Source organism: Mangrovimonas sp. sgz306409, assembly GCF_059735265.1.
On the sequence record NZ_JCAPEU010000012.1, the window covers coordinates 1 to 50,058 of the forward strand.

73 protein-coding genes and 1 tRNA gene are annotated in these 50,058 nt (G+C 40.0%); 6 read left to right on the forward strand and 68 right to left on the reverse strand.

What is annotated here, in order from left to right; genetic code table 11:
- Positions 1–143: 143 nt before the first annotated feature.
- Together AC6I5C_RS16390 and AC6I5C_RS16395 are read left to right on the forward strand one after the other, a co-directional pair.
- Positions 144–1,346 carry a tyrosine-type recombinase/integrase gene (locus tag AC6I5C_RS16390; RefSeq protein ID WP_497906083.1) on the forward strand — a complete coding sequence of 401 codons (1,203 nt, stop codon included), beginning with the start codon at positions 144–146 and terminating at the stop codon, positions 1,344–1,346.
- A 218-nt stretch (positions 1,347–1,564) separates the two neighbouring features.
- Positions 1,565–2,077 carry a hypothetical protein gene (locus tag AC6I5C_RS16395; RefSeq protein WP_497906084.1) on the forward strand — a complete coding sequence of 171 codons (513 nt, stop codon included), beginning with the start codon at positions 1,565–1,567 and terminating at the stop codon, positions 2,075–2,077.
- 2 nt (positions 2,078–2,079) lie between these two features.
- Here the strand turns inward: AC6I5C_RS16395 and AC6I5C_RS16400 are convergent, their stop codons facing one another.
- The 36 genes from AC6I5C_RS16400 to AC6I5C_RS16575 all read right to left on the reverse strand — a co-directional run bounded on the left by AC6I5C_RS16400 (position 2,080) and on the right by AC6I5C_RS16575 (position 29,255).
- Positions 2,080–2,445 carry a hypothetical protein gene (locus AC6I5C_RS16400; protein WP_497906085.1) on the reverse strand — a complete coding sequence of 122 codons (366 nt, stop codon included), beginning with the start codon at positions 2,443–2,445 and terminating at the stop codon, positions 2,080–2,082.
- Positions 2,411–2,755, reverse strand: a complete 345-nt coding sequence (locus tag AC6I5C_RS16405; RefSeq protein ID WP_497906086.1) for a hypothetical protein — start codon at positions 2,753–2,755, stop codon at positions 2,411–2,413. Before AC6I5C_RS16405 ends, AC6I5C_RS16400 begins: the two co-directional genes overlap by 35 nt.
- A gap of 97 nt (positions 2,756–2,852) precedes the next feature.
- Positions 2,853–3,062 carry a hypothetical protein gene (locus tag AC6I5C_RS16410; protein ID WP_497906087.1) on the reverse strand — a complete coding sequence of 70 codons (210 nt, stop codon included), beginning with the start codon at positions 3,060–3,062 and terminating at the stop codon, positions 2,853–2,855.
- Positions 3,063–3,111: 49 nt separating this feature from the next.
- On the reverse strand, positions 3,112–3,633 hold the full coding sequence (locus tag AC6I5C_RS16415) for an N-acetylmuramoyl-L-alanine amidase (protein WP_497906088.1): 522 nt from the start codon (positions 3,631–3,633) through the stop codon (positions 3,112–3,114).
- Between the two features lie 11 nt (positions 3,634–3,644).
- The gene (locus AC6I5C_RS16420) at positions 3,645–4,217 is read right to left on the reverse strand and encodes a hypothetical protein (protein ID WP_497906089.1); all 573 of its coding nucleotides are present in this window, start codon (positions 4,215–4,217) and stop codon (positions 3,645–3,647) included.
- Between the two features lie 35 nt (positions 4,218–4,252).
- A complete protein-coding gene (locus AC6I5C_RS16425) occupies positions 4,253–4,528 on the reverse strand; it encodes a hypothetical protein (protein ID WP_497906090.1) in 276 nt (91 codons plus the stop codon).
- Positions 4,529–4,531: 3 nt separating this feature from the next.
- Positions 4,532–4,768 (reverse strand): hypothetical protein, encoded by a 237-nt coding sequence (locus AC6I5C_RS16430; protein ID WP_497906091.1) that lies wholly within the window; start codon positions 4,766–4,768, stop codon positions 4,532–4,534.
- Positions 4,769–4,781: 13 nt separating this feature from the next.
- Positions 4,782–5,165 carry a hypothetical protein gene (locus AC6I5C_RS16435; protein ID WP_497906092.1) on the reverse strand — a complete coding sequence of 128 codons (384 nt, stop codon included), beginning with the start codon at positions 5,163–5,165 and terminating at the stop codon, positions 4,782–4,784.
- 2 nt (positions 5,166–5,167) lie between these two features.
- Positions 5,168–6,085, reverse strand: coding sequence for a fibronectin type III domain-containing protein (locus AC6I5C_RS16440; protein ID WP_497906093.1), 918 nt, complete (start codon positions 6,083–6,085; stop codon positions 5,168–5,170).
- A gap of 102 nt (positions 6,086–6,187) precedes the next feature.
- Complete coding sequence (locus AC6I5C_RS16445) at positions 6,188–6,589, reverse strand: hypothetical protein (RefSeq protein ID WP_497906094.1); 402 nt, start codon at positions 6,587–6,589, stop codon at positions 6,188–6,190.
- 9 nt (positions 6,590–6,598) lie between these two features.
- Positions 6,599–8,119, reverse strand: a complete 1,521-nt coding sequence (locus tag AC6I5C_RS16450; protein WP_497906095.1) for a hypothetical protein — start codon at positions 8,117–8,119, stop codon at positions 6,599–6,601.
- A 276-nt stretch (positions 8,120–8,395) separates the two neighbouring features.
- Positions 8,396–10,468 (reverse strand): hypothetical protein, encoded by a 2,073-nt coding sequence (locus AC6I5C_RS16455; protein WP_497906096.1) that lies wholly within the window; start codon positions 10,466–10,468, stop codon positions 8,396–8,398.
- The gene (locus tag AC6I5C_RS16460; RefSeq protein ID WP_497906097.1) at positions 10,468–12,759 is read right to left on the reverse strand and encodes a hypothetical protein; all 2,292 of its coding nucleotides are present in this window, start codon (positions 12,757–12,759) and stop codon (positions 10,468–10,470) included. The genes AC6I5C_RS16455 and AC6I5C_RS16460 overlap by 1 nt, the downstream gene beginning before the upstream one ends.
- Positions 12,759–16,688: a coiled-coil domain-containing protein gene (locus tag AC6I5C_RS16465; RefSeq protein ID WP_497906098.1), complete on the reverse strand. Its 3,930-nt coding sequence runs from the start codon at positions 16,686–16,688 to the stop codon at positions 12,759–12,761. The genes AC6I5C_RS16460 and AC6I5C_RS16465 overlap by 1 nt, the downstream gene beginning before the upstream one ends.
- On the reverse strand, positions 16,688–17,290 hold the full coding sequence (locus tag AC6I5C_RS16470; protein WP_497906099.1) for a hypothetical protein: 603 nt from the start codon (positions 17,288–17,290) through the stop codon (positions 16,688–16,690). Before AC6I5C_RS16470 ends, AC6I5C_RS16465 begins: the two co-directional genes overlap by 1 nt.
- Positions 17,287–17,763 carry a hypothetical protein gene (locus tag AC6I5C_RS16475; RefSeq protein ID WP_497906100.1) on the reverse strand — a complete coding sequence of 159 codons (477 nt, stop codon included), beginning with the start codon at positions 17,761–17,763 and terminating at the stop codon, positions 17,287–17,289. The genes AC6I5C_RS16470 and AC6I5C_RS16475 overlap by 4 nt, the downstream gene beginning before the upstream one ends.
- Positions 17,702–17,935 carry a hypothetical protein gene (locus tag AC6I5C_RS16480; RefSeq protein WP_497906101.1) on the reverse strand — a complete coding sequence of 78 codons (234 nt, stop codon included), beginning with the start codon at positions 17,933–17,935 and terminating at the stop codon, positions 17,702–17,704. The genes AC6I5C_RS16475 and AC6I5C_RS16480 overlap by 62 nt, the downstream gene beginning before the upstream one ends.
- A complete protein-coding gene (locus AC6I5C_RS16485) occupies positions 17,935–18,819 on the reverse strand; it encodes a hypothetical protein (RefSeq protein WP_497906102.1) in 885 nt (294 codons plus the stop codon). Before AC6I5C_RS16485 ends, AC6I5C_RS16480 begins: the two co-directional genes overlap by 1 nt.
- Before the next feature lie 11 nt (positions 18,820–18,830).
- Positions 18,831–19,358, reverse strand: a complete 528-nt coding sequence (locus tag AC6I5C_RS16490; protein WP_497906103.1) for a hypothetical protein — start codon at positions 19,356–19,358, stop codon at positions 18,831–18,833.
- Complete coding sequence (locus AC6I5C_RS16495) at positions 19,358–19,939, reverse strand: hypothetical protein (protein ID WP_497906104.1); 582 nt, start codon at positions 19,937–19,939, stop codon at positions 19,358–19,360. Before AC6I5C_RS16495 ends, AC6I5C_RS16490 begins: the two co-directional genes overlap by 1 nt.
- Before the next feature lie 7 nt (positions 19,940–19,946).
- Positions 19,947–21,227: a major capsid protein gene (locus tag AC6I5C_RS16500; protein ID WP_497906105.1), complete on the reverse strand. Its 1,281-nt coding sequence runs from the start codon at positions 21,225–21,227 to the stop codon at positions 19,947–19,949.
- 5 nt (positions 21,228–21,232) lie between these two features.
- Positions 21,233–21,628: a hypothetical protein gene (locus AC6I5C_RS16505; RefSeq protein ID WP_497906106.1), complete on the reverse strand. Its 396-nt coding sequence runs from the start codon at positions 21,626–21,628 to the stop codon at positions 21,233–21,235.
- Between the two features lie 34 nt (positions 21,629–21,662).
- Positions 21,663–22,352, reverse strand: coding sequence for a hypothetical protein (locus AC6I5C_RS16510; protein WP_497906107.1), 690 nt, complete (start codon positions 22,350–22,352; stop codon positions 21,663–21,665).
- 103 nt (positions 22,353–22,455) lie between these two features.
- Positions 22,456–23,877, reverse strand: a complete 1,422-nt coding sequence (locus AC6I5C_RS16515; protein ID WP_497906108.1) for a phage portal protein — start codon at positions 23,875–23,877, stop codon at positions 22,456–22,458.
- Between the two features lie 22 nt (positions 23,878–23,899).
- Complete coding sequence (locus AC6I5C_RS16520; RefSeq protein WP_497906109.1) at positions 23,900–25,360, reverse strand: hypothetical protein; 1,461 nt, start codon at positions 25,358–25,360, stop codon at positions 23,900–23,902.
- Positions 25,326–25,823: a terminase gene (locus tag AC6I5C_RS16525; protein WP_497906110.1), complete on the reverse strand. Its 498-nt coding sequence runs from the start codon at positions 25,821–25,823 to the stop codon at positions 25,326–25,328. The genes AC6I5C_RS16520 and AC6I5C_RS16525 overlap by 35 nt, the downstream gene beginning before the upstream one ends.
- Positions 25,801–26,028 carry a hypothetical protein gene (locus tag AC6I5C_RS16530; RefSeq protein WP_497906111.1) on the reverse strand — a complete coding sequence of 76 codons (228 nt, stop codon included), beginning with the start codon at positions 26,026–26,028 and terminating at the stop codon, positions 25,801–25,803. Before AC6I5C_RS16530 ends, AC6I5C_RS16525 begins: the two co-directional genes overlap by 23 nt.
- Before the next feature lie 15 nt (positions 26,029–26,043).
- Entirely contained in the window at positions 26,044–26,661 is a 618-nt protein-coding gene (locus tag AC6I5C_RS16535; protein WP_497906112.1) for a Mom family adenine methylcarbamoylation protein, read from the reverse strand.
- Positions 26,658–27,242: a hypothetical protein gene (locus tag AC6I5C_RS16540; protein WP_497906113.1), complete on the reverse strand. Its 585-nt coding sequence runs from the start codon at positions 27,240–27,242 to the stop codon at positions 26,658–26,660. The genes AC6I5C_RS16535 and AC6I5C_RS16540 overlap by 4 nt, the downstream gene beginning before the upstream one ends.
- A 13-nt stretch (positions 27,243–27,255) precedes the next feature.
- Positions 27,256–27,456, reverse strand: a complete 201-nt coding sequence (locus AC6I5C_RS16545; RefSeq protein WP_497906114.1) for a hypothetical protein — start codon at positions 27,454–27,456, stop codon at positions 27,256–27,258.
- A gap of 9 nt (positions 27,457–27,465) precedes the next feature.
- On the reverse strand, positions 27,466–27,645 hold the full coding sequence (locus AC6I5C_RS16550) for a hypothetical protein (RefSeq protein ID WP_497906115.1): 180 nt from the start codon (positions 27,643–27,645) through the stop codon (positions 27,466–27,468).
- Positions 27,642–27,971: a hypothetical protein gene (locus tag AC6I5C_RS16555; RefSeq protein WP_497906116.1), complete on the reverse strand. Its 330-nt coding sequence runs from the start codon at positions 27,969–27,971 to the stop codon at positions 27,642–27,644. The genes AC6I5C_RS16550 and AC6I5C_RS16555 overlap by 4 nt, the downstream gene beginning before the upstream one ends.
- 16 nt (positions 27,972–27,987) lie before the next feature.
- Positions 27,988–28,230 carry a hypothetical protein gene (locus tag AC6I5C_RS16560; RefSeq protein WP_497906117.1) on the reverse strand — a complete coding sequence of 81 codons (243 nt, stop codon included), beginning with the start codon at positions 28,228–28,230 and terminating at the stop codon, positions 27,988–27,990.
- A gap of 187 nt (positions 28,231–28,417) precedes the next feature.
- Positions 28,418–28,490: transfer RNA gene (locus tag AC6I5C_RS16565), tRNA-Met, on the reverse strand.
- 59 nt (positions 28,491–28,549) lie between these two features.
- A complete protein-coding gene (locus AC6I5C_RS16570) occupies positions 28,550–28,885 on the reverse strand; it encodes a hypothetical protein (protein ID WP_497906118.1) in 336 nt (111 codons plus the stop codon).
- Complete coding sequence (locus tag AC6I5C_RS16575) at positions 28,878–29,255, reverse strand: VRR-NUC domain-containing protein (RefSeq protein WP_497906119.1); 378 nt, start codon at positions 29,253–29,255, stop codon at positions 28,878–28,880. Before AC6I5C_RS16575 ends, AC6I5C_RS16570 begins: the two co-directional genes overlap by 8 nt.
- A gap of 372 nt (positions 29,256–29,627) precedes the next feature.
- Here AC6I5C_RS16575 and AC6I5C_RS16580 point away from each other — a divergent pair, with 372 nt between their 5' ends.
- Both AC6I5C_RS16580 and AC6I5C_RS16585 read left to right on the forward strand, forming a co-directional pair.
- Positions 29,628–29,798: a hypothetical protein gene (locus AC6I5C_RS16580; RefSeq protein ID WP_497906120.1), complete on the forward strand. Its 171-nt coding sequence runs from the start codon at positions 29,628–29,630 to the stop codon at positions 29,796–29,798.
- 1 nt (position 29,799) lies between these two features.
- Positions 29,800–30,213, forward strand: coding sequence for a hypothetical protein (locus tag AC6I5C_RS16585; RefSeq protein WP_497906121.1), 414 nt, complete (start codon positions 29,800–29,802; stop codon positions 30,211–30,213).
- Between the two features lie 269 nt (positions 30,214–30,482).
- On the opposite strand, the gene AC6I5C_RS16590 is transcribed toward AC6I5C_RS16585, so the two are convergent.
- From AC6I5C_RS16590 to AC6I5C_RS16745, 32 genes are all read right to left on the reverse strand, one after another.
- Positions 30,483–30,671, reverse strand: a complete 189-nt coding sequence (locus AC6I5C_RS16590; protein ID WP_497906122.1) for a hypothetical protein — start codon at positions 30,669–30,671, stop codon at positions 30,483–30,485.
- 6 nt (positions 30,672–30,677) lie between these two features.
- Complete coding sequence (locus tag AC6I5C_RS16595; RefSeq protein ID WP_497906123.1) at positions 30,678–31,151, reverse strand: hypothetical protein; 474 nt, start codon at positions 31,149–31,151, stop codon at positions 30,678–30,680.
- A 2-nt stretch (positions 31,152–31,153) separates the two neighbouring features.
- Positions 31,154–31,633: a YopX family protein gene (locus AC6I5C_RS16600; protein WP_497906124.1), complete on the reverse strand. Its 480-nt coding sequence runs from the start codon at positions 31,631–31,633 to the stop codon at positions 31,154–31,156.
- Positions 31,633–32,094 carry a hypothetical protein gene (locus AC6I5C_RS16605; protein ID WP_497906125.1) on the reverse strand — a complete coding sequence of 154 codons (462 nt, stop codon included), beginning with the start codon at positions 32,092–32,094 and terminating at the stop codon, positions 31,633–31,635. The genes AC6I5C_RS16600 and AC6I5C_RS16605 overlap by 1 nt, the downstream gene beginning before the upstream one ends.
- Entirely contained in the window at positions 32,087–32,866 is a 780-nt protein-coding gene (locus AC6I5C_RS16610) for an HNH endonuclease signature motif containing protein (RefSeq protein WP_497906126.1), read from the reverse strand. Before AC6I5C_RS16610 ends, AC6I5C_RS16605 begins: the two co-directional genes overlap by 8 nt.
- Positions 32,867–32,868: 2 nt before the next feature.
- Entirely contained in the window at positions 32,869–33,660 is a 792-nt protein-coding gene (locus tag AC6I5C_RS16615) for an N-6 DNA methylase (RefSeq protein ID WP_497906127.1), read from the reverse strand.
- A gap of 8 nt (positions 33,661–33,668) precedes the next feature.
- Positions 33,669–33,947, reverse strand: a complete 279-nt coding sequence (locus AC6I5C_RS16620) for a hypothetical protein (protein ID WP_497906128.1) — start codon at positions 33,945–33,947, stop codon at positions 33,669–33,671.
- A gap of 2 nt (positions 33,948–33,949) precedes the next feature.
- Positions 33,950–34,141 (reverse strand): hypothetical protein, encoded by a 192-nt coding sequence (locus AC6I5C_RS16625; protein WP_497906129.1) that lies wholly within the window; start codon positions 34,139–34,141, stop codon positions 33,950–33,952.
- Between the two features lie 5 nt (positions 34,142–34,146).
- Positions 34,147–34,632 carry a hypothetical protein gene (locus AC6I5C_RS16630; RefSeq protein WP_497906130.1) on the reverse strand — a complete coding sequence of 162 codons (486 nt, stop codon included), beginning with the start codon at positions 34,630–34,632 and terminating at the stop codon, positions 34,147–34,149.
- A gap of 2 nt (positions 34,633–34,634) precedes the next feature.
- The gene (locus AC6I5C_RS16635) at positions 34,635–35,102 is read right to left on the reverse strand and encodes a hypothetical protein (protein WP_497906131.1); all 468 of its coding nucleotides are present in this window, start codon (positions 35,100–35,102) and stop codon (positions 34,635–34,637) included.
- 10 nt (positions 35,103–35,112) lie between these two features.
- Positions 35,113–35,538, reverse strand: coding sequence for a YopX family protein (locus tag AC6I5C_RS16640; RefSeq protein WP_497906132.1), 426 nt, complete (start codon positions 35,536–35,538; stop codon positions 35,113–35,115).
- A 156-nt stretch (positions 35,539–35,694) separates the two neighbouring features.
- The gene (locus tag AC6I5C_RS16645; protein WP_497906133.1) at positions 35,695–36,570 is read right to left on the reverse strand and encodes a DNA adenine methylase; all 876 of its coding nucleotides are present in this window, start codon (positions 36,568–36,570) and stop codon (positions 35,695–35,697) included.
- A complete protein-coding gene (locus AC6I5C_RS16650; RefSeq protein WP_497906134.1) occupies positions 36,570–36,734 on the reverse strand; it encodes a hypothetical protein in 165 nt (54 codons plus the stop codon). The genes AC6I5C_RS16645 and AC6I5C_RS16650 overlap by 1 nt, the downstream gene beginning before the upstream one ends.
- Entirely contained in the window at positions 36,734–37,591 is an 858-nt protein-coding gene (locus tag AC6I5C_RS16655; RefSeq protein WP_497906135.1) for a P-loop NTPase family protein, read from the reverse strand. Before AC6I5C_RS16655 ends, AC6I5C_RS16650 begins: the two co-directional genes overlap by 1 nt.
- Positions 37,592–37,593: 2 nt before the next feature.
- Entirely contained in the window at positions 37,594–38,349 is a 756-nt protein-coding gene (locus tag AC6I5C_RS16660) for a DUF4373 domain-containing protein (protein WP_497906136.1), read from the reverse strand.
- A gap of 37 nt (positions 38,350–38,386) precedes the next feature.
- On the reverse strand, positions 38,387–40,054 hold the full coding sequence (locus tag AC6I5C_RS16665) for a DEAD/DEAH box helicase (protein ID WP_497906137.1): 1,668 nt from the start codon (positions 40,052–40,054) through the stop codon (positions 38,387–38,389).
- A gap of 30 nt (positions 40,055–40,084) precedes the next feature.
- Positions 40,085–41,659, reverse strand: coding sequence for a ParB/RepB/Spo0J family partition protein (locus AC6I5C_RS16670; RefSeq protein WP_497906138.1), 1,575 nt, complete (start codon positions 41,657–41,659; stop codon positions 40,085–40,087).
- The gene (locus AC6I5C_RS16675) at positions 41,637–41,849 is read right to left on the reverse strand and encodes a hypothetical protein (protein ID WP_497906139.1); all 213 of its coding nucleotides are present in this window, start codon (positions 41,847–41,849) and stop codon (positions 41,637–41,639) included. Before AC6I5C_RS16675 ends, AC6I5C_RS16670 begins: the two co-directional genes overlap by 23 nt.
- On the reverse strand, positions 41,849–42,400 hold the full coding sequence (locus tag AC6I5C_RS16680) for a hypothetical protein (protein WP_497906140.1): 552 nt from the start codon (positions 42,398–42,400) through the stop codon (positions 41,849–41,851). The genes AC6I5C_RS16675 and AC6I5C_RS16680 overlap by 1 nt, the downstream gene beginning before the upstream one ends.
- Positions 42,401–42,416: 16 nt before the next feature.
- Positions 42,417–42,671, reverse strand: coding sequence for a hypothetical protein (locus AC6I5C_RS16685; RefSeq protein WP_497906141.1), 255 nt, complete (start codon positions 42,669–42,671; stop codon positions 42,417–42,419).
- A gap of 4 nt (positions 42,672–42,675) precedes the next feature.
- Positions 42,676–42,981 carry a helix-turn-helix domain-containing protein gene (locus AC6I5C_RS16690; RefSeq protein WP_497906142.1) on the reverse strand — a complete coding sequence of 102 codons (306 nt, stop codon included), beginning with the start codon at positions 42,979–42,981 and terminating at the stop codon, positions 42,676–42,678.
- Between the two features lie 11 nt (positions 42,982–42,992).
- Positions 42,993–43,358: a hypothetical protein gene (locus AC6I5C_RS16695; RefSeq protein ID WP_497906143.1), complete on the reverse strand. Its 366-nt coding sequence runs from the start codon at positions 43,356–43,358 to the stop codon at positions 42,993–42,995.
- A 2-nt stretch (positions 43,359–43,360) separates the two neighbouring features.
- Positions 43,361–43,804, reverse strand: a complete 444-nt coding sequence (locus AC6I5C_RS16700) for a NinB/YbcN family protein (RefSeq protein ID WP_497906144.1) — start codon at positions 43,802–43,804, stop codon at positions 43,361–43,363.
- Positions 43,805–43,954: 150 nt separating this feature from the next.
- A complete protein-coding gene (locus AC6I5C_RS16705; protein ID WP_497906145.1) occupies positions 43,955–44,482 on the reverse strand; it encodes a hypothetical protein in 528 nt (175 codons plus the stop codon).
- The gene (locus AC6I5C_RS16710; RefSeq protein ID WP_497906146.1) at positions 44,457–44,900 is read right to left on the reverse strand and encodes a zinc-finger-containing protein; all 444 of its coding nucleotides are present in this window, start codon (positions 44,898–44,900) and stop codon (positions 44,457–44,459) included. Before AC6I5C_RS16710 ends, AC6I5C_RS16705 begins: the two co-directional genes overlap by 26 nt.
- A 12-nt stretch (positions 44,901–44,912) precedes the next feature.
- Positions 44,913–46,205, reverse strand: coding sequence for a hypothetical protein (locus AC6I5C_RS16715; protein ID WP_497906147.1), 1,293 nt, complete (start codon positions 46,203–46,205; stop codon positions 44,913–44,915).
- Between the two features lie 27 nt (positions 46,206–46,232).
- The gene (locus AC6I5C_RS16720) at positions 46,233–46,676 is read right to left on the reverse strand and encodes a hypothetical protein (RefSeq protein WP_497906148.1); all 444 of its coding nucleotides are present in this window, start codon (positions 46,674–46,676) and stop codon (positions 46,233–46,235) included.
- 2 nt (positions 46,677–46,678) lie between these two features.
- Positions 46,679–47,452 carry a Rad52/Rad22 family DNA repair protein gene (locus tag AC6I5C_RS16725; RefSeq protein ID WP_497906149.1) on the reverse strand — a complete coding sequence of 258 codons (774 nt, stop codon included), beginning with the start codon at positions 47,450–47,452 and terminating at the stop codon, positions 46,679–46,681.
- A gap of 66 nt (positions 47,453–47,518) precedes the next feature.
- On the reverse strand, positions 47,519–47,710 hold the full coding sequence (locus AC6I5C_RS16730; protein WP_497906150.1) for a hypothetical protein: 192 nt from the start codon (positions 47,708–47,710) through the stop codon (positions 47,519–47,521).
- Positions 47,700–47,918, reverse strand: coding sequence for a hypothetical protein (locus tag AC6I5C_RS16735; RefSeq protein ID WP_497906151.1), 219 nt, complete (start codon positions 47,916–47,918; stop codon positions 47,700–47,702). Before AC6I5C_RS16735 ends, AC6I5C_RS16730 begins: the two co-directional genes overlap by 11 nt.
- 94 nt (positions 47,919–48,012) lie before the next feature.
- Positions 48,013–48,264 (reverse strand): hypothetical protein, encoded by a 252-nt coding sequence (locus AC6I5C_RS16740; protein WP_497906152.1) that lies wholly within the window; start codon positions 48,262–48,264, stop codon positions 48,013–48,015.
- Positions 48,264–48,539 (reverse strand): hypothetical protein, encoded by a 276-nt coding sequence (locus AC6I5C_RS16745; RefSeq protein WP_497906153.1) that lies wholly within the window; start codon positions 48,537–48,539, stop codon positions 48,264–48,266. The genes AC6I5C_RS16740 and AC6I5C_RS16745 overlap by 1 nt, the downstream gene beginning before the upstream one ends.
- A gap of 118 nt (positions 48,540–48,657) precedes the next feature.
- Here AC6I5C_RS16745 and AC6I5C_RS16750 point away from each other — a divergent pair, with 118 nt between their 5' ends.
- Together AC6I5C_RS16750 and AC6I5C_RS16755 are read left to right on the forward strand one after the other, a co-directional pair.
- Positions 48,658–49,416: a helix-turn-helix domain-containing protein gene (locus AC6I5C_RS16750; protein WP_497906154.1), complete on the forward strand. Its 759-nt coding sequence runs from the start codon at positions 48,658–48,660 to the stop codon at positions 49,414–49,416.
- A gap of 10 nt (positions 49,417–49,426) precedes the next feature.
- Complete coding sequence (locus AC6I5C_RS16755) at positions 49,427–49,864, forward strand: hypothetical protein (protein ID WP_497906155.1); 438 nt, start codon at positions 49,427–49,429, stop codon at positions 49,862–49,864.
- Positions 49,865–50,058 lie beyond the last annotated feature (194 nt).

Below are 50,058 nucleotides of genomic sequence, written 5' to 3' on the forward strand. Positions count from 1 at the left end.
GTGTCCCTGGTTCGATTCCTGGAGGCACCACCACCATGGAAAACCCTTGAAAACCCAGTGTTTTCGAGGGTTTCTTCCTAAAAAACAAAACCCCTTTAGTGTCGTAGTTTTTAGTCGAAGGTATTAAAAACGGTAATAGAACTATGATACTTCTTCCACACGGCTGTTCGTGCAGCCAACCATCGGTAAATCCTAAAAATTGGAAAACTTGCGGAAAATCTGCTTTGCAAAAAGCTTGGAGGATCCAATATTATTTCCGTGACCCTCAGTTCAAGGACAAATATCCATATGGCAAACTAATTCCAATAAAAGGCATGAATGCCCTAAAGACATTGGAGGAACGTCGTGAAGCTGTCCAAATGCTCATTGATGAGGAACTTTACATGTTAAAGGTAAAAGGATATAATCCAATTACTAAACAGATTACAGGTCCTGAGCTATCCTCAGATTTTGAAATTCACCCAGAAACATTCTTTTGTGAAGCTCTGGAGGCTGCCTATAAAAGGATTGATGCCGCAGATTCCACATTGAGTGATCTTAGGACTGTAAAGAAATACTTCATAAAATCCATAAAGCAGCTCCGGTACCACACTTTAAGGATCAAGGATGTCAAACGCAGTCATGTTAGAAATGTGCTGGAAAACCAAAAACAGCAAAACAGTTACTCCAATAAGCGCTACAACAAAGCCAGGGCCTACATCCAAATGCTATTTAAAGAACTGGTGTTTGCCGATGCTTTGGAAAACAATCCCGTCAATGACATCAGGAAGAAAACCGAAATCAAGGAAATACGCGAAATACTCACGGACAATGAACTTAAAAGGGTAAAGGCACATCTTGAGCAAAACCACTATGGTTTTTACCGTTATGCACAGATATTCTTCCACAGTGGTTGTAGATCCACTGAAATGTTCAGGCTGAAACGGAAGGATGTTGATTTGAAAAATGGAAGGTTCAAAGTATTGGTAAAAAAAGGAAAGGACCATATTGAACAGTTTAGGGCCATAAACATCAATGCACATCCATATTGGGAAGAACTGTGTATGGAATCCAACAATCCAAATGATTATCTTTTTTCATACAGGTTTTCCCCTGGTGACACCAAAATAAGCGAACGTCAAGTGACCATCAAATGGAAGAAGTATGTTAAGGATGTATTAGGGATTACCGCAGACTTTTACGCATTTAAGCACTTGCACACTACCAAGGTCATCAATAGTTATGACAGCGATTTGGCAGCTAAACTAAATGGACACACTTCAACTAGAATGAATGAGCAACATTATGATGTGATGTACAAAAACAGAAATTTGGAAAAGGCCAGAAATGTCAACGTACAATTATAGTTTACAGGGGCTGTATGTATTAGGTACAGCCTCTTTTTATTTTACTATATTTATTGAATGGATCCATATAGAAGACATGATGCCAGGTTTTGGTTTGTACATACCCGTACTGGTCGGATTATCACTTTAGCTGTTATTATATTCCTTATCATAGGAAGTATTCTTGAAAAACTTGGTTGGGTGAATTTTTAGTACATTCACATCTCAAATCAACTGACATGAAAAAAGATTACCTGCCTTTTATTATTTCTTGTGCCATTGTGATAGTGTTATACTTAATTACAATTATTTACTTACCATCAATGTACTCAGAATTGGGAGAAAGGGCACTATTCGGTGACTCCTTTGGAGCTTTAAATGCCTTGTTTTCGGGATTGGCGTTTGCTGGTATTATTGCAACAATAATTATGCAACGCAAAGAATTAGAATTGCAAAGAAAGGAATTAGAAGAAACCAAAGAGGAATTAAAAAGATCTGCCGATGCTCAATCAGCAAGTGAAAGAGCTCTTTCTACACAAGTTTTAATAGCTTCGAAAACTGCTATATTAAACAGTTTTAATGCAAAACTTGAACATCAAAATTATTTATTAAAAAGTTCATCGTTAAGACACAACCAAGAAAAGAGACTTGAAGTTTTACAAAACGTCGAATATTTTGAAAACGAAATCAATTCACAACTTTCAGCTTTGATGGCTTTAGATAAGAAATATGAAAAAAAGGTTGGTTTCTAAATTTACATCGAAGCAACGAACACCACCACAACCAATCCTCCTACAGCAGTACCATAAAGAAAGGATTTGAACTTGCCTTTTCCTTTCTTTTTTTCAACGGTCACGTCTACTTGGTGGAGCTGCTTTTCAATATGCAACTGCATTTTAAGATTGGACACTTCCTGCTCCAGGCGCTGATTGTCTGTGGACAGGAAATTCACTTTTAAGTTAAGTTGCGCCTTTTCAATGGAGGCCAACAGCAATTGAGCCTTACATTTTTCTAACCCATAATAGGTAGACATGATGCTGTCCATAACAGCATCACTGATGATGACAGCATTTTGCCCTTCTATTTTAGTCTTTTGGATTATACGTTTCTGAGAATACATTGAAGCGCACATCATAATCAGAAGAAAAGTAATGATCTTTTGCTTTGTCATCGTTTTGTATTTTTAATAGTTGTGCTGCATGTTCAGCTTCTTTTTGCTGTAACTGTTCCTGGAACTCTTTCTTGTCGTTGATCCTTAAATGCCGTATTTCCTGAAGCTCCTGCTCATAGGTTTCTTGTGTCTGGACCAATTCCTCTTTCACCAAATCCAATTCACCTTTAAATGTGGGTTTAGTGATATAAGCACCAACACTAATAATTACCATTATTAGCAATATGCCTGATATGATGTTTTGGATGGATGTTTTCATTTTGATTTTGAAAAAAACGGGGACTGATTCACCAAATCAATTCAAACAAACTTTCCTACGTTATATAAAAAAAGTACGCCCCCGTTAATGATTACTGTTATTCTGCAGGTGTAAAGTCTACATGGTATTCTTTACCTGGCACAAACTTTACATTTTCGTTTATGGTGCCCATTTTAATTTCACCATAAGGAGTCCATTTAAAGAAGCTTTCATTTTCCTCACTACCTCCAGTTACTGGTTGTAAATTGACTTCTTGACCGTGTTCTGTTGTAGTAACTGCAACACATACAAATTTTGCTCTAGTCATTTTATATAATTTAATATTTGCCTACTCTATAAGCTTTTCGGCATCCGCTTTATAAGGATTCAATCCAACAAGCTATCGTATCTGCATGGTGTTGGACATTCAAAAAATCAAGGGCTTCGCGGTTGCTCCCAAAAAACGGCTCTAATATGATTGCCGGAGCATTTATTTTTTTGGTGAACAAATAACCGTTGTCACCTTTCACCAATGGCTTGGCTCCCCTGCTGTCACTTCCATACTCTCCTACCATGTAATCCACATAGCTCTCGGCAAAAGCTTTCCCTTTTTGGCTTTTATGGAAATACAGTGCTTCCAGACCGTTCACATCTTCCCTACCCGCATTGAAATGTAGTTCTATAGCTAGATCAAAGTGATGTGCATTGACCTTTGTAGCAAGCTCATTGATCTGCAATGGATAGGTTGGCTGTGGATTTCGGGAGAATACCTTGCAATCCAGCTGAGGGGCCAATAATGCAGCCAACCTTGTATTGTATTCATATTCAGAGGCTGCCAAATAGGGTGAATACGCCCCCTTGGCTATGCGGTTGTGACCTATGCATATTGCTACTTTCATGGTGTTGAGGCTTAAATGATGTTATTGACACGTTCAATGATTCGGGTTTCCACTATATTGGCAAGTCCTTCAAAAAAGGTGAACATCTTTGGTTTGGATCCAGTCCTCCTTTTGATGTTTTCACCTATGCTGTGAAACTCATAAAGGATACCAAGTACATTGATGAGCACAGTGACTATCAACAAGGCCACGGACACTTTTACAAAGCCAACCACTACAAGGAATACTATAATGACCATGAATGTCATGTTGATGAGCATCATGCCCCCAATTTTACCAAGGGAGTTGTACAGCTTGTTGCTCTCCACCCAATCTGGAAGGCCTTTGCTCTCGTGTTTGGAAGCCACTAGGCCCAACACAAAATCGATGATCCAAAAGAATAGGTACATCAACAGCAATACGGTTATGGAGACAATTGGCAATATCAGGTCAAACGGTTCTACATTTTCAAATAGTTTGTTGAAAATGGAGGTATAGCCCAAAGACAGTGGAATGGACATTAATGTTAAGGCCCCGTTTTTATAGTTAATGGCCTTTTCTATGAGCGATAGCTGAAAGATTTTTTCAATAAATGTAGCTTTCATTAGGGGTTATGGTTAGGGGTTAATTGTTACTTATGTCACCTTATTATTTTTATGGATGGCAGATATTTCAAAAACGTTTCTATCTGCTCTTTTTTTGGCGCCTTTCCAACACCTTCCAAATTCCAGAACTCAGCCACAAATCTTCTTAACATGAACTCAACACTCCCTTTATCTTCACCACCATGCTTCTCTGCAAAGGCTATTACTTGGTCTGGTTTTACTTTAAAAAGCACTCCCTTACTTCTACTGAACCTGAAATATTGTTTATGGAACAGGTACAGAATCTTCACGTATTTTGGCTTGGCATCCATAGCTCACAAGCTTGAAATTGGTACGTAAGTACTGTCTTTACTCACAAGCTCAAAGCGCAAACCGCGTTTATCTTTTAAAGCTCTTCTCTCTACACGTCTCTTCAGCCTATCGGCTTTATTAGAGTTGAAGGTTTCCTCTACATAGGTTACGGGAAACTCAGCGGTCTTGGTTACTTTACCGTTGGTGTGTTCGCTGGCAATCATGTGCCAGACAATAAACACGACTTTGAACTTGTACATATCTCATTTTTTTTTACGTTACTAGACTAATAGCAGAAATCAAGTAAGGAATGGCCACGGAGGCCACAATGTCCATCCAGTCAAAGAGTGGGGTATAGTTCTTTTTATATAGGGGTTTAATCAGTTTGTCAAATGCTTCTTTGGCTACGGCTATAATGGTGACCACAACAGCGGATGCTGTGAAGTTTTGGAGCTCTACCCAAGATTGGTGCTTGTTTAAAAACTGAGCTATCTCAGGTCTTTGCGAAAAGAACAGGTACAATACAGTGCATATGATAACATGAAGCTGCGTTGCCAAGGTGAGGCTCAACCAAAAATCTACCAACCATCTAAGGGGTTTGTAGATAGTGTTCATCAGGGCTTTTTGATACCATTTGAGTTGTTTTGTTTGTTCCATAGTTATAGTGTTGTGAATGTTACTTCGTTGCTTTTTACGCTCTCATTGTAATACTCGTCGCAAGTAATCACCGTGACTTTATATTGTACACCGCTAACAAGACCGCTTACCGTCTCGCCACTTGCCGAAATCAATTGCTTAGGTGAGTATCTTTCGGTAACTCTTTCCAATTCCCATTCACCCAAATCTTGACGCTCAATCCAAACTTCATAATGTTGTATCGTGTTTGCCGAACTTGGTGTTGTGAAATTCAAATCCACACTATTGGCTGTAAGGTTTGAAACACTTAAATCTGTGACCTCGCTCGGTGGAGTGTCGTCGTCGTAGCTGACAATTACCGCCCCGAATGAATTTTGAGCATAAGCCAACGCAACGTCAAGGCCTCCCCCGTTATTCGTCATCATGGATGGTTCTACGTAGATTTTACACCCCGAATTGATAAGGTGAAATACTGCGTTCGTGTCCGCTGTCTGACGGAACGATGTACATTTAGGCAATAAAATATGCAAGGCGTTCGAGGTTGTGTGGAACCCCGAAGCCGAAGTACTCATAGATGTTACGTTCCTGTATTTTGCGATTTTCAACGACGTATTTTGTTGGTGTTCCCTCGACTGACCTAAAGAGGTGACAAAGGGCATGTCGATATATTCCAACCCCGTGGCGTTCCTAAAAGATGATGCGAAAATCGTAGTGACTGTTTTGGTTGCGAATATTTTTAACGCAGTAGTGTACCTAAAACCCGTCGTTCCTGTTGCAACGGCTCCGACTTCTCTTGTTGATATAAAATAGGTAATTCCCGAACTTGCGAAATTGCTCGTTACCCCTGTATAATCAGCCTCAATCAAACATTTTATATTGTTGTTTTCATCTACTGTAAAATTTTGAATGTCCGATTCTGTGATACCGTTAAATTTGGCCACTAAAAGCGCGGGTGTGTTTATAGTGTCACCGACGCCGCCTATAAAAGTGTTAAATTGTAAAATTGTGGCACTCGCTCTTCTATGTGAATTAATCACTCTCATTTATTCCTCTGGTACTACTATTGCTTCGTAAGCCGCTTTTTCTAGATTGTTTATTCCTGCCACGTACTCAATGGCTTTTTGCAAATGGTCTGAGGTATATTGCTCCCAAAGGGCATTATCTGCGGCCTGTACCTGTGGCTTAGTTACACCTAAATCACTCCATATAGCCACAAACACTTGACGCAAACTTCTTAAGGTTGGGTTATCGGCGTTCACCACCTTGGCAATGGTATTGCCGTATTTAGTTTTATAGGAGGTTGCCAAAGTGTCGGCTGCGGTGTCCTTTAAAGTGTCGTACCAATCTTTAGCTTTGTCAATTCCTGTTTGGTGTATTAATGCCAAAAAAGTAGCGCCTTCTGGGTTTTCGTCTTTAATGACCTGTAATTGTTCTATCGCTGTCATATCTCAATTTTAAATATGTTGTAAACTCATTTTTGCATAAGCACCACCTGCCGTGGTACTTCCTATATTGGAGCAGAAAACTTCAATTTTATCACCTGCCACCAAATCAATTGGCCCACCAACCACAGCCGAAGATGTAACAGCTGTATTGCTATCAGTTTCTCCAGAGTCTATGCTTACCGTGTCTTTTAAAACTCCGTTGATGTATATTTCAAACTCCAAGATGTCACCATCTGGAGCGGCTCCCGTAACACGGGTATTGTTCCATCCCGTAAATGGTTCTCTTAGAATATCTGTGTAAATGGGTACGGCCAAGTCCACCGTCAAATCGTCGGCTTCGCTATTCACCGCGAAGTCGTAACTACGGTTGAGGGCTGCTAATTTTGCCAATAAGGCATCTGTAAGATTGTTGGTGTCACTCTCGGCAAATAGCAGTGTTTTGATGGTTGCGCCATCTATGTCGTTTATCTTTACATAAACACTGCCCGTCCATCTATATGAAAAATTGGTGTCCTGTGCCACATATATTTTACCCGTTTCACCTGCTCCTGGAAAACTTGCAGCATCGGCATACTCCAACACGTCATCTACATAACTTGGCAACTGTGCGCTTGGCACTTTTCCTGAACCGTCTAAGGAAGCAACGCCATTTGCAACACCTACATCTCCAACGGTCAATACCTGTTCCGTTTTACCAGCAGGATCGTAGGTTACAGCTTCCATATCCCCAGTAGCACCACCTTCACCTTCTTTATCTGAATCAATGCAAAACCTTAAGGTGTCATCTACCGTAAACTGTGATGCAATAAGGCCCGGTGAAAGGGTTGCCAAATAAAACAGATTATTTACATTTGAATAGTCCAAAGATGTAATTTGGGCTTTTAAAAAACGGTTCTTTGTATGATTGTATATCTGCAGATATATTTTGTCTCCTGCGGTTATCAATGCCTTTACGTCATTGAGATAATATGAATAATCTTCTGAAAATAGGATTCTCACCACATTGTCCGAACCATCTATCTGAACTGATACATATTCATTACCTACACCGTCACTGATGGATGTTCCAAGCTCGCGAACATTGAACACATTGAAATCATTGCTGCTTTCCAAAGCTTGCACCTCATCGCTGGATAGCTTTCTATAATCCGAAATAGTGCCATTGGCAGTTCCCAAATATTCATAGTAGGCATAAATGGGATCATCAGGACCAGGATTCACATTGGGATCATCGGTAGCATCCAAAACAAACTGTATCTTTCCTGATGTCTGTTCTCCTTGATTTGCTAATAAGTCATCAATATCAGTATATTGGTTTTCCTTAAACAGAATGACACTGTCTACAAAAGCTGCCAAAGTTGCCAAAGACACTTTTTTGGTTTCACCATTAATGGATATTGGAACGTAGTCAGCACCGGACACAGAAGATACCGTCACAAAATCGATAATCTTTTTTGTATTAGCCTGTACATTAGAAATCCAAGTCTGGATAATTTGAAGCTGTTGTGTTATTTGTTGTTGCCAAGACATAGTCAAATATACTTATTTTGTTTTACTATTTAGAATCATTCTAAATAATTTAAAAGATTAAAAAATATATGCTAAATGCTTAATTTTGATATATGTACTTACTTATTGTCATCCTGTTTTTTGTTGGTGGCGGCTGGCTTTTTGGTTGGCTTCTAAGTCTGCTTATTACTCCAAAAAAACATAACAAAACGGAAAGCAATCCTACATTCATTATCCATAACCATCATTACACAACCCATAATCATTTGCATATAGACCAGGACACTTTAAAGCATCTTAGTCATAAGAAATAAAGTCATCTGCATCCGTTACCACTAGGTTAGGCACTTCGATATTTTCTACATTGGTAATCAATTCACCTCCTGTGTTTCCTACCAAGTATTTAGCATTGGTTCTTATCATTGTTGCTTTCAACAAATACAGGTTGGTATCATCTATAGGCCCTTCCTGTTCAAAAGACCCATTTTTGGCTAATGCTTCCCCTTTTATCAATACAATTTTATTGGACAGCAATTGTGACACTTGCCTGTAAATTCCCTTTGACATAGGTCCAAATTCAAATACTTCCAATTCATGCACATTTGAAGTCACCAATCCAGATTGGTCATCCCCTTTGTTTACTTCAGATTCATCCTCAATGGCTCCGGCACATTTGTGCAATGGCACCCTAACCTTATGCTGAATCCCCGTATTGTACAGGATATCCGTGTTGTTGACATGGAAGGATATCACTTCCACTGTTTTTTCCCAAAGCTCCTTTACCATGATTTTTTCCGATAACCTCACCACATCCTCAAATCTGCTATCGGTTTCCGTGGTGCGCACCTGAACGGTCTGCCCTAAATAAGGTGCCATAGGTATTGTGAATTCATGCACTTCATAAGGCTGACGATTATAAATAGCCTTTACAACAGCGTTAGAAGATGTTCCCAGAGTGAATGGGGCGTTTATAATTAGCACTTCGGCATTCAACGTCTCAGAATATACAATGTTTTCAATTTCATACCAGGCATTGTCAATACTGAAATAGTTTCCCACAACAGCCCACTCCGGCAATCCTCCATTCAAGGCATAGTCATTTCCAGTATCGGCATCGGTATCATAGTCATAGATATTTCCTGACATAAAATACACCCCTGTTTTTCCAATATTATAGAAGAACCTCGTTGCATCCCTAGCATCCTTTCTTCCTATATTATTGGTGTATTGTTGCGTTGGAATGATATCCACATTGCCATCTTCCTTTATGATCTCTACCAATATGTTTTGATAATTGCTCAACAATTGGTTTACTGGACTGTCACATGTTTGGAATGGTTGGTAATAGGTGCCTGTTAAATTGGGATCCAGTGCAAATTCTTCACAGCTCAACGATGTATCATCAGTTTTGTACGGTCCACAGTTACCATAGGCAATGCGTTCTGCCATACGGATGGCATTGATTTTACTGTAATATGAAAAGGGCTTGGTAACACCGTTGTCATCCACTACAAAGTTTTGACTGGTGCTGCATCCATATGCATCCCTAATGTGCAATGTATAGTTGCCACTTGGCAATCCCGTAAATACAGAAGACTCCTGCCAAGTGCTGTTGTCCAATGAAAATTCCAATTCATTTACAATGGGCTGTGAGTTGATGGCTGATACCGTTGCGCCATTAGGTGAATTGGTCACAATGATATTGAATTCCAATCCTGCCATTGGCTGTGGTGCATTGGCAGCTATCACACCTACACTGTCCGATTGCCCATCGGCATCATAACAATAGATAACGAAACCAACACCTCTCTGTACTTCAAATGAAAATGGGTTTTCGGTGTTGTCATTGACAATCACGCCTCCTGGAAGAGTCAATATTGTGGCCAAATTTGATGTAGTCACAACGGCCTTATAATGTGTACATGCTGCATTTTCGGTAGCTGTATCAAAAGACACATCGGTAATTTCAAAGACATCTCCACTAAAATTAGTGATGGATAGATCAGCTCCTGATGGAATGTCTGGATATGGTCCGCTGGGTAATAATGGATCCGGAGTGGTAGGCTGAAAAAACTTGATGCTTGCAAACTTGGCCTTTACCGTTACAATGTTCACATCTCTGGTCACTTCATAAATCTGTGTCCCATTGAAATCCAGATTGAATGCAGACATATAATTGATGGCTGAACGCTCTCCTGGAATAGCTGTTGATGTGCCAACCGTAACTTGATATGAGTTCACACGGAACAGCTTCCACGTTTCGCTTAAAGCACCAAAAATAGCATCGTTCAAATCGCCTGTCCTAACAACAATCCTGTCACTCTGTACTAGATCCTCGTTAAAGGTTATGGTAAATTCTGAATAGGTCATTATAATCGAGATTTTTCAAGTTTCCACTTTCCTTGTTTGTTGGGTTTTAAATTGGCTATTTTTCCACGTTCCAAAACACCTTCTTCATTTTTAAATTCTACCAATCCGTATAAATTGGGTACTTTCATCCCATTGATAATGGAATAGCCTTCTACAGTTCTCAAAAGGTCTGTATCCACTTCGAATTCAAATTCAATGTCTTCCGGCAGCACTCTTGCATGTTCCAGATCAGAATTTGGGATGGCACCATTTTCAGCATATGGGTTTCCTCCTATCTGTTGGCTGACCACACCACTTTTACCAATGGAATTAGCATAGCGTATTTTGTCCAATGGATATTCCCTGAGCCCTCCATTCAAAACCCATCCATGTTTTAGAATGAGGTTGACAGGTGACCATAGGAAATTATAAGCAGATTCGGGATCAAACATTCCTTCAGGAGGTGCTGCCAAAACATCCTGCCAAGTTTTCAATACATAGATATCTCCCTGCCCTGGTTTGGCATCGTGAGCCCATATGTGCAAATCCCCACTTTGGTCCGTGGTTGGTTTTGTGATTTTGTTGCGCCTCCTAATGATTTCTTCTCCATAGTTGTCCCATCGAATCTTAGAGGTTTTGGTATAGGTATTGTCAACCGCCTCAATGATGGTTGTGAATTCTGCCATGGTATTGGTTTCTTCCAATCCCATTACCTCTTCATATTCCCCTCCTTTTTCAGGACCAATCTTTATGGATGAGAAATAACGGTCTTCATTGATGTAGCGTTTAAGTTTGTTTACCCTTAGATATTCAAACTGGCCATTGACCATTTTCCCCAATCTGATGGTGACATTGTTATTATAGAAATATTTAGCATCCTCTATGATGATACGCTCCTTAAAGCCTATTCTTTCAATGCCCAATCCAACATGTTCCATGACATTGAGGGCTTCAAAAGCATCTTTAAAAGATACCTGAAAGGGTTTGTACAGTTCATCCCCTGCTTCAAATTGACGTATCCAATGGCCATGTGAAAAGAATATAAATGCTCCTGGTCCGTTTTGGGCATATCCGCGGTCTACCCTTCCAAAATAATCGGACTTGAAATTGGTTTTGTCTCCGGTCATGATTTCCACCAAGCGTTCCAATAGCTCATAGGCCAAAATGCCTTTGGTAATACTGGACGGATAGCTGCTGTCTTCCAAAATCTGAAGTTCTCCAGTGATATTTTGGGCATATACCCTAACCCCTGCATTGTTGTCTACAAACATATCAGACTCCAACAGACATTCCAAAGCCAAGCTTTCCCCTTCCAACAGTTCTACTTCAGCACTATAGGAAGCCTGCATTGCAATGGTAAATCCAGGATAGGCATAATCTGTATCGGCAGGAAGCACATCATATGACGTTCCAATCTCTGGATCTATTCCTGTGCCATGTCCCACACTTCTCAATTCAGAAAGCACAACGCGTTCCTTCATATCAAAAGCTGCACCGTTTTCATATTTGGTCAAACATAGTTTGTAGCGACACCACTGGACATTTTCATATTGTTGGAACCAAGCATTGAATGCCAAATCACTGATGTTGATTTGCATGATTCTGTCCCTGTCATTATTGGCATAGAACATCATCCCCGTAGTTCCTGTCAATTCCTGACCATTCGTATTCACAATAATATTATGTGCCAAATCATGGGATTGCGAAGCCAATACTAAAGGCAGACCAACCGATTGTCTTCGGGTATTTCCAGCATTGGAAGCTACCTGTGTCTTGGCTTCATTATTGACTGTTGCCATGGTAAATTTGGTATCCAACAGAATACGCCTGCCGGGCAATGACAGCTGTTTCAATTCCAGTTCAGGAATGGCCCTGCCATCTATGGTAGTGGTACGCTCAATCTCGACCTTGTCCTTTTGCCTGACCTTTAAGGTACGTTCTAAACCACCAGATTCAAACTTTAGGGACACTTTGCCATCTTCATCATTCCAAGTAGGCATACTCAAAAAACCTGAATAGGCCCTTACCCATCTATCCTGATTGTCCTTTTCGTCCTTAACCAACCGTATGGGTGCATTCACGCCATATATTTTACGCACTTGGTTGATATAGGTTCTAGCACTTCCGGTAAACTTCAAAGCATTGGAGAATTTTGCAAATATGCCCTTGTATTCATCATTCACGGCATATTCCTTCCCATCCTCATTCCAACCGATGATTTCATCTGCAGGAATATTGTCCAGGTTTCCATATCCCATATGTTGGAATGAAAACCTAACCCTGTCATTATAAAACGGATTGATATTGCTCATTAGTTCCAGTTAGTTTGTTTGTTTCGGAATAGCTCATGGGGAATGTCTACATTGTTCTGTTTGACATATACAGCCCATTTTAAAGCCTTTACCGCTTTGGTATTGTTGCGCATCTCCTCGATCATATCGGCGCTGTATTTATCGAATGCCAAAGCCGTTTCGTAATCATTAAGGTTTTGGGCCTGAGCTGCAATGCCCGTCATAATCGCAGCATGATGGATACGGTTGTATTCGCTCTCACTGGAATACACCTTTGTCCCTTTAGCCAAATGCAATACCGCACGTTTTCTTTGAACATAAGGCTCTTTGCCCGGTTCATGGATGACCTCAGGCCTTACCTCTGCCACCTCAGCAGGTCCCCCAGGGTGATTGCGTGTCCCGAATTGGTATTTAGGAACAGGTTGGGATGCAACCACAGCAATTTGTGCAGCACCCAAAGCTGCTACCAATACAGCTGCAATAGAACCCGCAATGGGTCCCAGTTGTGCATATGCCTGCATAATACCCAGAGCTGTGGCAATGGTAATATCCGTAATCTTAAGGGCTTTGTTCCACTTGGCCTGTTTCTCCTGTTCCTTGCGCTTTTTCTTTTCAAGCTCCTGACGTTTCAATTCCTGTTCAGCACGAATCAAATCCTGTTGGATGGAATCCCCTTCTGCCAGTTCATATTGTCTGTCATAGAAATTTTCACTGGCTTCCAATTGTGCATCGATGTCATCAATATTGGCTTGGAACACTGCATTGCCCACATCTCCCACCACTGCAAAGGCTGCTTGGATGCCTTCCAAAGCATTGTCGAAACCATCCACAATACCGGTTATCAACCGTTCCAGATTGCCCGCATCAATACCAAGTGTTTCAGCAAGGATATTGGAGGCTTCACGGATCTTTTCCGATTTAAAGTCTGCCAATGCCTGTAATGCTTCAGCTTCCTTTTGTGCATTTTCAATGGCATGTTGCGTTGTTAGGTCGCTATATGCCATTTTAATGGCTGCCAATTGCTGTTCCAGTATTTCGCGATACTCAGGTCTTAGAAGCGGATTTTTAAGTTCAGCCTCTATTTGTTGCTGTTGTATTTCCAACTGCTGTAATGCGGATTCCCTTTTAATGGCAACAACGGCATCTTCATATTCCTGAATGCGCTTTAGTTTGGCATCACCATCCAAGCCACTGTCCAAATCTGCCTTTAGGGCTTCCTGTTCGATACGGATACGCTCATTAAGGGCTTCCTGTTCCAATCGCTTACGTTCTTCAATACGTTCCTTTGCCTGTTCAAATGCAGCCTGCATAATACTTAGGGTATTGGCTTCCCTTTGGCGTATCAAAGCATTGAAATCTTCATTGAATGCCAATTCTATACGCTTGATTTCATCGGCTCTTCCCTGAGCATTGTCAATGGCTACCTGTTTTTCAAACCTCAGAAGCTCGATGGACTTGTCCACAAAATTTCTATTGGCTAACAATCTATTTCCTATGGATTCCTTTTCATTTTCCAGAATACGCTGTTCTGCATCAATATCAGCTTGCAACTGTGCCTTTTTAAGGTTGATCCTATCCTGTTCCAATTGTTTGCGCAAAGCTTCCAATGCTTTATTTTCTGCATCGGTAAGTTCGGTAGTGGCATCCTTGTTCTTTTTCTTGGCTGCGGTGTTTGCTGCAAATAAGGCATTGATCTGTTCTAGGGTGATGCCCAAGTTTTGCTCCAGCTTGTTCATCAATTCCTGTTCCTCTGTCAATTCCTTGTTCACCCTGTTTTGGCGAATTTTGGTGGAGGTTGTTTTCCCCAATAGGGTTTCCAGTTTCTGCAATGCCTTGGCCTCATCATTCAAGGCTATATTTACACCTGTTCTTTGGTTTTCTGAAAATCTGGCGTTGGCTTCCAAAGCTTGTGTTACAGCATTTACACGTTCCTGATAGGATTTATTGGTAAGGTCTATACTGCTTCCCAACAGGTCATTGTTTACCCTTGCCAATTCCGTATCAACCGCAATTTGCGCCTTTGATTGTCTAAGAGCTTCATCCCCCGCTTTGGTCAACAGTTTTTCAATGACTTCCATTTGGCTTTGGAGGGCAATTCGTTTTATATACAATTGGTTTACCTCTTCCAAGGCAATGGCCAGAGATTCATTGTCTGTTTTTTCCTGATCCAGGAATTGAAGAAATGCCGGATACTGATCCTTAAGGCTCAACAACAATCGTTCGCGCTCTTCATTGGTCACATTGGTATCGGTGATTTTTCCCACCAACACATTGAGCTCTGTCTGTTCCTTTTTGATTTCATCCACCATGGATCTGGTAGGAGTTATCAACCGCAACATATTAGAGCCTGCTTCATATAAAGCATTGCTGAATGTGGATACGGCACCATTACCAACCAACAGTTTGAAATTTTCCAAATCGGCATTCCAACGCTGTTGTGCATTTCCTGCTTCATCCAAAATGTTTCCAGCCTCAGCTACCTCTCGTTTGGCAATATTGGCAACGGCCTGTACAAAATCTGGTGTCTTTTCCAATTCCTTATTCAGTTCCCCTGCGGAAATACCAAGGTTATCGATACGCAATTTTGATTCCTTGGAAAGCCCTTCTACCAAAGAGGATTGCAGTTCATCTACACTCTTTCCTGTCTGTGCTGCCCTTACTGCCAAGAATTCAAATAAGGTATCCGTTTCTTCCAATGACAGATTGAAATTGTCAAAATCCACTAATGCCGTTTTAATGTCCAAATCGGACAATGCGCCACGTGTTGACTCCTTGATTCTATTGAAAGCATCTTCACCTTCATCCCCCAATCGCTTAAATGCAAATTCCACACCTTTGGCTTCAATAGCTGCCTGACGGGCTTCCTTGGTGAAATCCCATGCCAATTTCAAACCTCCCAACACACCAAGTCCAGGCAACAAAGATTTTATAGAACTTCCTATCAGCTTAAACTGCTTTGGATAGTTACCAACATTCTCCTGAAATTGATTGGTATTGGTCTTTATTTTAGTGACTGCGGCATTCAGATGTTCATATTTTTTGGTGGATTCTTCCAGCTCTTTTTGTTCTTGGTCACTCAACCTTTTACCCAATGCCAACTTTGCCTGATATTCCTGAACGGAATTTCGAGCCTGATCCCGTGCAAATACCAACCTTCCCATAGATGTTAGATTAGCCTTTATCTCATTGTTGGTAAGCCTAAGGTTTTCACGTTCCGCAATTAGCTGTTTATTGGTTTCTGTATCGGCATTCTGTAATTTGTTTCTAGTAGACAAAAGGTTACTCAATGAACGTTGACGCTCTTGGTCTACCTTTGCCATGGCATTACCCTGGTCCTGAAATGCCTTAATTTGTTTTTTAATTTCTGTTTCTTGGTTTGTCAATTCCTTTCGTTCCTGCTGCACCAAAGCTAGTCTAGCTTTCTTCAATCGCTCTTCTTCCTGCAGCTGTTTAATTGACAAGGAATTGTTTTTGATATGCTCCCCGTTGAGCTTTGCCATTTGGGTATCAATCTTCAACAATTGTTGTTGCAATGAAGCTTCTTCCTTTTCGGTTTTAATTTTTTGTTGGTTGAGCTGCTGCTGCTGTTTTTCCAAAACCGTTAGTTCCCTTTTGGTTTTTGCCTTCTTGATTTCTAGATCCAATGCCGTTTTTTCTGTAAGGATTTGCTGTTTTTTTATTTTCTCAGCGGATAGGATGGCAGCTTCCTGTTCCTTTATAGCATTAATGGCTTTTTTGGTTGCCAGTTCCTCTTGTTTCTTGGCTTCCTGAAAACCTTTATTATTGGAAGTCTTTGCCAATTTTTTTTGCACCTCAAACAATACAAGGGCACTCTTTTTCAAGTCCTCGTTTTTGTCGATGGCTATCTGTACGTTTTTGGCATATTCGGCGCCCCACATCAGAGCCTTATCCTCAATAATATCCTTTAATAAAATAATTCCTTCTGCCATTATCGTTTTTTGTTTTTAAGGGATATTGCTTCCTGTCTTTGTTTTTCCAAGGCTTTTAGTTTATTTTCAAACAATTCCTTTAGGGAATAGAATTGGGTTACGGTAATCGCATTGGTATTGGTGTACTGCAATCCTGTAATGGCACAATACCCCAAAATGACTTTATCCAGACTTGTGGCCTTGGTATCTTCAACATCCACCTTTGGAAGTTTTTCATTCTCCATGTCAATCATCATCTGGAGTGCAGCACTCTCACGTTCCACACGGTCCAAATCCTCATGATAGCTTTCTTCCTTTAATTTAAAACCCTGTTCCCTGATGGCGTTTTCCAAATCGATATCTCTATCAAATCGCAATGCCTGTACTGCAAATTGCAGGGCATTCATTTGGGCAGTGTAGCGTTCAATCTTAATGAGCAGCTTTAAGGTTTTGTCAATCGTTTTGTCTGGATCCAATAGTTCAAAATCCTCAACCAGCCTTTCCCATATTTCCTTGACCTTTGGCAATTGATCCTTATCATCTGTCAATAAACTGATATCCCCTGTTTTGGAGATTTTCAAAAAGAGTTTTAAGGGAATGGTATCTAGGGAATCATAGGTCATAATCCTAAGAGTTGACGTGTGTGTAATTGGAAGAACGGTAGTATTTTTTCTTTGATCACCTGAGTCAGGTTCTCATCTGTAAGACCGAATAAATCTTTGGTAAGCAAATTGGGATTGTCCAGGATGTCATTCAATTTTGGGTCCGTTGCCCCAAACACCACAACATCATTGAAAACCTTGGCATATATACTAGGCAGGAATGTATTGGTGTCCTTCATATCATAGGGATCACCTTCCTTTTTTATGACATTGCCTTTGCCCAAAAGAGCATTGTTTGTAGTGATGTATTCTGTGGCTTTGGAATAGAACCCCAATGCCTTACCAAAAACATCGGTTGACGCTTCATGAAGTTGTTTGCGGTTGAGTTCCTCCAGTTCCTTTTCTATGGAACGTATAAACTTAAAAAGGGCATTAATCAAGTTCTGGGGACTCGCTTCCTGTGCTCTGTTCAGCTGCTGGAGAAGTGTCGCCATTGATTTCCTTTTTTAATGATTCCTTTTGTTTTTTGGAGATTTTCTTGCCTGTCACAACCTCATAGGCCACTTCCATATCGGCCAGTGCAATAACCGATTGGTGTGATTTTTTAAATTCAGGGAAGGATGGATTGTACCCCTCCCTGAATGTAGTATTATTGAACTTAGCCATTACGATACGGTAAATTCAGTTTCTTCATCGGTCTCATACATAGCCAATGTCTGCACTATAACATTGGTTGCAATGGTTCCCGATGCTAGGTCTGTATCCACAAAGGTGTAAAGGTTGGCATCATCACCACTACCAGCAGTAACACTGTCTGGAGTGTTTTCTGTACCATCAGCTTTCTTCACAATGAAATCAGTCAATGCCAAACCTGTGATTGGACTTCCGTTACACTCAGCAATAGCTCTTACCACAAGGCTTGTTGCGGTTGGTGTTCCCTCAACAGTCAATGCCACGCCATAGATACCTTTGTAATCCAAAATGTCAAATTCTGGTGTTACAATGGCACCGTTCAAGGTTAACTGTTTTGGGTTGGCATATACCACGTTTACAACCGTAGATTGTGGATCACCATCAATTACCGGCTCTATGATGTCACCTACCAAGAATTCTGAAAGGGATTGCCCTTTAACAGAACCATCAGTTTGGTTAACGCCTTTGATGTCCCCATCAGCTGTAAACTCGTAAATACGGGTGTATTCACTTCCTTCATAGGATTGCAATGCTGCATGGGAACAAAGTCCCAAGTGATGGGTAAAGTTGATACCCTTTCTAGCGGCTTTGGTTTCGTATTTAACGGTACGGCTTTCGTAAAAAGTAGCTTCTACATTGGCTAGTTCCGATTTTTCAACCGAGAACATAACAACAATGTCTTTGGCTTCTTTTGCCGCGTCCCAAGCCGTTTTGGATCTAAAGGCTGCTAAATCTGGAAAGGATTGAGATTCCCTCGCCAGTGCATAGCCTACTGTAGGAGCATACAAACACTGTTTGTCAGCTCCTGTGTTTTTTGGTTGTGCGGCTTCACTACCGCATCTATCCTGCTTGATCATCTGTATTATTTTTAACAGTTAGGATTTAAGTAATATTGAATCTTTGAATTGATTGAAAACACATCGTATGGATGTACTTTGAGCTTTTCTATAACTGAAATGTCAAAGCCTTTAAATATGTCACCTAGCTCAGTTTCCATTCCCATAATACGGTATTTTTTGCGTTGGCTCATTAGGTTGAATGCATGAAGCTGTGCTTCTGCATCTGCCCTATGTCCTACGTCTGGAAACAGTTTGTCCAACTGCAGCATGAATACCGTTTTTACTTCGGTTTCAAATAAGCTGCCGGACACCTGCTTATGGGTGCCATTTGCAATAAAGAATACATGGGCATTCCTGTTATCATTCAGGAACACATCCTTCACATACTCACCATTGCTTAAATAGGCCTGTGGCGTTACAGTATTGGCTTTGGTTTTACCCTTATAGATACGCCCATACATTTCCAAAGAACTCCAATTGAGATTATTGTATAAAAACACTTGCATAGCTTGTATAGCTATATCAATACCTACGGGATCTGTTTTGAGATGGTTCATTACCAAACAGGTTTGCTTGAGATTTTAAGGGGATTGGGGAAAATAATATCGGTTGCCGTTTTTATGGCATAATAGAGCTTGCGCCCTGTGCCCTTGGCAATGACATATCCATTTTCATTCCTGGCTCCTTCCAATTCAATCTTCAACTGTTGGTAGGTCATATTGGCATTACGCTCTTCCAGATTGACACGGGTGGTAGATACCATCTGTTCAATGGCTGAAATGGCAAGCTGATAGCCTATGGCCTCATCAAACAATTCAGGTTTTGATATAATTGTATCGGAATAATCCACATCATCCCGATACAATTTGTTTTGGTTCAATATTTGGGTCAAGATGGCTCTTACAGCTTCGGTCTTCATTTGGACCAGGTAAGCATTGAAACTGATTGCATCCATGTCCACTTCATTGGTAACGGCATAGATGTTCTCCAATGTCACCAATTTGTGGAAGTGGGGGAATGTTCTCCCTGAATCCCCTTCAATGTTTTCCTGGTCTATGGAAACCCCGACCAATGTAGGGCCGGGCTCTCCAAAACCAATTCTACCAACTAAACCTAATATTGATGCTTCGCTATACATAAGGGTCTTAGACTGATTCTACAAGCTCTGCTTTAAACACTTCAATTTCCGCATCACTCAACTTATTGATTTTCTTCAATAAGGTGCTATCGGCATTGGTGATCTTAGCACTCAAGTCTGGGTTAGCGGCATTGATACCGTCAACAACGGATTGTTTGGTGTAACTTGTACCTTCGTAATCGAAGTTTGCATCAGCTTCTGTCTGCGTATCCGTAGCAGCTTCTTCAGCATCCATGATGTAGATTTCATCCACACCGTTGATAACAGGAAGGGCCAAAGCCTGAGAAGAGGTAAACTCACGGATAGGGTCATTTTTATGGTACTTGGACAATAAGATGAAATCTTCTGCCTTTTCGTACTTAACACCTTCAACAGGGTGTTTTTCCTCAGCCAAGCTTCCATAGGTCAATGTACCTACTTCAAGAGTCGTCAGGAATACTACCTTATTGGCTCCCCAAGGCTTCACGCTGGTACGTTTACCATTGCGCTCAATGGTTATGGATCGGTTGATAACCTGAATCATCACACCATAGTTGTCATCCATAAACTCATTGACTTGCTTAAGGGTAGGCGTTGGGATATTGGCACCGTTGAACCCTAAATGGGCAGCAAACAGTTCCTTCACCTCCGCTTTGGCCTTAAACGCATTGAAGGTAGCCTTGTCCATAAGGATGTATCGTATGGTGTCCCCAGCTTCTTCAGCACGGTTCAACACATTTTCGATATCCGTTACGGGAACGGCATTGGCATCACTCCAAGGTGTTTCCACACCATATTTATTTTTGTCTGGATGCGCAAAGTCTATACGTACTCCCACACCTACGTTTTCAGAATCAGAAATGACAGTCACTCCAGTTGAAAGTCCTTGAAGGAACATGAATTCCAATTGTTCTTTCACCCCTAGGTAACATTTCTTGGCATCTGCAAACAGTTTGGCGATAACTTCCTTCTCTTTACCGTTGGTGGCCTGAAGGATGTCAATATCGGTCATTGTACGCTCATTAAGATAAAGCTTCATACCAAGCTTAGGGATATCACCCTCAGCTTTTTTGATGGCATCACGCTTTTTCAATGGTAAAGATGAATCCATTGATACCACATCAGCGGCAACAATTCGTCCATCAACACTTAATGAACCCCATTTCAAGGTTGTTGAAAATTCCTTTTTCAACATGGTCATGTGCAGATAGGTAGGCTCAGTTTTCTTTCCGTTAACCGTTTCTACTATCTTCTTAACAAGTGGCCCAAACCACTTATTTACGTACTGGATAAATAATGATTCTTCCATGGATGTTAGTCTTTAGTAAATCTGATTAATGGTAAAGCCGTTTTTGCACCTGCCGGCACTGCTGGCAGTTCTGCTGCGTCAATTGCAGCTTGTTCGTTTACGGTTCCGCGAACCATCACACTGGCCAAGGCTTTAGAGGTCAATACACTCGCTACCAAAATACCCTTGTAGGTATGTGATGCTGGTAACGAGACATAATTACCCGATGAAATAGCCAATGGCTTAAGAGCACCTGTTGCGGTCTCTTCGATGATAACACGCCCTGCTTTCAATACTTCTTCGGTTACTCCTGTAACGTCCAAAGTTCTCCCTCCCGGGATATCTTCAATCAAGTTGACAATAACGATGGAATCGTTAGAGCTGTCAACCATGGATTGTTTAGACAAACTTGCTTCTGGCATTTTACGTTCGTTTTTTGATTAATGAAATTTTTAATTACAGTGCATCAGCCACATCTTCCAATTCTTCATCCGATGGTTTTGTGTCGTTGAAGCTCTTTCCTGGATTTCCTGCATACTGCTTTTGGTCAGCAGCACTTTGGGTGAATCCCTTAAAATCTTCACTCAATTGTAATACCTGATCTTCCAACGATGTTTCTGATTCCAAGTCAATGGTCTTCATGGCACGCTGTTGGATTTTTTCAGGCAACGATTTCAACACTTCCGAATCTTCAAACAATTTGCTGATGCGCTGTTGTTTGGATTCGGTTTCCTTGCCAGATTTGATGTCCTGAATGGATTGACTCATACCTCCAATCTTTTTCTCAATATCCTCACTGAAGGTCTTGAACCATGTAGGCGCCTCGTTTAGGGCATCCTCTTTGGCTTTTTTGGCAGCTTCCTCATCAGCTTTCGCTTTTTGTTCTGCTGCGATTTCTTCAGGAGTCTTTTGATTGTTTGCCTTAGCCTCCAGTGTTCTTATACGGTCATCCTCTTTGGCGATGTCCTCAAACGGCATGAAGTCATTGGCATCATTGATGACTGCATCGACTGCGTCATCTTCGGCATCATCGGCTGGTTTCTTTGCAAGTCTTGCCGAAATCTCGTCAAGCCTCTTGTTGGATAAGTTAGCCTTTGGGTACAATACCCTAAGTCTTGCCTTGATCCGCTCTGGTTTGATAGCCATAGATATTTGAATTTGTGGTTAATACTTACAACAAATATAGAAATATTTTTCACTATTTAGAATCATTCTAAATAATAAAACAAGCAAAAAAATATATTTCACCTTATTCTTCATCAATGTTTTTCGGTTGTATTGCTGTTTTTTCTGCATTGATCTGGTCAATTTCTTCCTGCGCATCCTCCACAAATGCCAACAACTCTACAGATGTTTTTTGCGAAATCAATCCTGCCTGGTATGCTTTGGTGATATAGGTCACAATGATATCAGTATCATCAGGCACCACACTATTGAACTGCACGTCAAACCATGTTTTTTCAGAGAATGATTTCATGCCTGTATTGGTAGTGTTCACCGTACCGGCAATCAACACATTTATGATACGCTCAATCATGGTCCTGTTTTCTCCCTCATTTCGCTTGGCTTTCAAGATGGGATCGATAAGCAGCATCTTGAGCACTTTACCGGACAGGCCGTTGCCCAACCCCTTAAGGCTTTCAAATGATAGGTTTGGTGTGCTGCTTAATTGATAGATGTACTTTTCAAGCCTATCCTGTTCCTGGCTCACAGATTGTGGAGCATTGTCATGTGTAAGGAAATCCACATCGGAAGAAATCACCTTTCCTTCTGTTGTTTCCTTTTGTGACAGGAAAAATGCCTTTCCATCTTCATCCTTTTCTGGAGCACCCTCAACTTCACCATACAGTTTCAATATAGGATGTCCAGCATAGTCATTGGACGCCCCATGTTTGGACACAGATGTTTCCAATCGGTCAATCAAATTCTGTACCTTGTACCATTCAGGTTTGTCCTGACTCAAGTATACAATAGGAATCTTACCAAAGCCGTGGTCCAACGACTCATTCAGTTTCAAGCTGCCTGTGATGTTGGAACATTGGTACACTTTGGTCTCATCATAGATCCACACATGCTTGATTTCCTTACCTGAAACATTTTTGGTAGTATATTCCCAAACAAAGGCTGTCATATCCCCTCCCTCATCAAAGTATGGAGTCATGATACCATTCTTATTTTCCAACACACGGACTTTGATATCCTTGTTTTTGTTGGCCCCCACAATGCGATTGAACATATTGTTGGGCTTGAGATCTTCTATATAAAACAAAAAGGCACATTGCAGTTCACTTTTTTGAAGCTCCTTTGCTTTGGACAATTTGGCATCAATACGGTTCACACGCCACAACCGCAATACTTCTTCACTAAGGTTATTGCTGTCTGAAGGAATCAATGTCACTGGCTCCCCAACTTCAAAGGCTACAGCCTTACCAACAATATCGGATTGAAAAGGAATAATGGTACGAACTCCTTTTACCAATCTTCGCTTTTCTCCAGACCCAACAGTTTTGTCCTTTTGGATTTTACCTACTTGTGTGTCACGGATGGTCCTGTCCAAATCCCGATACTCTTTTTGGGCATCTTCAATTGTATTTTTGTCCTTTTGGGATGCAGTTAACAGCTTCAAGGCACCATTGACATCCGTTTGAAGCATTTGTATGATTTCTTCCATGATTTTGATTTTTGATTGACAATTACCAGTTCACTCCCATTTCACGAACTGATTTTTTGGTTTTATGTACTTTAGGTTTTGCGAGTATAAAGAACATGCGCATCATGAGCATGTCTGTGAAATCTGGGGAGCGCCCCAAACGTTCCTTCAAATCCTTTTTCTTTTCAAGGCGTATGGGTTCCGTGGTGTCACTTCTGTCCATCTGTTTGATCTGTTCAAGCTCTTCTATCATTCTGTCACGGTATTCCTGATCCTTACACCATATTTCATTTTTGTTCACCATGTCCGCCAACATGAAATAGCATTGGGTCTTAAGGTTGTAATAGTTTTCCTTGCCTATGGCCTTGCCTCCATTATGGAATTGCAATGCGTCTTTCAAGTATCCTGTTTCCGCACTTTGCTTCACATACTTTTTGAGTCCATCGGCATCATAGCAAACATTACTGGCAGGTACATTATGTTTGATACGGATGTCGTGTATTTTTTTGGAAACCTGTGTTTCATCAACCTTATCAAAAGCATACACCTTTTCTAATACCAAACCATGCCAAACGCCTATCACAAATATATCAGACCCTAGATATGCTATATCAGCAGTGATATACCTTTCCCCTTTGGCTTCAATGAATTCATTGGTGAACAGCTCCAATACCTTGTCATAGTCACTGAATAGTTTCAAAGGGTCATCATCATACTCCCAATTGCCATACAACAACCTTTCCACCATGGCCTTTCCAAGACTTAATAGGTTTTTGATGTATGACCTAGACACATATCGATTGTCCTTTACCAAGGATTGTATGAATGCCTTTGATGATTCCAAAGCATTTTCCTTCCATGGTTTATAGAACACCTTGTACACCCAATTCTTTGCAGGGTTGCAACTCCCCATCCATTTAGGTATCAATCCTTCTGTAACATGGCCATTGTCACATATCCACTCCAAAGGAACTTCCCCATCATGTTCCAATATTTCTGACTTAACAGGGCTCAAACAATAACCACAATAATGGTTGAGCCTATACCTGAGACGTGACTTGAGCACATCAATGGCTTTCTTTTCACATTGGTTGCATTCATCCACAAAGGCATCGGTGATTTCCAAAGACCCCAAATCATCATAATCCTCGTCTGACGGCTTCTTCACCAATTGCCTGAGATATATCAAACTGCCATTGGCAAACACTATACAGTTGGGGTTTTCCTTATCATGGGACCCTGTGAGCTCATAATGCACCCCTTTTTTTAGTCCCTGCCTAGCTGCTACTTCAAAGAACGTCTTGAGGGTTGTATCCCTCAATGCCTTAAAACTTTTTCTCCCTATAAAACCACGTGTGCCAGGCATTTTCATCCTGCGCTTTATTTGCCAATAGCATCCCAATGCAGACTTTCCTCCTCCGGCTCCTCCACCGAACAAAAGGTCATTGGTTATGTTGTCCTCAAGGATGTCAAGAGCTTGGGTCTGTTTTATCGTTAGCTTCATAGGTTTTCTCTTCGTGCCATGTCACTTCTAAAGGATTGTTCTTGTCTCCCTGAATGACTTTGGTGTCCCTCCACAATTCGGGCTGTCTGTTCTTTAACCAAAAGATGGCAGCTGTGGCATCTGGAGGGTAATGTTTTTCCGTTGGCACTATCACGGGCTTTCCATCATGAAGGAATATCTTGGAGTCCTGATGCTTGTATCCAATGGCCTTTTTGTACAGTGAAGTGGCCACATTGGCATCGGCTTCATCCTTCCCCTTTTTAATGGACTCGGAAAACTCAGGATATTTTTTCTTCCATTCATAGATGGTATCCACGTTTACCTCAAAGAAATCTGCCAAGTCTTTGTCAATAGCACCCAATATGGTAAGCTTTAGAGCCTGGTTGGCATAATCCTTTTGATACTTGGTAGGTCGCCCTCCAGGATGTTTGTCCTTGTCATTAGTTTTTGTCGTCTTTGCCATTTTCCAACATGCCTTCTGCAGCATCGATGTCATCTTCAAGTTCTTCGACACGCCCTTTCATTTCAAAGTATTTCTGCTTTGCTATGGCAGATGCTACTCCACTGTCCATTCGGTCTTCCAAGTCCTTAAGCTGTTCTTTCCTGCGTTTTAATTTTCTTTTTAAATAATCCAGATACATGATAAACTTGTTCTTAAACTCGGCCATATTTTTTTGAAAGATTTAGGCTGTTAAATTAGCACTTTCTTTCTTTGGATATGGCTTTGCCAGTTTATTGACTTCCTTTCGTACCCATTTGTTGAGAGGGTATATATATTTAATCTTGGTTTTACCCTTGATTACTTTTGCATTGGTATCCACATGTTCCTGCAACCAAGACAATGTTGATGTACCATACTTTTTGCTCACACTCCTACGGTGTTTCAGTTTTCCGTTCAACAGGATTCCTCTTTCATTGGCGTATTCTCCAATGTAAAGCCAATTGGTAGCTTGGTAGATTGTGCCTATGTGCTCCTGGTTACGATCTGCATAGCTAACAACCAATTTCACTAATGGTGCATCCTTTGGGAGCTGTTTAAGTGCTGCAGCCAAAACCTGTGATGTTGCATTCTGCTTTCCATTCAATGCAACTCTGACAAGTTCCACAACTTCACCCTGTACCAAACCAAATTCCGATGCTATATGCGGATTGGCACCATTGGAAAACAGGACCACACCACACCATTCATTGGCTTCATTGAATACCGAATACCCCAAACGTATCTGGGGCACTGACTTGGCATAGTGGAATCTCATACAGGCGTACTTTATAGCCTTTCCTGATGCTTTTTCCAATCTCATAACTCTCCCTCACTTACACAATATGTCATTCCCTCAAATTCAGGATACAACATTTGATCACCAAGATGCTTAAGCTTCTCCTCAAATTGATTGAGTTGCTTATGGCTGGTGAATGTAATCTTGATAGTAGGAGGATTGTTCTTCAGTGGAGCCGTTAGGTCTGTTGGTTCATCAAACAAATCCCTGTCAATACCTACATCATCAATATCCATCCCTATGGCTTCCAGCTCTTCAATGTCAAAATCCATTTCCAGAACTTTCATTGGATCCCATTTTCCCCGATGCAGGTTGTCCCTTAACATTCGCTCCTTCTGTAACCTAAGGGGAACATCTGGCTCCACAAAACAGAGTATGGATGCCATTCCCATTTTGGTGCAGGCCTTGACCCGTTGGGTGCCTGCATAACAGAAATAAGTTCCTTTGTACAGATTAAGCAATGGAGGTCGCTGTTTAAGAAATTCAGGATCCTTTTTGATGTCCTCACTCAATAGGTCCAAATCCTCATCGGTGATGGTCCTGGGGTTTTCTTCCAAAAGCACAATGTCCTTTATTGGGACTTCTATATGTTGAATGTTGCTCATATGCTGTGTTAGGTTATAATCTGCAAAAATTTGTATGCATGATAATCTGTCCAATTTTGTTGTAAAGCCACTTTGCCAATCGTGCATGAAACATTCTCAAGGTCACCCAATCCAATACTTTCAAAAGGCTACTTAAAATCCATATCCTTAAAAGCATGAAACGGAACACTCTTTGGTTAAATAGGTCTTCTTTTCTTATAGTGGCTGTTTTCATTTCCATGGGTTAAAAAATCTGCTTTTCAGATGATAGTTCTATATCAAAATACTCCAGTTCACCATCCTTGCTTGCTGCCATATAATTGATGCCATTGCTTCTCTGTACAATGCCAGTCACTATTCTCATTTCCTGCATCTCATCAGCTACATGGTACACGATCTGTCCCAATTCAAACTTTCCGTTCATGACTTGGACTTTGCTCTTTCAAGCTTTCTCCTGATTCTCCTAGGCAATAACTTTCTGCCCTTATACCACAAGCGCTTGTCCTTAGGGTCAAACACGGTGGCATTGCAGTCCAGCCACACAGGAGGCTGTGTATGCCCACTCAATACACCCAGCCAAATAGTGCCATGGAACAGGAACAACAAGCGTTTCCAAAATGGTGCTTTCCATGCAGAAATGCACTGGCCATCATTGGTGCGGTGTACATAAAGGTCACCACATTCCTCTTCACTCATGTTATTTGGAGGAGTTAAACAGGCGTTTGCCTGTTTGAAATACTTAGGTTTCATTTATATTTGATTTAGTTTAGTTTTTAGGTTTTCCAACTTTTCTATAGCTAAGACCCAACTCATCAAACTGAATGATGTGTGACACCTTGGATTCCTTTATCTTCAACCTCCTGGCAATGATACCATCGGTCAATCCAGATTTGTGGAGTTCCATAACTTCCACTTCCAATTGTTTTTCATGTTCAATATCCTTTAAGATCTGTTCCAATGTCCTTCCGTCCTTTTGAATGGCCTGAGGGATACATCCTATAACAGTCATAGATGTTGGAACCCTCTTAAGACTTGGTGTGATTGGTTTTGGTTGAATGATACCGTTTACTTCCATAGAATAAAAAAACCTCCGATAACGGCCGGAGGTATCCGGGCTTTGCTATGTAATCAATTGTTTCATCCCTACAATGTCCACATGCCATAGTTTCTATTGATGATTGGGAACCCTATTTATGTAGCGGGGACCGGACTCGAACCGATGACCTTTGGGATATGAGCCCAACGAGCTGCCAACTGCTCTACCCCGCTATTCAGAAAGGCTTTAAACTCTAAAGCCTTTACTTTCTATTTCTGTTTATGGATCTACACTATAAGGCATCTCTAGGATTTCTATTGTTGACCTTTGCGTTGAACCCAAAACCATTTCTTGAAGCTTCGAAACTCACATTGGAAACCTCTTGCAACATCCCTTCCACAGTTTCCTGTTTTGGTGCAATGATGGCTTCCTGGTGCACGGACACATCATAGATGTGTGCCACGCCAAAATCTACTACACTTACCAAATCGCAATCATCAAAAGTGACCTGCGCTTTGGTGTCTGAATTCTGGATCAGGTCGGAGGTAGTGCATCCGAATCCCGTGTAACCGATAACCACTATCGATAACATAGTAATCCAAGCTCTCGCTTTCATATCGTTATACATGTCTTAAATAGGAATCTATGACAGTTTTGGCTTCATCAAAGGAATAACACACAATAGACTTCCAACCTACTCTGTCCAAATGCCCCAGGACATTCAATTGGTCATCCGACGGTTTGTTGGGTTTTATCTTCAGCTCCATTGCTAAGCCTACATAGTCCTGTGTAATGAGCTTGCCAGTGGCATCCTTACTGTAATTTGGTTGGAATACCATTACATCCGGCATTCCTTTTTTTACGCCCATGCGCTTAAGCTTCGCACCGCGTTGAGGTGATGTCTGGCGTTCATTGGCTATATGCGCAAACAATACATTTGGGTATTGCAAACGCATGTAATTGGCCACGGAAACCTGAAGGTTTTCTTCCTTTGTCAATGATGAAATAAACTGTTTTGGAAATATCGTGCCTAAGTGGTTCTTAGGGCTTTGCAAGTATCAAAGTAGACTCAAATATAGGTATTTAAGTTCTTTTTCAAAAGGTTTTGAAAGAAATGTTATATAGTTTTTCTTGTGCCGTTGAGACAACATTTCTTGTGCCGTTGGTACATTTTTTATTGTATTTGGTCTATTTTTGGCTGTTCATTGTGCATTTGGTCGAAATTTATTTAGAATCGTTCTAAATTGATATATGGTTAACAAATTTTATCATATATTCATGATGATTGTTTTACACTCTTGTCGTAATATTGCAACGTAGATTAGAGTTATTAAAAGTTATCAACACGAATTTACACCCAACCGTCGAATATGGAAACACACTTAATTACAAACTTTTTGGACTCTAGAAAGATAGAGTACAAAATTGATGAAAACCCATCTCCTGAGAAGGTTAGCAGAATTCAAAAGGCCATTGAAAGAAAGAGAACTTTAATGGATTTAGCTGTTAACACCTATAAACAGGCAATGAGGATTTCATAATATGATTGTAGCTACCAGAGAGGTTATCTATGGTATTGATGTATTTACCTTTTACGATACCAACCACACCCCATTTCAACTAACATTCCAAAAATCACTAAACGATCGATATTACGAAGTCTCGTTAGTGAACTTACTAGGCAGCAGTGACAGCCGATATTGTACACATATCAGAAAAGCTGTATCTGGCTATGTCAAACAATTCCTTTTAGAAAAAAATTGTACCGTCTATTTTGACATGGAAGTTTCCAACAAAAGAGGTCATTTGCTATTCGTTAAATTCGTTAGATGGCTTTTGATGGATGACAAAATAGAATTCAACCTTGAAATCACTCCTACTGGAGGCATTAACTACATTGAGTTTTTTGTGAAGCTAAAGCCCAACGCTATCAACAACATAAAGGTTTCCGCTTAATTTTAAATTTTCACAATTAGCATTCCTGGCTACAAGAGTTTTGAGGGCAGTTGCCCTCTATCTCCTGCATTTTTCGTAAATGTCAAACGGTGGTTGTTTTCAGGTTTTTGGTAAAGCAGTCGTCTCAAAACACCTACAGAGAAAATTCATCTGCTTTTGCGATCACTTATGGAACTTAAGAGATATTGCTCAGTCTTCCATATTTATCAACACCATTTTTTTGACATCTATCATCTATTTACATACCCCCATGTTGATAACCCAAACCATCAATGTACCTTGCAATTGGTATGTCCAACCAATTCATCTGGTTTATACAAGGATGCCTTTTCCCAATTCACATCTCCTTTGGCATTGCACCTGATGAACAATGTATCCGGATATTTATATGGCAATGGTATGTTCCATTTTTCTTCAACCTCTTTCTTGGTTGTCTTCTTAACGTTTAAGGTTTTCATTAGCTATTATTTTCTATTTCTTTTATGATTCCTTTTACTAAACCTATCATACCATCTTTCTTCCTTTTCCATTAATGCAATAGTATTCATGGAACTCTTATATGTATTTTTCAAAACCATGATGCCATCACTTAATTCACTGGATGCTTTTGCAATCCGTTCCATTTGCATTTCAGACATGAACTTATCCAATTGCCTTAGATTTTCTATGTCACTTTTATTGGAAATCTCCAGCAATACCTTATTTGGGTATTGCTTTTGTATCTCAGCAATTTGATGTGCCAACAAACCAGCATTCCCATTCCCTACAACAATGACCAAAATATCCTTAAGGGAATCAACACATGCACTACAAAGATTCTTTATTGCCCAATAGCAAGGTTCACCAGTCTTTTCTATACATTGAATACAATTAGTATTGGTGCATCCACACACCACACATTTCCAATCTTCAGTTTCTAGAATTGATAAATTTTCCATGTTTATTTTTTAATCTCATTTAATAATTCTGGATGTTCATACACATTTCCAATCACTTCTAATCCATCATCCACAAATGCATCTTTATCTGATATCCATATAAATCCATCAACATTTACAAACTTCTTTCCCTCCTTATATTCAGAAGCATGTATGTTCCAAAACTCACGGTTTTGCCATGCAGGAAACAGTATAAAGCTAGGCACACCTTTATGCCTAAAATGGATTTTAAAGGTGCCTTTGTACCCTTGACTCATAGCCGTAACAATGTCATTCTCATAAACATCCTTCCCATTTTTATCCTGAAAGCCTACATAGATATCTTCCGACAAAAACTTACAGTTACCTATTTCAGTTCTATTCGATTTACTGAAAAATGATAGATATTCATCATCTATAATTTTATCGGTAGTCAATCCTTCTTGGATTTGTATTTCATTGAATTTTCTGTTCAATCCAACCCATCTAAATTTTACTTCCATCACTTTCTCTTTACAGCATTTATCATTTGTATTTCTGCCTTTTGGATGTTGACCATGGTATTGGCCAGTTCACATACCGTTTTGGCCTGTTGTATCACTATTGCATCCTTGGGATTGTCATTGACCTTTTTGAGCATGTCCATCAAGGATGTTTTTAACGACTGGTTTTCGGCTGTTGGTTGGTAACCGTTCACACTCACCATCATGGCACCAGGTGTTTCATCTGCCATTGGTTTGGAAGACCCCAAGTCTGGCAAAAAGGATTTCACTTCTTTTACATCCTTTAAGTCCCTAAAGAAATCCTCAATCTCAGATGGCAAAAAGGTATAGGTCCTTCCCTTGGTATAAATCACAATAGTTTCTTTTACATCCTTGTAATCCGTAATGGTCAATTCCTTTCCGGCATACATTTTTGGTTCTCCAATGAGTTGATCCAATCTGTGTCTAACGTCTTCAGTCATGGTTTAGCTGTTTTTTAAGTTTATTCAATAGTTTAATATTCTGTTGTACCTCCTGAGGGTATTGGTGCAGGGTATTACGTTTCATGTTCTCTCCCCTGGTGATGAGTTCCAGATTCTCAATGTCACAATTGAGGGTATTGCCATCCTTGAATGCTACACAATGGCCTTTTGGCACTTTACCGTGGTGCTCTTCCCAAACTTTACGGTGCATGAGCTTGAACTTGCCACATTTTACCCTCACTTCCCTATAGCCATCCTTGGTGATTCGCTCATACCCATCATACTTTGTGTTATGCGGCAAATCTCCCTTTTGGAACCTTGTAGACTTGGTGCGTTCAATGGCTTCATTGCTCATGTATTCATGTTGCTTTTTGCCTTTGTTCATGGGTTCCATTCCTTTTTTGAAACACCCCGATTGTTTGCGCTGTTGTGCCAATTTCTTGGGGACTTCCAATCCCATTGCACTTAACCTGTTGGTTACCCCTGTAAAGCTTCCACCAATGTTCTTTGCAATGGTTTTTATGGGAAGTTTCAAATAGTGTTCCTTGATGTACTGGTCCTGCTCCTGTGTGTAAACGGTTCTTCCCCTTAATGCAGCAACCCTAAACTCCTCTATGATATGGGCCGGTACCTCCAAATTGTTGTGCCTCATAAAATATTGCACCTTACTCCTGGAACATCCCAAATGGTCTGCCATTTGTCTGGAGCTCAACTTCAAATAATTTGCGTTGATATAATCCTGTTCCTCTTGATCAAAACCGCGTTTTCTCATTTTTAAAACATTGAAATTTGATTTGTTTTTTTATCCACCAGCAATGTCGGTTGTTCCTGAACCTTCACAATGGGCTTGTCCACTATTGCTTTAGATGTGTTCTTGGATTTTGTTTTGGAACCCACAATCTGCCACACCCTCTTCCAATCCCCTATATATTCTATCTGTGGTATTCCTGTATATTTTAAAACCCGGTTCACATAAAAAGCGCCCCTGAAGGATTCAGGATTCATGGCAAGGGTGTCCATACATATCACTACACCCACCACACCGTGCATCATGAAGTTGAGGGCACTCATCCTTACACACATATAGTCCAAGTCCTGGGCCACATGGAACAGGGTTTGTTTCTTTACGTGCAGGGCCAGATTGAAACGCCCACTGCCACAGCTTGGCTCATTTACCGTCATATGGTCCTGAACATCCATAATGGCTGCCGAAAATTGGCACAGGGATTCTGGAGTGAAAAACTGCCCAAACCGTGAAGCTTTGCTTCTAGATGACAACACTTGGTAATAATCCCCAAAAATGTCATACCAATCCTTTTCGGTCTTTACCATACGGTCCATAACCTTGATGCCTTCCACAATAAGCTGATGGAATTTGTGGCGCTCTTCCAAAGAATATTTCCGTCTCATGTATTCTAGATCTATATTGTGGTTGAGCGAAAAATAGTTGATGAAGAAATCCAAGAAATGGTTGAACACTTCATAGCTGTCATGCCTTTGGGCAATGGATTCAAATACCTTGTTAAAATCCTTTAGTTCTATGGGTATGTCTCTAGTTTTCGGCATTGCTTATGTTATTTTATGGAACCTACAAGAACTCCCTTTGCTTCCAAAGGAATTATGGGATTATTTATACTGCTATGAACGGTAACCGTTCGGTCATTGGTTGGATGCTTGACATCCTCAAAGGGCATTTTGTCTATAGTGTGCATGATGTCCAGAAGCCTTGCCATTTCTGCTATAAGTTTTGTGCGCTGCCCAAAATTGGTGAGCGTCTGCAAAAAGGCATCATACCTTTGGTACTCTTCCCTGATGCGTTGGTATTTGACTTGGTATGTTTCTGGACACTTCATGATTAGCTACAGCCTTTTTCGTATGTTGGAAGCTTCCGTACTTTTCGATACTCCATGATCCATAAAACCGTATCCATAGCACAGTCAATGGCTTCCCCTATACTGGTGTATTGATTCCTTCTGGCATATTCATATTTCACCAAAAGGATGAGGGTGATGAGCTTTAGTTTATGTTCCTTTTCTGCTTTGGTCATGATGGTTAATATTTAAAGTCTGTCCAATGGATTATTTTTCCTGAGAAGTCTTCATTGAACCATGAGAAGAAATCATCAACAGAATCAAATCCGTCGTTGATGGATAGCTTTTCAATTTCTGATATGTGAAGGGTTTTTCCATCTACTGAAACAAACGCTTGATTATCTCTTTTAAGTCCATGTAAAATTTCAATTCTTTGTGTTGACTTAACCTTGACAATGGGAGCAAACTGAAGTCTATGTTTGGTCCTGTTACCAATCACAAAATGAATATCGTTCCCTACTTTCCAACGGTTAGATGAATCTTGTCTAATTGTATGAATCTTTGGAATGTGCGAACCTACTTTGTAATGTTCCGGTAATGATTTTCGTCCATATTCAATAAATTCATTTGCATTTATTTCTATTCCTTTTTGGAATATCCCCTCCCATATTTTCTCAACAAAATAGGTTGGTATACCTTTAATTTTTGTGCTGAATCCTAGTGTCATGATTATTGGTTTAAAGTGTTAATATCTATTGCCGTTCCCTTTTCAATCAATCCAAAGACATCGAAATGCCATTCCAATAATTTCACGACATCACACCACATCATAATATTGCAATCCTTTCCTATTTGGGTCCCGTAAAATTCTTTCCACTGCTTATGGTCATGCTCTGTGAAATTTTCAACATTGAAACAGTTTTGTTCCAGAAGCTTTAAATATGGGTAGAAGGTTTCTCCGTTATGCTCAATTTTATTTATGATATCGGAAAAAGGCCTGAGTATGGGCTTGATGTCCTTGAACCCTTGTTCGCTTTCAACCAGGTCATGGAATACACAAGAACCATCTGAATACACTGCGTGAAGCTCTTGTATACCGTTTATAGCCTTTGTTTTTAGGTTAAGCGGATAATCCTTTACCACACATTTCAACTGAAATGGTAAATAGGGTGCTATATGTCTCAATTCTAGTGTCATTGTTGCCTTTTTATTTTTCTACAATCATGTTAGGGTTTTCGTGGATGTTTCCAACTATTTTATAGCTACTGCCTAAATGATGGTGAAGCAATGTTTCACCTCCTAGATTTTTGGTTGCAAACGCACCAAAATTTTCCAGATATACTATATGCCCCATGTGGGGCAGGAACCCTCCGTTATAGCTCATTTTACATTCTACAATATCACCTTCATAAATCTCATTGCCTTTTTGGTCCTTTAATCCGGTGAATTGTTGTAATGTTTCATGGATTATATCTATATATTCCGTGTGTTCCCCCTCATCTGGATTTGAATAAGATGGCACCCAATTATTAGAACAAGTGATTTTAAATTCGCCAGTACCATAAGAGTAAAAAGGAAATCCATACACCCATCCCAATTTTTTATTAAATCCTCTGAATTTTAAATGTCTCATGACTGTTGGTTATTTATTGCGTTAGTAATATTGCTATTTTGGTGAGCACATCATTGAGCATATTAATCAAGCACATGAATATGACCCCTACATTGAAACCTATGATGAGCTGTAAAAAATGTTGTTTGATATAGTTTTTCATTTTATTGGATTTTTTTATAGGTTAGAATCAAATGTTGCTACAGTTCCATGTTTGTGATTATTGAATATCCTTGTTTCTTCAATTGGATAATTGAACCATATCACTTCCTGAACTTCGCCACTTCTGATATTGTTCTTCTTTTTAGGCAACTTTACTTTTGTCCAATCTGAAAACATATCATCATACAAATTAGATTCATATCCACTAATCATTGCTTTCCCCTTAATTCTATGAAGTCTTTCGGCTAATTGAATATGTTTTTCTTTCGTGAATTCGAATAGGTAATCATCTTTTGAAGCTCTCACCTCCAGAAGATATGGAGGGTCTACATAAAAGAAAGCTCCTTTAAAATCTATCTTATCAATACATTCAAAACAATCATAATTCGTTATCTGGATGTTTTTTCGTATTTCAAATGCAACTTCATTAAGCTTTGGAAAACTATTGTTCCATTTGCTTACAGCTTCACCCCCTTTGGCATTATGTTGTGTTTTTGCCATATGCCATCCCTTATTTTTTCTAGCTGCTCCCAAACTGAAAAATGACTGTCTGATTCTTACGTAGAATCTTCGTGCAGATTCTATACTATCTGGATGATTTTCCCAACATCTTTCATATTCTTCCTTGGAACATGGAGTTAATTTCAACAGCCTCAAAAGCTCCTCTTCATGATCCCTTAACACTTGAAAAAAATTGGTGATGTCTCCGTTTATCTCATTAGCCGTTTTTATAACCTTTCCTTGATAGTTAAGGCTAACGGAAAAAGATCCTCCAAACAAGTCGATTAAATGAATGAATTCAATTGGGAAATATTCATACAGATGTTCTATCCAACTGAATTTCCCACCGAAATAATTAAATGCTATTTTTTTTGATCTATTTCCACTCATTACACTTCCTTTTTAAATCCGTTGCTGAACACTCCCTTTTGGAATGCCTTTACTATCCATCCCTTTTTGCGTGCCTGGGCTATCATTTCCTTATATTTGGCATAGGGCATTTCCTTTTGCATCACCACATCTACCATTTCAAAATCGTTAAGTTCGTGTTTCATTATCGTCTGTAGCTTTTGCCTTTAAATTCCACTATATTGAACATGGAGAAGAGCCTGTCATACATCCTACTGCCATAGCGTTCCCCAAATTGTGCCAACCCACTTTCCAAATCATCCATGGCATCTTCCCTGTAATTGCAGGTAACATAGGTTCTCAGCTTGCGGTTATAGCGCTCTTCCAATATTTCCTTCATAAGATTCACCTTTCCAAAATTGCTGGCATCCCGCTCTGTCAACACATCATCAAAGTACAGGGTGCCCTTTTTCATGCTTTGGTCAAAAGGGGCCTTTTCATCTATTTTCAATCCATCGTACATGCTCACCAATTGGTTGGTAGTATATCCTCTGAACCTCACATTGGTATGCCTTAGGCTATTCTCCAAGGCACGCATTACAGAGGTTTTTCCATTGCCATATCCCCCAATAATCAACAGTCCCTTTTTTAGGCTAGGCACCGATACTTTGGATACATTGCCACACTTACTGAAGTGATCTAAATCCCCAATGAAATAGTAAATAAGAGGCTTGATGTTTTCCACACTCACGGTATCCTTGGAATAGGCTACTCCCTCATTGGCTCTGTAATGGTCCACAAACTGTTTCCAAAGCCATTCCTTGGTCATTTCCTTCTTTGGCCTTTGCTTTTGTGGTTGGTGTATCCTGTCAAAATAGGCCTTTCTGGATTCCTTGGCTTCTTTGGACTGGTATTGGTGATTGGCTTCATATTCCGAAATCAAACCCAAAGCTTCCGATACGGTAAGCTCTTTAAACTGGAGGTTGAAAGCTGTCATGGTATCGTCAGTGATGTTTTCCAGATCTAATGCTTTTAAAGCTTCATATTTGCGTCTTCCTATCATGACTATCGGTTGGTTGAAAATGATTTTTGGTTGTTTAATGGGGTTTTGGACTTTCCAAAATTTTTATCATTGCGTGCCCAGGTTTCCAATCGACGTTCCAGGCTCCATGTTTTTTCCAATTCCTGACGGAATTTGGTCTGTGATTTATTGGGCTCTGTCCAATACTTGTAAAAGTCATTTATCAAATCCCTTCCATAGGTTGCAACAAAAGGTTCGAGAGTGGAAGCAAATTTTAATTTGCGCTGATTTAATTTCTCTTTAGTTTCCTCTTCTTTACTATCCTTTACTATCCTTTGTGGGTTTTCGATACCTTCACTATTACTTTTATTAGGTTTACGGTTACTTTTATTAGGTATACTTACCCCTAAACCATCTAAAAGGATTAGTAATGATTTTTTGTCAACACACGAATTGCTTCTTTTTTTATAAGCATCCTTGATGCTTTCAGTGAACTTTTCATCATAAATAATCCTATTGTTATTCCAAAGTTCTTTGTCAAATTCACGAAGCCTAACCAAGTCATCAATGATGTTAATCAACACCTCTTCATTTATCAGGCAACGATCAGAAAGGAACATGATTTGCACATCATCTGAAAGGTCTAAATAATGGTAATCTGTATTACCCAATTCTTCCAGAATTTTAAACCAAGTGGCATATCCATCATTCCCATATTTCTTTTCCAAATAGCTCATTTTCTTTCCATGTGTTACCGGATGAGGGAAGTAGTCTACTTTATTTCTTATTGGTCTAGCCATACTGTTTTATTGTTTTATGGAACTTAAGAGTTCCTTCTTAGTTCATAAAAAGATCCCTTACTTTATCTATAAAATCGGTTTGCATTTCATCGGTAGCACCCGTAATGGTATTGGCTGTACTGGCCTTTGCCTTTATCATTTCAAACAACTGTTCATCGATGGTGTTCTGCCCTAGGAAATAGGTACACATCACATTGTTTTTCTGCCCAATACGGTGAGCCCTGTCCTCACATTGCACACAATCGGCATAGGTCCACGGATATTCTATAAAGGCTACTCTTGATGAAGCCGTCAATGTGATACCAACCCCAGCAGCTTTAATGTTGCACACTATCAACTTTACATTGGGATCGTTTTGGAAAGCATCGATATTGGCCTGTTTGATTTCGGTTTTGTCCCTACCTGTCACGGTTACGGCTCCTGGGAATTCCTTTAACATAGCATCCACAATGGAATGGAGGTTACAGAACACAATCAGTTTTTGGCCTGCATCCATTACTTCGTTTACAAACTCCTTTACCTCGTTGAGTTTTCCCAAAGCAGATATCTTTTTTAGCTCCCCCATCTTCACCATGATTTCCCCCCTAAGCTTTTTGGCAATCTCCTTATCATCCCACCCCTGTTCTTCAAGGTATTTTACAAATTGGTTTTTAGCCTTGTTATATTCGGTTCTAGTGGTAATGTCGCACAGGATGGTCTGTCGCTGTTTTTCTGGAAGGTCCTTGGCAACATCCTTTTTTTCGCGTCTGAAAAAACAATGTTTGTTGAGCATGTAGTTCAACTCCATTAAATTGGAAGCACCACTTCCACCCTCACAGTATCGCATCTTATAGCCTTTAGTGCCTCCAAATTCCTTGAGATGCCCCATTATAGCCAATTGAGGAAACAAATCCATAGGTTTGTTCACCACGGGAGTCCCCGTCAACAGAATTCGCCATTCCTTGCCCATAGCCAAACGCAAAGCAAATTTGGTTTGCTGGGTTTTGGTGTCCTTACACCTATGGCTTTCATCAATAATGAGGGACTTGAACAGATCTGCCCTTGGATTCAGTTTGATATCCATACTGTTTCTTAACTTCCCTTTTGGGGGCATATAGTCCACAAAGAATTTTTTAAGGGATTCGTAGTTGGTTATGAACACATCTGCCATGCCCATTTCCCAAAATCGGTGCCAGGTTGTTTTGTTTCTGTCATCCAAAACCACAGCCGTTTTATCGGTCCACTTTTCCCATTCGCGCTTCCAGTTTATCTTGGTAGATGCTGGACATATCACCAAACATGGAAAAGTTTGCTCACCTTTCAAGGATGCTGCATAGATGGTTGAAATGCTCTGGATGGTTTTTCCAAGCCCCTGTTCATCTCCATTGATAAACCGTTTCAATTGCAAGCCACGGGCCACACCCTTGCCCTGGTATGGCCTTAACTGCCCTTCCTTTAAATTCAAATCAAAGTCCAAGTTTGGAAGCTCCGGCAAGTTCTCAATCTTCACTTGAGGCTGGTTCTGGTCCATCACAAACAGTTCAGCTCTATGGGTTTGCACCAACTGCATCACTTCTGATTTAATTTTTATGGGAGCTACCCACACTTTTTTTACAGGATCAAACCTTCTTATAGGCAAAGCCTTGACACCTTCCAGGTTTCTGGTTCTCCAATGGTTGAAAGGAATTTTGATATGAAATTCTAAGGGATACTGAATGACTTGCATTTTGAAATATCGGTTTAGCTATTAATGGATTTAGTTTTTGGATGATGATTTAAGTTTGGCTTTAAGTTGCCTCATCTTTTCATCTGTTCTGGCAATGCGCTTATCGGCCTTTTCCTGATGTTCAACTTCAATGGTTTTGATTTCTTCAGGATAATATTCTTCCAACACCTGTTTTAAAGCTGCTGCATGGTTGGAACCTTGGCAGTTCCCATAGGTTGAACTCAGTTTATTAAGGATGAACAGCCTTAATATTTCATTGAGCTGTACATCGGTAATGGGATCCTTTAATATCCTTTCCACAGTGATGTTTTCAAGAAATGCAGATTCCTTTCGTATTTCCCAAGCAGATTCTCCCAATGCCACTGCCAAAGCCACTTTTTCATTGTTGGACAGTTCATATGAAGCATTCAGGAACTTGCTTTTGTCCATGTCCCTAATGGCTGCCCATATCTTTTCCTGATCCAATTCCAAAGCGCGTTCTGCTCTGGATTCCACTTTGGACAGCTCTTCTTTCAATTGCACATCTTCCGAAGTCACACCATCCTTTGAACTTGATGCAAGTGATTCCTTGATGTAGATATCCTTGTACTGGCCTTTGCTGTATCCAGATACATAGTACCCTTTCACTTTGGTATGATTACCATAGTTATAGCCTTGGAAATCCTGATATTCCTTTAGGATTGGCACATTGAATTCCTTACAGGCACTGATGATGGTTTCCGATGGTTTGTCATTGGTAGAACAGATATACACACCTTCACCTTCGCTGATGATTTTACCAACCTCAGCTTCTATAAATGCCTGTGTTTTGTTCTCAAAACATTTGCCTTCCATACACAGGTCTTCATCCTGCATATCCGCAAACAGCACTGGATTTGATTTGGTACGCTTGGCACAAACATTACATGAAACACATCCTAGAACGACATTATCTTTGTCCAAAGGAAAAATTGCTTTGGATAAATCTGGTTGGTCTTCCTCAATGTCACCTTTCAAATCTGCTACAGTGCCATAGTCTGGATCCTCTTCACTGGAACTCCATTTGTTTCGTGCATGTTTATACACACCTTCCTGGTCTTCTTTTGAAAGCCTTGCCAATAGAATAGCATGGCCAATTCCAAAATGGTTCTTTTTAAAATCCTCCCTTAGGTCATCAATGAGGTCTATCAATTTTAGGCGCTGCGCAATAAAGGTTTCTGTTTTGACCATTTTGGCTGCAATATCTGCAACGGTGTATTTGCCGCTTTCCATCATTTTATTGAAAGCATCTGCTTCATCCAACGGATGTACATCCTTGCGCTCCAAGTTTTCAATAATCTGAAGTTCAAAGGCCTCATCATCGGAGAGTTCCCTGATGTTTGCAGGAATGAACTCCAGACCTGCCTTTTGTGAAGCCCTAAAGCGACGTTCGCCACAAACCAGCTCAAACATATTGGTGCCATCTATTGGCCTTACCAAAATGGGTTGCAGCACTCCTTTTTGCTTGATGCTTTCAGATAGGTCTTTTAGAGATTCCTGATCTATTGTTTTTCTTGGATTAGTTCTTGAGATGGATATGGAAACCATTTCCAGGGATTGCAGTCTATTGGTTATTGTTTCTGCCATGACTAATTGAATTATAAAGTTTTTGAATGATTCGGTTACAGCTTCGGCGCTGCTTGTATACTTTTATGATTTCCCCATTTTTGTGGAGCTCAAACTGTTGGTCACTCACCCTATTGATATAGATCACAATGCCATGCTGGTCCAGCACACCACACATATATCGATATCTTTTATGGGGATGGTGATTCATTATGCAGCAGTCTCTTCGGATTCGTTTTCCTCTTCTGCATCAAAATCAAAGGCTTCCTGTTTTGGCAATGGAGCATGTTTGCCCTTGGAATATTGGTACACTTCTTCCCTTAAGGATTCAATTACCTCAATGAGTTCCGATAGGTATGGATAGTCTTCATCATCCCATCTTATGAATGGTGTGCTTATGTTGATTGTCTTTCCTGTTTTAAGGAATCGCTGCCCAGAAATAACCACGCCTTCAGAATTGGCTGTGCCGGATATTTTAAATTCCAATACCCTGTAATCCTTAAGAATGTGTTCTTCATCCTCCTCTGTAGCTTCATAGCCATTTTTGATGGCACCCTTGATAGCCCTGTTTTCAGGAAGCTGTTCTGTGAGCAATACAAAATGGGGAATGACATTGCAATAGGCTATTTCCAGATCCTTATGGATTGGCAGGTCTGATTTTTTGGTTACCGTTTCGGTAAACATTTCCTTTTCCTCTTCAAAGGAGTACTGAAGGAACATCCGGCTTACTATTTTGCCTGATTTGATTGTGATTGTTGACATATTGTTTTGGTTAAAATTATACACGTTTGATACTGATGGCAGGAAGGTTGTTGAATGCAATCCCTGAGGATTTTGACACTTTGCCCTCATGGGCATATTCCACGACCACCTCATCATTGGGATGGTATTTGTCCGATTCCTTTTTTAATGCCCCCCGAAATTCTATAAATGCAAGACCTCCCTTAATGGATTTGATGGTCACTCTGTTTTTGATGTTCTTGCCAAATGAAGCATCTTCTATTTCTGTGATGGTTCCTATAATTATTGCCATTTGTTTAGTTGCTTTTGGGTAAATAGTATTCTTTGTACCTGGTTGGATTGCCGTTTTCATCTTTTGCAAAATCGGCTTCTATAGGGACTTGCCATTGATCTTTCAAATCCTTCACACGCCTCCTTAAATCCCCTATACCATAATCAACCAATGCTTTTCTGGTGGTCAATCTCTCGCCTCGCATCAATGCCTGGTACACTTTTTTGCACTGTGCTGAAAAATGGTCTTTGTTCGCCTCGAAATGCATTTGGCTATCGAAGTTATTTTCGTTGTGATTCAGATTTGAAAAATCAATTGCTAACTGGTCCATAATCCTAGGTGTTAGAATGGTAAATCATCCTGATCTTCTTCATCTGAAATATCCGCCTGCTGCGGTTCTGGTTCACGTCTGCCCCATACAATGGCATTCCCCAATATTGGCAAAGCCATACGGTCTTCTTCACTCATGGCTTCATACACTTCCTTAGGAAGGTTTTGCTTGAGCAAATGCGTATCCTTGGAATCAGTGGTTTTGTTCTTCACCTCAATAGCGGTGATGTCCACATAAATTCCCTTTTCACCCACATGAAAGTTGTTGCTTTCAATGGGGATTACCAGACAGTCTACTGTAGTCCCATCCTTTCTTTTCATGGACTTTACTACGTTTTTGAACTGTCTTAAATTGATTTTGATTGAAATGTTTCCCATGGTTATAGGTATTGTTTAGATTGTTGTTTACTTAGTTCTATTTCTATGTCCTGTAACATTGCCAAGTCCTTGGGCTCCGGCAAATAGATTCCAAGGTCCTTACTGGAGAAATCCCTGAACCTGTCTATGGCCAATGTGAGTTCCTTTGTATTGAGATCAGCAGTGCTTCGCCAACGGTTGGTAGTTACAATTCCGCCCTCAAATTCCCCATCATAGAACAGCTCACTGTTTACGTGGATCTTGAAAATGTCTTGCTTTACTTCCTGAAGTGTATATCCGGTTTGCAAACCGAAATAGGAAAGGATAAGATGTAAGTAGCTGTTTTGTGCCAGGCTTCGCTTTTTACGCTTTTCCTTGAGCTCGAACAGTTTGTTGTTATCAATAAGCCATTTGATGCGTGTCATTGCGTTTTGCACGTCAATGGCTTTCTCAGGGTTATAAATCATTTTATTTTGTAGGGGTTTGGGCTTTTTGCTATTAAACCAATTATTTAACTACTTGTTCTGCTATGCTATAATACCATTCCTCAAAGGGCAGTTCCTGCCATGTTTGGGGCATTGTTATATGTAGGTTCACGATGGTAGATTTGGGGATTCCTAAAGATTGAACCGTTTGCCAATGACAATGAATCCAGAGGCCCTCATGGTTTCAGTCCCGCTGTCTATGATGCCCATATCCTCACGCCAATCATAGGTAGCCCTAAGGCCCACTGTGAATCCCTCTTTTCCAATGGGAATGTCGATACCGCCTTCCATTCCCGCTATGGGCCTAAAGGCACTGTCCCGGAACACAAGGCCCAATCGCAATCCCATATAGTATTGCCATGGGTTGAACTTCCCAGTGGTGATATTGAAACCTATCCCTCCTCCTATGGAGGTATAGCCCCCTTGTAGGGCACTGAAGTTTTCAAACTGGGCTACGGCATATACGGCACCGGAATAGCCAAACATAAAACCGAAGTCCAGTCCATTTTCATGGAGTGATGCCCTGGGATCCACAAATGATTTTGCAATGCCGTTTTCGGTTTTTTTGAAGGAAATCTGTGCATTCAACAATCCACATTGCAGGAGCAATGCCAAAAGGACTGGAATGAGTTTGTTAAGATTGTTTACTGGTGTTTTCATGTTGGTTATGCTTGAATTGGTTATAAAGGTCCATTGACCATTGTCTTACCTGTTTGCAGGTTGTACTATTGAACATCCCTATATGGGTGTATTCCTCGGGCAGTTCCAAATGGTTGGAGAGCATCCCGTACAGTTCTTTTCTTTTCACATAGTTTTCACGCCATATCTTGTCAAAGAATTCATGGGCTTGGTTTTTGGCATGTCTCAAATGTTTGTTTGCCAACCTTCCCAATGGCATTCCATTGTCATGGGTACCTACATAAGCATCACAGTTTGGGTAGTTGTTGCAGGCTATGATGATTCGGTTTTTGTAAATCTTGCCATACACCTGAAGTTCACTCAACATCTTGGTTTCGCTCTTGCAGTAGGGGCATATTTTAGCGTTCAGTACATCTTTTTGGTATGGAGACAGGGTCATAATTGGGTGGTTTTAGATTACGTATGAAAACTTCTTTTTCAACATCATCACAAACTCACTAATAACTGCATCCTGAAAACTCCTAGTTTCATCACTCACCTCATATTGCAGATGTATGTACTCTTCAATAATGGTTTCAATGACACACTGAACACCTTTGGAAAAACACGATTCAGATAGTAAGATTTCCTTTTCTTCCTGATTGGCCATTCCTAACACTTGCTTATTTTCAAACACAGCAAGTTTTATTTCATACTTCAATGGTTCTGTATAATGACATTCATTGAAGAAATCCTTTGCTTTGTTAAGTGTACTATGGTGGATTTCGTCCAATGATATTTCCCGGTAAATCTCATTGTTGTATATTTTGAATTTGGAAGCCAAATTGTTGTTGTTTACTTTGCTTTTGGCTTGATCGAAAATCACATTGGGCAATACTGTAGTTTCTCCAACCTCATCATTGTTCAGTAAGCCACTAAGTCCCTTAGGTGCCATTTTGATTTCATTGATGACTTCCAAATATTCCTTGGACATCAATTCAGAGTTTATGGATGCAAAGTCGGATGATACACATTCAATAAATTTTGAATCGGAACAGTTGAAAAGAATGTTTTTGATCACATCCTTATTGGTGCACTGATAAATGACATTCCATATTTTTGATGGTACTTCCCAACTGTATCTCACCAATCGGTTTTCATCAATATCAATATTCTGGATATCGTAATCATAAATAGAATCCTTATTGGAGTCAAAACATCTTATGCCACGTCTGAACAGATTAAAACCTTCGGTAGTCTTTTCTAGTATTTTACCGTGTTTGCATTCAAACAATATCTTTCTGTTCTCTGAAAAGTACTTATCAAAATCAAAGACAAACGATGCAATTTCCTTTCTGTTTTTTATGTAGAAATGAGTTTCTTTGTCATTAAGGACCACATCATGAACAAACTCTAAATTAGCTTCTCCTTCATCAATGGCATTGCAATACAGCTCTCTGATGGCTTGCCATAATTCCCAATCTTTTCCAAACTCTGTGGTGATGCTTGTTTTTTCACCATTGATGGTGATAACATCAAAATTGCTCTCCCTGAAAGTAGTGGACACAGTGCCCAATTCTATAAGTTGTTGTCCAGAATAGATTTCAACTTCATATCCATTTCTAAGCAAGTATGCCAATGCATATTTGTTGCCACTACCAAAAAGGCCTATTTTGCCCTGTTGACCTCTTTTGGTGGAAGCTCCCAACAATGTCAGGGCTTCCACATCCATTAATCCGTTATTGGAAATTTTCAAATATCTCATGTCAAAAATCGTTTAGTGGTGATCTAATTATTTTTTAGCTTTTAGGACTACAGATGATTTTCTATAGCTTATCTCAGGCAATACCACTTCCTCCCCATCTTCGGTAGCCGTCAACAATCCCTTTTCTTTGGAGATCAATGCCTGTTTGCATCGGTCTTCACAATCCTTTAGGGCTTTGTTGTGTTCCTGCCATTCCGGTATGTGCTTAAAGCTGTACATACGTCCACCATTTCTAACCTCAACCATATACCCATTGTAACCGTCTGGATACTCCTTGGCCTGGTATGCAATGTTTTCCAATTGGTCATCCTTGAATGATTTCACTATGTTCAGTGAATTTTCCAAGTGTTTGCGTTCTTCCTCAAGGGATATCAAAGCTTCTAAAACCGTTATTTCTCCGTTTTCTGCCTGATGAACCATGTTCATCATTCTGTCCTGTAATGCAATGTGCATTTCTGATGTTGCTCCCATAATTATTGTGCTGGTGTTAAATTGATTGTATTGATTATTGTTGCTTCTATTTCTTTGCTAAGCCTGTAGTGAATCTTGACATCATCCACCGAAGTCACCTTCCCTTTGTTGATGCCATCAATGACATTCATCCATTCTTTGGTAAAGCTTTTTGTTTCTGGATCCATTTTGTTCAGCCAAGGTTTTTCTCCAGTCTGTTTTGCTGGCTTTTGTGTTTGAGCAGCTTGTTTTTTTGGTGCCACTGTTTTTTGTGTTTTGGAAGAATCAAATCGCAACACTCCTTTTTCATCATGGGCCGTTAACTTTTCAACCTTGCCATCCTTGAATTCTGCATCCCATTTCCAATCTTTTAGCTTCAAATCGAATGTTGCTTTAACCTTGTCACCCTGAACATAATATTCAATGGGGTTCAGTTTTACGCTTATCAATGGATAGTCATAAAGCTCACGGCCTATCCCCCATCTGAACCCGGCACGCTTAAAGGCATCAGAGGCGCGCCCCTTTGTCTTTTCAGTGTAGCTTTCCGTTCCAACATCCTGTCTCCATATCCATTCGTTATCTATCTTGATGCCGATGGAACAGAACAGCTGCCCATCGATCAATTCGTATTTGTCCTGCCAATTGGTTTTGCATACTTCATCCAATCGGTTCATGTCCACCCTAGCGTCCTTATAGGCCAGTATGGTTGCATATCCACCTTTATTGATGGATTGCACCCTAAAGTCCACATCTTCAATTTTTAGGGGCTTCCGCAATGCTTCTAAAATATTTTCCATAGTTTTGTAATGAATGATTCGTTAAACTTCGGTTTGCGATGGCCACTGTTACCGCAGTGGCTTTTTTTATTTCCTGAAGGCAAACCGTCTACGGTTGCCAAGTATCTTATCCTTTTGTGAATCTGATAATCCAGTTTTAAAATTGGAGCCATCCGAACCACCAGATAGCTCCTCCTTTAGTGCCGCAGCTTGTTCTAGTACAAGGCGTGCGTTAATCTCCAGCCTCTCTATTTTTTCAAGAAGGGCCTTATTTTTCATTTTGTGTTTTTATTTCAGTTTCCAACATGGAAATGAGTTTTTCCTGATGCTCTTCAGGAGCCGTGAAATAGCCATTGAGCCAATGGTTGGCAACGGTATTAGGGCTTCTCTTGAAAGTCTTGGCCACTTTCTTTATAAAAGCCTTTTTATTGTTGAGCTTCCCCGATAGCCTTTCTATGGTTTCTGCATTTTTCGCTGTTGTCGTCATTATATAGAGGGTATTAATGTGATGATTATGATTACTGCTATTAGGGTGATGACCACTCCCAATACAAGGCCTTCCCTGCGACCGTGTTTTTTTCCTAGGTTGTAAAATTCCATGTTCGTTTTGATTGGTATGATTTGTTGGTTATGATTGAATACAGGGGTACCACTACTTTTTTTATGGCACTCTTGCGGATGGGGTTTTTGGTTGTTTCCATGTCCGCTAACCACTTGTGTGTGAATTCGATCAAATCTTCGTATGTTTGTACTTCATCATAATCGGATTCCATATATCTGTTGAAAAACGGAATGGGACTGAACGTGATTTCTGGTTTGATAAAGAATGCCATTACACTGTTGTATTGTGGCTTCTAAGCCAGTTAAACTTTCCCTCTTCAGACTTTTTTATAGCCTTATCCCAAGCCGGGATACTGAACACCTTGAAATAAGGTTGCGCCCTATCTATGACAACTTCCAAAAACTGATCTACACTGTTTTTGAATGCTTCCAATTGTCCTGGTCTATCCATTCGGGTAACACCACAGGAGGTTGGTGCGGTTTTTATGAAATCACCCTTAAAGACGTTTTCGCCCCAAGCAAGCTCTTTAATCAGTATTGTTTTCATATATTTGGTGTTGTTGGTGTTGTTGTGTTACAAATATATAACACATTGTATTACTGACAAAGTGTTACTAATACATTTATTGTTAAAAATTTGTTAAAATTAATACATTGTATTACTTATGACCGGTGAAGAACTGAAAGCTTTAAGGAAATATGCAGGTTACAAACAGCAGGAATTAGCCGATAAAATAGGCGTAAGCCTCAGTACTGTAAGAAGTTGGGAACAAGGACAACGAAATATGCCAGATACCACTGCATTATTAATAAAGTCTGTCATACGTGTTGATGTATTACACCCCAACTCACACAATAAAAAAGAAAGTAACACAACAAACACAGAGTCCAACACCAAAACCAACACCAAAACCAACACAGAAACTAACACAACCAACGAAGCCATCCATAACAAAAATGGAAATTCATTTTTTCAGTTAGAGGATGGTTCATATGACATAATGGTAAAAGAATTGCCCTTTAAAGCTTACGCAAGTTATGTTGAGCACTTAGATGCTCCCCAAGTATTTGAAGACCTAAACACAGTATCCTTTAATGTTGACAAAGTTGGCAGAGGCCATTACATGGCTTTTAAAATCAAAGGAGACAGTATGAATGGTGGAAAATTATACGATACTCCAGATGGAGCATCCGTATTAGGAAGAGAATTGTTGAACCATCATTGGAAGGATGGTTTCAGTCAAACTGACTATGGATGGATCATCATGAGCAAACAAAACATTTTCCATAAAGATATTATTGCTATTGATGAAGAAATGAACATTACATGCCACAGTAGAAATCCATCTCCTGAATATTCAGATTTCACCATTAGCCTAAATGATGTATACAGGATATTTAAAGTCATAAAAAGAACATTTTAAACCAACAACAATGAAAAGACTATTAATGGCATTAACGGTTTTATTTGCTATATCATCATCTGCACAGATCAGCGTGTCTGAAGTTGAACAATCCGTTAGCATAGGAAAAGCCAAAAACATTTCATGTGCAAAAAAAGGGGACCAATATATTTTCACTTACAAGGACACCCAATATGAACACATAAACGAGTTCAAGGCTTTTACCTTCCTGGACAAGGAAGATGCATTTCAACAGTTTTCCAACTTGATTATAGAGGGTTTTGAAACCATACCGGAAAGCAAAATAAAAGTAGAAGTAATCAATGGCAACATTGAACTAGAGTTTTACAAATTAATGGGAACCGTCTATTTAAGAATGGTCCATTATGACAGTGGTGTTTTTGGGTATCCACAAACGTTAACTGAGAAAAATGCAAGGAAACTGTTGGGTATGGGTAAAAAATCATAATCACATCCCATGACAACACTCTATAAACTAAAGAAATAGAACAAATATAAAAGGTAATAAAAACGGTAACATACCATAAAAATTAACTGATTTATTAATAAATACCGAACATTAAAACACGACATATCAATCTATTACGGTTTTCCAAAAAGTCTGAAACAGACTGAAAATCCTTGTGTCCCTGGTTCGATTCC

What these genes read in the sequence shown, in the direction of transcription:
- AC6I5C_RS16390 (WP_497906083.1), top strand. Translation starts at nt 144, where the DNA reads ATGATACTTCTTCCACACGGCTGTTCGTGCAGCCAACCATCGGTAAAT.
- AC6I5C_RS16395 (WP_497906084.1), top strand. Translation starts at nt 1,565, where the DNA reads ATGAAAAAAGATTACCTGCCTTTTATTATTTCTTGTGCCATTGTGATA.
- AC6I5C_RS16400 (WP_497906085.1), bottom strand. Translation starts at nt 2,445, where the DNA reads ATGTATTCTCAGAAACGTATAATCCAAAAGACTAAAATAGAAGGGCAA.
- AC6I5C_RS16405 (WP_497906086.1), bottom strand. Translation starts at nt 2,755, where the DNA reads ATGAAAACATCCATCCAAAACATCATATCAGGCATATTGCTAATAATG.
- AC6I5C_RS16410 (WP_497906087.1), bottom strand. Translation starts at nt 3,062, where the DNA reads ATGACTAGAGCAAAATTTGTATGTGTTGCAGTTACTACAACAGAACAC.
- AC6I5C_RS16415 (WP_497906088.1), bottom strand. Translation starts at nt 3,633, where the DNA reads ATGAAAGTAGCAATATGCATAGGTCACAACCGCATAGCCAAGGGGGCG.
- AC6I5C_RS16420 (WP_497906089.1), bottom strand. Translation starts at nt 4,217, where the DNA reads ATGAAAGCTACATTTATTGAAAAAATCTTTCAGCTATCGCTCATAGAA.
- AC6I5C_RS16425 (WP_497906090.1), bottom strand. Translation starts at nt 4,528, where the DNA reads ATGGATGCCAAGCCAAAATACGTGAAGATTCTGTACCTGTTCCATAAA.
- AC6I5C_RS16430 (WP_497906091.1), bottom strand. Translation starts at nt 4,768, where the DNA reads ATGTACAAGTTCAAAGTCGTGTTTATTGTCTGGCACATGATTGCCAGC.
- AC6I5C_RS16435 (WP_497906092.1), bottom strand. Translation starts at nt 5,165, where the DNA reads ATGGAACAAACAAAACAACTCAAATGGTATCAAAAAGCCCTGATGAAC.
- AC6I5C_RS16445 (WP_497906094.1), bottom strand. Translation starts at nt 6,589, where the DNA reads ATGACAGCGATAGAACAATTACAGGTCATTAAAGACGAAAACCCAGAA.
- AC6I5C_RS16450 (WP_497906095.1), bottom strand. Translation starts at nt 8,119, where the DNA reads ATGTCTTGGCAACAACAAATAACACAACAGCTTCAAATTATCCAGACT.
- AC6I5C_RS16455 (WP_497906096.1), bottom strand. Translation starts at nt 10,468, where the DNA reads ATGACCTATTCAGAATTTACCATAACCTTTAACGAGGATCTAGTACAG.
- AC6I5C_RS16460 (WP_497906097.1), bottom strand. Translation starts at nt 12,759, where the DNA reads ATGAGCAATATCAATCCGTTTTATAATGACAGGGTTAGGTTTTCATTC.
- AC6I5C_RS16465 (WP_497906098.1), bottom strand. Translation starts at nt 16,688, where the DNA reads ATGGCAGAAGGAATTATTTTATTAAAGGATATTATTGAGGATAAGGCT.
- AC6I5C_RS16470 (WP_497906099.1), bottom strand. Translation starts at nt 17,290, where the DNA reads ATGACCTATGATTCCCTAGATACCATTCCCTTAAAACTCTTTTTGAAA.
- AC6I5C_RS16475 (WP_497906100.1), bottom strand. Translation starts at nt 17,763, where the DNA reads ATGGCGACACTTCTCCAGCAGCTGAACAGAGCACAGGAAGCGAGTCCC.
- AC6I5C_RS16480 (WP_497906101.1), bottom strand. Translation starts at nt 17,935, where the DNA reads ATGGCTAAGTTCAATAATACTACATTCAGGGAGGGGTACAATCCATCC.
- AC6I5C_RS16485 (WP_497906102.1), bottom strand. Translation starts at nt 18,819, where the DNA reads ATGATCAAGCAGGATAGATGCGGTAGTGAAGCCGCACAACCAAAAAAC.
- AC6I5C_RS16490 (WP_497906103.1), bottom strand. Translation starts at nt 19,358, where the DNA reads ATGAACCATCTCAAAACAGATCCCGTAGGTATTGATATAGCTATACAA.
- AC6I5C_RS16495 (WP_497906104.1), bottom strand. Translation starts at nt 19,939, where the DNA reads ATGTATAGCGAAGCATCAATATTAGGTTTAGTTGGTAGAATTGGTTTT.
- AC6I5C_RS16500 (WP_497906105.1), bottom strand. Translation starts at nt 21,227, where the DNA reads ATGGAAGAATCATTATTTATCCAGTACGTAAATAAGTGGTTTGGGCCA.
- AC6I5C_RS16505 (WP_497906106.1), bottom strand. Translation starts at nt 21,628, where the DNA reads ATGCCAGAAGCAAGTTTGTCTAAACAATCCATGGTTGACAGCTCTAAC.
- AC6I5C_RS16510 (WP_497906107.1), bottom strand. Translation starts at nt 22,352, where the DNA reads ATGGCTATCAAACCAGAGCGGATCAAGGCAAGACTTAGGGTATTGTAC.
- AC6I5C_RS16515 (WP_497906108.1), bottom strand. Translation starts at nt 23,877, where the DNA reads ATGGAAGAAATCATACAAATGCTTCAAACGGATGTCAATGGTGCCTTG.
- AC6I5C_RS16520 (WP_497906109.1), bottom strand. Translation starts at nt 25,360, where the DNA reads ATGAAGCTAACGATAAAACAGACCCAAGCTCTTGACATCCTTGAGGAC.
- AC6I5C_RS16525 (WP_497906110.1), bottom strand. Translation starts at nt 25,823, where the DNA reads ATGGCAAAGACGACAAAAACTAATGACAAGGACAAACATCCTGGAGGG.
- AC6I5C_RS16530 (WP_497906111.1), bottom strand. Translation starts at nt 26,028, where the DNA reads ATGGCCGAGTTTAAGAACAAGTTTATCATGTATCTGGATTATTTAAAA.
- AC6I5C_RS16535 (WP_497906112.1), bottom strand. Translation starts at nt 26,661, where the DNA reads ATGAGATTGGAAAAAGCATCAGGAAAGGCTATAAAGTACGCCTGTATG.
- AC6I5C_RS16540 (WP_497906113.1), bottom strand. Translation starts at nt 27,242, where the DNA reads ATGAGCAACATTCAACATATAGAAGTCCCAATAAAGGACATTGTGCTT.
- AC6I5C_RS16545 (WP_497906114.1), bottom strand. Translation starts at nt 27,456, where the DNA reads ATGAAAACAGCCACTATAAGAAAAGAAGACCTATTTAACCAAAGAGTG.
- AC6I5C_RS16550 (WP_497906115.1), bottom strand. Translation starts at nt 27,645, where the DNA reads ATGAACGGAAAGTTTGAATTGGGACAGATCGTGTACCATGTAGCTGAT.
- AC6I5C_RS16555 (WP_497906116.1), bottom strand. Translation starts at nt 27,971, where the DNA reads ATGAAACCTAAGTATTTCAAACAGGCAAACGCCTGTTTAACTCCTCCA.
- AC6I5C_RS16560 (WP_497906117.1), bottom strand. Translation starts at nt 28,230, where the DNA reads ATGACTGTTATAGGATGTATCCCTCAGGCCATTCAAAAGGACGGAAGG.
- AC6I5C_RS16570 (WP_497906118.1), bottom strand. Translation starts at nt 28,885, where the DNA reads ATGTATAACGATATGAAAGCGAGAGCTTGGATTACTATGTTATCGATA.
- AC6I5C_RS16580 (WP_497906120.1), top strand. Translation starts at nt 29,628, where the DNA reads ATGGAAACACACTTAATTACAAACTTTTTGGACTCTAGAAAGATAGAG.
- AC6I5C_RS16585 (WP_497906121.1), top strand. Translation starts at nt 29,800, where the DNA reads ATGATTGTAGCTACCAGAGAGGTTATCTATGGTATTGATGTATTTACC.
- AC6I5C_RS16590 (WP_497906122.1), bottom strand. Translation starts at nt 30,671, where the DNA reads ATGAAAACCTTAAACGTTAAGAAGACAACCAAGAAAGAGGTTGAAGAA.
- AC6I5C_RS16595 (WP_497906123.1), bottom strand. Translation starts at nt 31,151, where the DNA reads ATGGAAAATTTATCAATTCTAGAAACTGAAGATTGGAAATGTGTGGTG.
- AC6I5C_RS16600 (WP_497906124.1), bottom strand. Translation starts at nt 31,633, where the DNA reads ATGGAAGTAAAATTTAGATGGGTTGGATTGAACAGAAAATTCAATGAA.
- AC6I5C_RS16605 (WP_497906125.1), bottom strand. Translation starts at nt 32,094, where the DNA reads ATGACTGAAGACGTTAGACACAGATTGGATCAACTCATTGGAGAACCA.
- AC6I5C_RS16610 (WP_497906126.1), bottom strand. Translation starts at nt 32,866, where the DNA reads ATGAGAAAACGCGGTTTTGATCAAGAGGAACAGGATTATATCAACGCA.
- AC6I5C_RS16615 (WP_497906127.1), bottom strand. Translation starts at nt 33,660, where the DNA reads ATGCCGAAAACTAGAGACATACCCATAGAACTAAAGGATTTTAACAAG.
- AC6I5C_RS16620 (WP_497906128.1), bottom strand. Translation starts at nt 33,947, where the DNA reads ATGAAGTGTCCAGAAACATACCAAGTCAAATACCAACGCATCAGGGAA.
- AC6I5C_RS16625 (WP_497906129.1), bottom strand. Translation starts at nt 34,141, where the DNA reads ATGACCAAAGCAGAAAAGGAACATAAACTAAAGCTCATCACCCTCATC.
- AC6I5C_RS16630 (WP_497906130.1), bottom strand. Translation starts at nt 34,632, where the DNA reads ATGACACTAGGATTCAGCACAAAAATTAAAGGTATACCAACCTATTTT.
- AC6I5C_RS16635 (WP_497906131.1), bottom strand. Translation starts at nt 35,102, where the DNA reads ATGACACTAGAATTGAGACATATAGCACCCTATTTACCATTTCAGTTG.
- AC6I5C_RS16640 (WP_497906132.1), bottom strand. Translation starts at nt 35,538, where the DNA reads ATGAGACATTTAAAATTCAGAGGATTTAATAAAAAATTGGGATGGGTG.
- AC6I5C_RS16645 (WP_497906133.1), bottom strand. Translation starts at nt 36,570, where the DNA reads ATGAGTGGAAATAGATCAAAAAAAATAGCATTTAATTATTTCGGTGGG.
- AC6I5C_RS16650 (WP_497906134.1), bottom strand. Translation starts at nt 36,734, where the DNA reads ATGAAACACGAACTTAACGATTTTGAAATGGTAGATGTGGTGATGCAA.
- AC6I5C_RS16655 (WP_497906135.1), bottom strand. Translation starts at nt 37,591, where the DNA reads ATGATAGGAAGACGCAAATATGAAGCTTTAAAAGCATTAGATCTGGAA.
- AC6I5C_RS16660 (WP_497906136.1), bottom strand. Translation starts at nt 38,349, where the DNA reads ATGGCTAGACCAATAAGAAATAAAGTAGACTACTTCCCTCATCCGGTA.
- AC6I5C_RS16665 (WP_497906137.1), bottom strand. Translation starts at nt 40,054, where the DNA reads ATGCAAGTCATTCAGTATCCCTTAGAATTTCATATCAAAATTCCTTTC.
- AC6I5C_RS16670 (WP_497906138.1), bottom strand. Translation starts at nt 41,659, where the DNA reads ATGGCAGAAACAATAACCAATAGACTGCAATCCCTGGAAATGGTTTCC.
- AC6I5C_RS16675 (WP_497906139.1), bottom strand. Translation starts at nt 41,849, where the DNA reads ATGAATCACCATCCCCATAAAAGATATCGATATATGTGTGGTGTGCTG.
- AC6I5C_RS16680 (WP_497906140.1), bottom strand. Translation starts at nt 42,400, where the DNA reads ATGTCAACAATCACAATCAAATCAGGCAAAATAGTAAGCCGGATGTTC.
- AC6I5C_RS16685 (WP_497906141.1), bottom strand. Translation starts at nt 42,671, where the DNA reads ATGGCAATAATTATAGGAACCATCACAGAAATAGAAGATGCTTCATTT.
- AC6I5C_RS16690 (WP_497906142.1), bottom strand. Translation starts at nt 42,981, where the DNA reads ATGGACCAGTTAGCAATTGATTTTTCAAATCTGAATCACAACGAAAAT.
- AC6I5C_RS16695 (WP_497906143.1), bottom strand. Translation starts at nt 43,358, where the DNA reads ATGGGAAACATTTCAATCAAAATCAATTTAAGACAGTTCAAAAACGTA.
- AC6I5C_RS16700 (WP_497906144.1), bottom strand. Translation starts at nt 43,804, where the DNA reads ATGATTTATAACCCTGAGAAAGCCATTGACGTGCAAAACGCAATGACA.
- AC6I5C_RS16705 (WP_497906145.1), bottom strand. Translation starts at nt 44,482, where the DNA reads ATGAAAACACCAGTAAACAATCTTAACAAACTCATTCCAGTCCTTTTG.
- AC6I5C_RS16710 (WP_497906146.1), bottom strand. Translation starts at nt 44,900, where the DNA reads ATGACCCTGTCTCCATACCAAAAAGATGTACTGAACGCTAAAATATGC.
- AC6I5C_RS16715 (WP_497906147.1), bottom strand. Translation starts at nt 46,205, where the DNA reads ATGAGATATTTGAAAATTTCCAATAACGGATTAATGGATGTGGAAGCC.
- AC6I5C_RS16720 (WP_497906148.1), bottom strand. Translation starts at nt 46,676, where the DNA reads ATGGGAGCAACATCAGAAATGCACATTGCATTACAGGACAGAATGATG.
- AC6I5C_RS16725 (WP_497906149.1), bottom strand. Translation starts at nt 47,452, where the DNA reads ATGGAAAATATTTTAGAAGCATTGCGGAAGCCCCTAAAAATTGAAGAT.
- AC6I5C_RS16730 (WP_497906150.1), bottom strand. Translation starts at nt 47,710, where the DNA reads ATGAAAAATAAGGCCCTTCTTGAAAAAATAGAGAGGCTGGAGATTAAC.
- AC6I5C_RS16735 (WP_497906151.1), bottom strand. Translation starts at nt 47,918, where the DNA reads ATGACGACAACAGCGAAAAATGCAGAAACCATAGAAAGGCTATCGGGG.
- AC6I5C_RS16740 (WP_497906152.1), bottom strand. Translation starts at nt 48,264, where the DNA reads ATGGCATTCTTTATCAAACCAGAAATCACGTTCAGTCCCATTCCGTTT.
- AC6I5C_RS16745 (WP_497906153.1), bottom strand. Translation starts at nt 48,539, where the DNA reads ATGAAAACAATACTGATTAAAGAGCTTGCTTGGGGCGAAAACGTCTTT.
- AC6I5C_RS16750 (WP_497906154.1), top strand. Translation starts at nt 48,658, where the DNA reads ATGACCGGTGAAGAACTGAAAGCTTTAAGGAAATATGCAGGTTACAAA.
- AC6I5C_RS16755 (WP_497906155.1), top strand. Translation starts at nt 49,427, where the DNA reads ATGAAAAGACTATTAATGGCATTAACGGTTTTATTTGCTATATCATCA.